The sequence below is a fragment of the Kutzneria sp. NPDC052558 genome (assembly GCF_044547355.1).
Classification (GTDB): Bacteria; Actinomycetota; Actinomycetes; order Mycobacteriales; family Pseudonocardiaceae; genus Kutzneria.
Map to the genome: position 1 here is coordinate 283,182 of NZ_JBIUAG010000004.1, position 57,003 is coordinate 340,184.

Below are 57,003 nucleotides of genomic sequence, written 5' to 3' on the forward strand. Positions count from 1 at the left end.
GCCAAGTCCATCCCGGGCTTCGTCGACCTGGACAAGCAGTGGACCGAGCGGGCCCCGCTGGGCTGGGACCCGACCGACGCCGAGCCGGTCGCCAAGTCGGTGTGCGCGCTGCTGTCGGACTGGCTGCCGGCCACCACCGGCTCGATGGTGTGGGTGGACGGCGGTCTGCACGCCGTCGGCATGTAAGGGGACTTCGGCCCCGCACACCCATGACTTTGGTCATGGGACGGCGGCATGCCGCCGGGGCGATGCTTCTCGGGCCCGCGCTGGCTACCGTTACCAGGCGTGGGCTCCGACAAGTCGACGCATCAGCCAGCGCAGGAGTCTCGACGGCCCGGTCGGGTAGGGTGGCCCCCCGACCGGGCCGCTGGCCGTCCGGCCCTGTACGGGGCCATGTTCTGGGCCACGATCGTGGTGGTCACGGCGGCCGAGGTGACCAACTTCGCCCGCCAGCCGCAGCCGTACGGGCTGTGGCCGCTGGTCTGCCTCGGCGTGCTGACGGTGGCGTGGCTGGCGATGCCGTGGGATCCGATCGCGCCGCTGCCCCGCAAGCTGGCGCTGCTCCCGTTCATCGTCGGCATGCTGGCGCTGAGCCTGCTGTCCTCGTACAACTCGACCGACATCTGGCTGCTGCTGGCCCTGGCCAACTGCACCTTCGTGTTCGGGGTGCGGGCCACCGTGGTCGTCGCCGCGTGCTTCGTGGCGTTCACCTTCGTGGACACGCTGACCTATCCCGGCTACACGGTGTTGGCGGCCAGCATCCAGAGCCTGGTCGTGCTGGTGCTGACCGTGTTCGTCACCGGCTTGGCCTCGGCCGTCACCGAGGCCCGGCGGCGGCGGACCGAGACCCAGCGGCTGCTGGGCGAGCTGGCCGAGGCGCACCAGGAGCTGCGCGCCTACGCCGACCAGGTGCGGGAGCTGTCGGTGGCCGAGGAGCGGGCCCGGATGGCCCGCGAGATGCACGACTCCGTGGGCCACTACCTGACCGTCATCCAGGTCGGGCTGACCAACGCGGAACGGTTCCGGGACAAGCGGCCCGAGCAGGCCTGGGTCGAGGTCGCGCAGGCCAAGGAGCTGACCAGGGAGGCGCTGGCCGACACCCGGCGCTGGGTGCGGGCGATGCGGCCGCTGGCGTTGGAGGGGCGGACCGGCAGCCAGGCGCTGGCCGAGCTGGCCCGGACCTTCGACGGCACCGGCATCGAGGTGGACTTCCGGGTCCACGGCCCGGAGCAGCCGCTGCTGGGCGACACTGAGGTGGTGTTGTACCGGGTGCTCCAGGAGGGGCTGACCAACGTGCTGCGACACGCCAACGCCCACCGGGCCGAGGCGGTGCTGCGCTTCGAGGGCGACCGGGTGTCGCTGCGTATCGGCGACGACGGCGACGGCGCGGCCGACCTGAACCGGGGTTTCGGGTTGTCCTCGCTGGGCCAGCGGGCCGAGGCCGCCGGCGGCGTGCTGGCCGCCGGCAACGCCCCCGCCGGCGGCTTCGAGCTGCGGGCCGACCTGCCGGTGCGGCGCAGATGACAGTGCGGGTGCTGCTGGTCGACGACCAGATCCTGATGCGCAGCGGGCTGCGCAAGCTGTTGGAGATCGAGGACGGCATCGAGATCGTGGCCGACGTGGGCAGCGGGCCGGACGCGCTGGCCGTGGTGCCGGCGTGCCGGCCCGATGTCGCCCTGGTCGACGCCCGGATGCCGGGTATGGACGGCATCGAGCTGATCACCCGGCTGACCGCGGACCACCCGGCGATCGCCAGCATCGTGCTCACGACGTTCGACGAGGACGAGTACCTGTTCGGGGCGTTGAAGGCGGGGGCGAGGGGCTTCCTGCTCAAGGACGCGTCCCCGGAGGACCTGGTGGCCGCCATTCACCGGGCGGCGGCCGGCGGGACCGTGCTCAGCGACCAGGTCGCCGGCCGGGTCGTCGCCCAGCTGCGCGGGGAGCTGCCGGCAGTGCCGGCGCTGTCCAGCCGTGAGGTCGAGGTCGCCCGCCTGGTCGGGGCCGGCGCGTCCAACCGGGAGATCGCCGCCGAGCTGTTCATCACCGAGGGCACCGTGAAGAACCACGTCTCCAGCACCCTGCGCAAGCTGGGCCTGCGCGACCGCACCCAACTCGCGCTGAGAATAGCCAACGGCGACCTCTGACTTTTCCTGCCGCATGTGGCCCACATTCGACTCCGGACGCGGACTGTGGGCCACATGTGGGGGAAAAGGGAGGGGGGAAGCCGGTTACCAGGTGACGGGGAGCGACACCAGGCCGCCGGCGACGGAGCCGGGGCGGACCTCCAACTCGGACGGGTCGACGGCCAGGCGCAGGCCGGGGATGCGGCGGAACAGGGTGGACAGGGCGACCCGCAGCTCGGTGCGGGCCAGGCTGGCGCCGATGCAGAAGTGAGCGCCGTGCCCGAAGGCCAGGTGGATGTTGGGGGAGCGGGTCGGGTCGAAGTCGTCGGGGTCGGTGAACACCGACGGGTCGCGGTTGGCGGCGTTGTTGGACAGCAGCACGCAGTCGCCGCGCTTGATCGTCACGCCGTCGATCTCGACGTCCTCGCGGGCGTAGCGCAGCAGGCCGATGTCGCCGGTCGCGGTGAACCGCAGCACCTCCTCGACGGTGGCCTGGGCCTGGCCGTCGGGGTCGGCGGCGAAGCGGTCGCGGCGGGCCAGGTCGGACAGCAGGAACACGGTGCCCATGTCGATGCGGGTCATGGTGGTCTCGTGCCCGGCGAACAGCAGGCTGGCGGCCATCCGGATCATCTCGGCCTCGCTGAACGAGGGGTCCTCGGCCTGGGCCTTGATCAGGTCGCTGACCACGTCCTCCTTGAGGTCGGTCCGCTTCTTGTCGGCCAGCCGCCGCATGTACTCGCGCAGTTCTTCGGCGGCGGCCTGGGCCTCGCCGCCGATGTCCATCCGGCCCTGCCGGTTGGACAGCGCGGCGAAGTAGTCGCGGTCCTCGAACGGCACGCCGAGCAGCTCGCAGATCACCAGCACCGGCAGCGGGAACGACAGCGTGGAGTGCAGGTCGATCGGCTTGCCGGGGTCGGCGTCGTGCGCGGCGATCATCTCGTCGACGCGGGCGTCCACCAGCTCCTGGACGTGTTCGGTGAGCTTGCGCATGCGGCTGGCCGAGAAGGCCGGCACCAGCAGCGACCGCATCCGCTTGTGCGAGGCCTCCTCGTCCTCGAAGGCGGTGACGCTGGGGCCGCCGAGGATGCCGGCGTCGGAGATCTTCGAGGCCTGCTCGGGAGCCGGGTGCGAGCGGCCGAAGCGCGGGTCGGCGAAGATCTGCCGGGCCTGCTCGAAGCGGGTGACCAGCCAGGCCGGGTCGCCGGCCGGGGTGAGCACCTCGATGGGCGCGGTCTCGCGGTTCAGCACGGTGTAGAGCGGCGCGATGTCGACCGCGGTGGCCCGGCGGAACGGCAGTTGCAGCCGGGGTTCGGTGGTGGTCATGTCAGTCCTCCAGTGGTGGTTCCGTGGCCCGGACGCGGAGGGTCTCGAGCCAGCGAAGCTCGGCGTGTGAGCGGCTGAGCACCTCGTCCAGCGCGATGCGGGTCCAGCTGTCCTGGTCCACGTCGGCGATATGCTCGTCGGTGCGCGCGGCGCGGGCGAGGACCGCTCGGGTCCGGGCCTCCAGCACGGCGAGCCGCTCGGCGATGGTCAGCCGGTCGAAGTAGGCCAGCCGGGCCATGAACTCGGCGTTGTCGCCGGCCAGGTCCTCGGGCAGTTCGGCCAGCATGTCGTGCAGCATCTCGACGCCGACCTCGGTGATCTCGTACACGTGCCGGGTCGGCCGGCCGCGCTGGGCCTGCGGCGTCCTGGTGACCGCTCCGGCCTCGGTGAACCGGCGCAGGGTCGGGTACAGGGAGTTGTTCGACAGCGTCGTCCCCAGGCCCTTTTCGACCCGCTGTCGCAGCTCGTAGCCATGTGCCGGCTCCTTGGCGAGGTTGGCCAGCATCACGATGTCCACCCACACATAGGTCACAGTAACCTAGGGAGGCACCCTATGTCACGGTGACCTATGAGACGCAGGGTGCCCAACGTCATGAAGGGGCCCTTCCTGACGTTCAACGTCAGGAAGGGCCCCTTCATCGCATGTCGGAACCGGGCGTCACATCTTGGCGGCGCCGGCGCGGATGGCGGTGCGGATGCGGGAGTAGGTGCCGCAGCGGCAGATGTTGCGGATGGAGTCCAGGTCGGCGTCGGTGATGGCCCGGCCCTCGGCCTTGACCTTGCGGACCAGGGCCACCGCGGTCATGATCTGGCCGGGCTGGCAGAAGCCGCACTGGGCGACGTCGGTGTCCAGCCAGGCCTCCTGCATGGGGTGCAGCTCCTGGCCGACGGTGGCCGGCAGGCCCTCGATGGTGGTGATCTCGTCGTCGGCCTTGATCGCCGACACCGGCACCGAGCAGGGGTTGAACGCCTTGCCGTTGATGTGCGAGGTGCAGGCCTTGCACACGTTCAGGCCGCAGCCGTACTTGGGCCCGGTGACGCCGAGCAGGTCGCGCAGCACCCACAGCAGCCGGACGTCGTCGGCGACCTCGACGGTGACCCGCTCGCCGTTGAGCACGAAGGTGTGACTGGACATGCGGGTTCTCCTCAGAAGGCGGAGTCGAGGCCGTCGGTGGGCGACTGCGGGGTGGACGGCTCGGCCGGGTAGGGCTCGAAGCTCAGCGTGCCGTGGTTGATCGGGAACGTGGTCGGCATCGTGCCGACGGCCCTGGCGTAGGCGCAGGCGACGGCGGCCATCGCCGGGGCGACGGCCAGTTCACCGGCGCCGCTGGGGGTGCCGCCGCTGGGCGCGATCACCACCTGCGTCTCCAGCGGCGTGTTCCACTGGCGCGTGTAGAAGTAGTTGTCCCAGCTGCCTTCCAGCGGCAGGCCGTCCTTCATGTGCAGGCTGGACGTGAGCGCCATGGCGATGGCGTCGTTGATGCCGCCGATCATCTGCGCCTCCAGCCCGCGCGGGTTGACGGCGAAGCCGGGGTCGACCACCAGCAGCGCCTTGGTCACCCGCGGCCCGGTGACGCCGTCGGTGATCGGCCGGTTCACGGTCTCCGGCCGGGCGTCGACCTCCATCAGGCAGCACACCGCGCCCTGGTACTCGGAGTGCACGGCGATGCCCTGCGCCACGCCGGCCGGCAGCGCGCGACCCCACTTTCCAACTTGGACGGCCTTCTCGAAGACGGCCTTGATCCGCTCGTCGCGCAGGAAGGCCCGGCGGAAGGTCACCGGGTCCTTGCCCATCTTCGCGGCCAGCTGGTCCACCACCAGCTCCTGCGCGGTGACCACGTTGGGGGAGTAGATGTTGCGCATGCTGCCGGTGTTGAACTTGTTGGGGATCTCGTTGAGCAGCTGCGTGGTGACGCCGAAGTTGTAGGGCGAGGACTGGGTCAGCAGGAAGATCGACTCGGCGAAGCTGAGATTGCCGGCGATGGGCAGCTTGGCCGCGAACGAGGTGAGCATCTCGCCCAGGCCGTGGCTGAACTCGGTCTGCACGCTGGTGTGCCGCTGCTCGTAGCTGACCACGTTGCCCAGCGCGTAGGTGACGCGGATGCGCGAGGTGCACATCGGGTGGGTGCGGCCCTGCCGGAAGTCGTCGGTGCGCGACCACATCAGCTTGACCGGCTTGCCCATCTTCTGCGAGATCTCCGCGGCCTCGGCGGCCACGTTGTGGAACAGGTGCCGGCCGAACGAGCCGCCGCCCTGCACCACGTGCACCTTGACCGCGCCGACCGGCAGCCCGAGCTGGGCGGCGATGTCCTCCTGGGCGACGATCGGCACCTTCAGACTGGACCAGATCTCGGCCGAGTCCTTGCGCACGTCGGCGATGGCGTTGTCGGTCTCCAGCGGGCTGTTGCTGGCGAAGGCGAAGGTGAACTCGGCGTCCAGCACCTCGGTCAGCAGGCCCGGCACCAGCATCGGCAGCTCGGCCTTCTTCAGCTGCGCCGACACCGACGCGTCGGACTGACCGTCCACAGTGCCCGGTCCCCAGGTGACGTCCAGCGCGCGCAGGCCGTCGATGCACTGGCCGAAGGTGTCGGCCCGCACCGCGACGCCGTTGGACACCGCGGCCACGTCGGTGACGCCGGGCATGGCCAGCACGGCCGCCTTGTTGTTGACCGAGCGCACGGTGCCGTTGATCGTCGGCGGCCGGCGGACCATGGTCGGCTTGGCCCCCGGCACCTGCATGTCCATGCCGAAGGTCTTGCGCCCCATGACGATGTCGCGGGCGTCGATCCGGTTCTGCGGCGTGCCCAGCACCTTGAAGTCCGAGGCGGCCTTGAGCTGCACGGTGGCCGCCTCGACCTTGGAACTGGCCGCGGCCACCACCAGCGAGGCGTAGGTGGCGGTCCGGCCGCTGGGGTGGCTGATCACGCCGTTGCGGGTGGTCAGCTCGGAATCCTTGACGCCCCACTGGTTCGCGGCCGTCGACACCAGCCGCGCCCGGGCGATCGCCGCCGCCGTGCGCACCGGCGTGTAGATGCTGCGGACCGAGTTGGAGCCGCCGGTCAGCTGGTTCATCAGCAGTTCCGGCCGGGCGTCGGCCAACGTGACGCTGACCTTGTCCAGCGGCAGGTCCAGCTCCTCGGCCACCATCATCGCGACGGCGGTGGTGATGCCCTGGCCGACCTCGGCCCTTGGCACCGCGAACGAGGCGCTGCCGTCGCGGTTCATCTGCACCGACACCAGGTTCGCGGTCGGCGCGGCGGCCAGGTTCTGGAGATCGCCGAGGTCGAAGATCTCGGCGGGCTGGGGCAGGGTGGGCACGGCGGCGTCGGCCTTGGGCGGATCGAACCACTGCACCGCGACGGCCAGCGTCGGGGCGGCGAGCAGATAACCCAGGAACCTACGGCGACGGAGGTCTTCGGCCATGGCGCGGAGTGTGTCACCGCTCACATCCGGTCGCCATGACGTGGATGCCTACTTCTGGCGTAGCCGGACTGTGCACGCTGCACAAGCAGTCGCACCTGCGGCCCGGCAGCCCCCACCGCCCCGCAGGTGCGGAACCAACGTCATGAAGGGCCCCTTACTGACGTTGAACGTCATGAAGGGGCCCTTCCTGACGTTCAACGAGAGGAACGGTCCCTTGATCTTGGGGAGTCAGGCCAGGGGGCCGGGCGGGAGGAGCCGGGATGCCTTGAGGGCCAGGGACAGCTCCAGGTGGGGGACGTCGCTCAGGTCGTTGCCGGTGACGGCCTCGATGCGGCTGAGCCGGTTGATCACCGTGTTGCGGTGGCAGTGCGCCAGTTCCGCGGTCCGGCTGACCGAGCCGGCGGTGGCGACCCAGGCCTCCAGGGTGTCCAGCAGGATGCGCCGCTCGCCCACCGGGATCTTGAGCAACGGCCCGAGTCGCAGCCGGATGAGGTGCTCGGCGAGTTCGGGGGAACTGAGCACCAGGGCCTCGGGCAGGCGGTCGGCCAGGGCGGCGATCTCGACCCGGCCGAGCTGGATGGAGCGGCGGGCCAGCATCGCCTGCCGGTAGGCGACGTCGACGTCGGCGAGGCCGGGCACGACCAGGGAGATGCCGGCGGGCACGGTGAGGGAATCCCGCAGCACCTTCAGCACAATGCCCAATTCGGGTGAATCCAAGGAGAGCAGTCCCACCAGCATGTGGGCCCGCAGCTGCCAGGCCGAGTCGATGCCGTGCTCGGCCAGCAGCTGCTGGAGGAATGTCGGCGCGTTGACGTTCTCGACGTCGGCGACGACCGCCGCGTACGGCCCGTCGACCGGCAGCCCGATGATGCGCGCGGCCTCGTGGGCGAAGGCCAAGTCCTTGGCCCGCCCGCGAAGCAGGCCCTCCCACAGCGTCGCCCGCCGCTGCTCGTCGATGCGCACCAGCTGCTGCTCGGCGACGTGGTACGAGGCCGCGACCTGCGCGGACGTGGAGTCGACGACCTCCCACAGCCAGGTGGCGATCTCCAGCAGCCCCTCGGCGTCCACGGTGCCGTCGGCCCGGGCCTGCTCCACCAACGCCTGCCACAGCAGCCGTCCGCCGAGCCGGAAGGAGCGCAGCACGTCGTCCAGCGGCATGCGCTGCTCGGCCCGCCGCCGGCCGGTGCAGCGGGCGGCGCTGTAGAGCTGCTCCTCGTCGGCGCCGTCGCGGCCGATCAGCCGCAACACGCTGATCATGTTGTCCCGGCAGGATGTGCGCAGATCGTCCTGGGTCACCACGTTGATCCGGCGGTAGCCGGGGTTCTGCTCGGCGATGACCCGCACCAGCTCGTCGGCCAGGTCCGGCACCCGGGCCAGCACGCCGTCGGCCAGCATCCGCGCCGCCTTCTGCTCCACCGGTCCCTCTCAATCCCTCAGGCGCAGGGCCAGCCACAGCTCGGCCCGCGTGTCCGCGGCGTCCAGGTCCCGGCCGAGCAGCTGCCCGACCTTGGCGATCCGGTGCCGCAGGGTGTGCCGGTGCACGCCCAGCGCCGCCGCGGCCGGATCCCACTGCCCGTTGTGGGCCAGCCACGCCCGCAGCGACGCGATGAGCTCGCCCCGTCCGGTCGCATCGTGTTCAACGAGCGGGGCGAGCAAGCGGTCCGCGAACACACCGGCGACTTCCGGATCGACCAGCCGCAGCACGCCGTCATCGGCCAACTCGGAGAACCTGGTGACCGGCAGATCGGCGCGGACGGCGGCGGCCAGCGCCCGCTGGGCCTGCTTCAACGCCCGGTCCAGCGAGCCGTATTCGGCCGGATCGGACACGCCGACCTGGAGCCCCGGCAGGGACAGCTCGGCATCGGCCTCGACGATCACCAGCACCGAATCCTGGTATGGGGCATGGAAAGCGTCCCCGGCCTGCTCAAGCACGGCCTGGAGCCGGCGGGGCGGGCCCGCGGCCAGCACGACCCGCACCGGGGCCGCCGGCAGCTCGCCCCACAGGTCGGCGGCGATCTCGGCCACCAGCGCGGTCTCCCCGGCCAGCAGCAGCCGCAGCAGCCCGCCGCGCAGCCGTCGCGTGGCCGTCTCCACGGCCTGCGACTGCTCGAAGCCGACCGTCAACAAGGACGCGGCGGTGGTGAGCACCTGCTGGTCGGCCCGGGTCAGCCGAGTGTCGCGGCCGACCGCGAGATAGCCGCGGACCCGAGCGCCAACGCCGAGGGTCTGCACGGCGATCTCCACGCCGGCCGACTCGAAGGTCAGGCTCGCCGGCCCGGGATCGAGCCGGGGGAGCTCGCGCAGCAGTTCACTCAGCACGGGACTGTCGCCGGCCCGGACCTGGCCGCGCGGATCGAGCACCACGGCCCAGGCCTTGAGCCGGCGAGCCAACTGGGCTGTGACACCTCTGACGCCATTGGGTCTCACCGCCGCCGAAGTCAATGCCCGCTGGGCCTGATACGCCCTGGTCACGGCGGCGTACTCCTCGGCCGCGACGGCCTTGGCCACGGCCTTGCTGATCGCGATGAACGGCACCTGGCGCGGCACCTCGATCACCGGCAGCCCGAGCGCGTCGGCCGCCTTGATCACCGTGGTCGGCACCGCCGCGTGCGTCAGCCCGGTGCCGAAGCCGAGGCCAGCGACCCCGGCGGCGTGCAGGCGTTGCACGTAGGCCGTCGCGCCCGAGCGCACCCACAGGCCGGTGGTCAGCAGCAGCTCGCCGCCCTCCAGGAAGGCCGTCGGGTCGGCCAGTTCGCTGGTGTGCACCCACTGCACCGGCCGGTCCAGGTGCTCCGCGCCGGCGAGGACCCGCAGAGCCAGGTCGGGGCGGTCCACGAGCGCGGCGAGAGTGGGGGTCACCGGGCGGTCCTCGACAGTTCGGCGAACAATTCGGGCTGACTTGTCCAAACAGGCTACTTGGCCGCGGCGGTCCCGCCGACCACCGTTGACCAGAGCCCTGACAGACCGGAGCCGCCCGTGAGCGCCGCACCACCGAAACTGGCGTCAACCCTGCAACGCCGCCACCTGAGCATGATCGCCATCGCCGGCGTGATCGGCGCCGGCCTGTTCGTCGGCAGCGGCGCTGCCATCAAACAGGCCGGTCCGGGCGCGCTGATCGCCTACGCGGTGTGCGGCCTGCTGGTGATCCTGGTGATGCGCATGCTGGGCGAGATGTCGGCCGCCAACCCGGAGACCGGCTCGTTCTCGGCCTACGCCGACCGCGCCATCGGCCCGTGGGCCGGCTTCACCATCGGCTGGCTGTACTGGTTCTTCTGGGTCGTCGTGCTCGGCGTCGAGGCCACCGCCGGCGCCAGCATCGTGCACCGCTGGGTGCCCGAGGTGCCGCAGTGGACGTGGGCGCTGATCCTGATGGCGCTGCTGACGGTCACCAACCTGTTCTCGGTCCGCTCCTACGGCGAGTTCGAGTTCTGGTTCGCCTCCATCAAGGTCGCCGCGATCGCGGTGTTCCTGCTCGTCGGCGTCGTCGCGATCCTCGGCCTGATCCCGGGTTTCGCCTCGCCCGGCCTGTCCAACCTGACCGGGCACGGCGGCTTCCTGCCCAACGGCGCGTCGCCGGTGTTCGCCGCGATGCTGGTGGTGGTGTTCTCCTTCTTCGGCGCGGAGATCGCCACCGTCGCCGCCGGCGAGTCGGCGGACCCCGGGCACGCCGTGCGGTCCGCGGTGCGCTCGGTGGTGTGGCGGATCATCGTGTTCTACCTGGGTTCCATCGCCATCGTGGTGACGCTGCTGCCGTGGGACGACGCCGGCGTGGCCAAGAGCCCGTACGTGGCGGTGCTGGAGCGGATCGGCCTGCCGGCGGCCGGCGCGGTGATGGACGTGATCGTGCTGACCTCGGTGCTGTCCTGCCTGAACTCCGGGCTCTACACCGCTTCCCGCATGATGTTCTCACTGGCGGGCCGGGCCGACGCGCCGGCCGTGCTGGGCCGCATCGGCCGCACCGGCGTGCCGACCGCGGCGGTGCTGGTGTCCACTGTGGTCGGTTTCGTCACGGTGGTCTTCAACTACGTCTCGCCGGACACCGTGTTCCTGTTCCTCACCAACTCCTCCGGCGCCATCGCGGTGTTCGTGTGGATGGTGATCGCCGTGTCCCAGCTGCGGATGCGCCGCCAGCTGGAGCGGGACGCGCCGGAGCGGCTGACCCTGCGCATGTGGGGGTACCCGTACCTGACCTGGGTGGCCATCGCGGCGATGGTCGTGCTGCTGGTCGGCATGGCCTTCGACGCCGACGCCCGGTCGCAACTGCTGCTCAGCCTGCTGGTCGGCGCGCTGGTGCTGGTGGTCGGCCTGGTCCGGCACCGCGGCCGCGTCCGCAGCACCGTTTAGCTTGACAGAGAAAGGAATGCCAGTGGCCACGCCCACTCTTGCCCGTCACCTCGTCACCGAGATCCCGGGGCCGCAGTCGCAGGCCGCCCAGCTGCGCCGGCAGCGGGCGGTGGCCGCCGGCGTCGGCAGCACGCTGCCGGTGTTCGTCGAGTCCGCGAGCGCCGGCCTGCTGCACGACATCGACGGCAACACGTTGGTGGACCTGGGTTCCGGCATCGCCGTCACCAGCGTCGGCGCGGCCGCGCCGGAAGTGGTCGCGGCGGTGCGGGACCAGGTCGCCAAGTTCACCCACACGTGTTTCATGGTCACGCCGTACGACGCCTACGTGGAGGTGTGCGAGCAGCTGGCCGAGCTGACCCCCGGCTCGCACGAGAAGCGCTCGGCCCTGTTCAACTCGGGCGCGGAGGCGGTGGAGAACGCCGTCAAGATCGCGCGGCACGCCACCGGGCGGCAGGCGGTGGCGGTGTTCGACCACGCCTACCACGGCCGCACCAACCTCACGATGGCGTTGACCGCCAAGAACATGCCGTACAAGCACCGGTTCGGGCCGTTCGCGCCCGAGGTCTACCGGCTGCCGATGTCCTACCCGTTCCGCGACCCGGCCGGCCTGACCGGCGAGCAGGCCGCGGCGCGGGCCCTGGACCAGCTGGACAAGCAGGTCGGCGCGGACAACCTGGCGTGCGTGCTGATCGAGCCGATCCAGGGCGAGGGCGGCTTCGTGGTGCCGGCGCCCGGCTTCCTCAAGGCCGTCTCCGACTGGTGCACGGCCAAGGGCGTGCTGTTCATCGCCGACGAGATCCAGAGCGGCTTCTGCCGCACCGGCGCGTGGTTCGCGTCCGAGCACGAGCAGGTGGTGCCCGATCTGGTGACCACGGCCAAGGGCATCGCCGGCGGGCTGCCGCTGGCCGGCGTGACCGGGCGGGCCGAGGTGATGGACGCCGTGCACGGAGGCGGCCTCGGCGGCACGTACGGCGGCAATCCCGTCGCCTGCGCCGCCGCGCTGGCCTCCATCGGCATCATGCGGGACCAGGACCTCAACGCCCGGGCCCGGGCCATCGAGGAGATCACCCTGCCGCGGCTGCGCGAGCTGGCGGCCGGCTCCCCGGCCATCGGCGACGTGCGGGGCCGGGGCGCGATGCTGGCCGTGGAACTGGTCCGGCCGGGCACGCTGGAGCCGGACGCCGAGCTGGCCGGGCGGATCGCGAAGGCTTGCCACGCAAGGGGAGTCGTCGTGCTCACCGCCGGCACCTATGGCAACGTGCTGCGGCTGCTGCCGCCGCTGGTGATCCCCACGGATGTCCTGAACGACGGCCTCGACGTGCTCGCTGAAGCGATTCAGATCACGATAAGGTAACGGCGACAGGTGTGAGTGATCGGGTCACCGGTCCACCTCGTAGTGCCGGATAGCAATGGTTATCCAGGAAAGGTGGTCGGACCGGTGATCTCTCGCACGGTGCGCAAGGCCGCCGTCCTCGTCGTGCTCGCGGCCGGCACGCTGCTGCCGGCCGCCGGCTGCTCGGTCGGCACGTCGCAGGCCGCCGCCGCGGCCGGGCAGGGCGGGACCGGACAGGGGCAGATCGACCCGAGCAACCCGCTGGACGTCGGCACCGAGGTCACGCAGAGCCAGTGGGGACCGGTGGGGCCGGCGGACCGGCTGATGCTGGTCAAGGTCGCGCTGGCCGGCTCGTGGGAGCTGCCCAGCGGCGAGATGGCGCAGACCAGGACCAGCACTCCGGCGGTGCGCACCGCCGGGCAACACCTGATCATGGGTCACACCATGCTCAACCAGAAGAACGAGGAGATCGCCAAGGAACTGCACGTCACGATCCCGACCAAGCCGCTGCCCGAGCAGCAGGGCTTCCTGACCGCCATGCAGAACGCGGCCCCGGGCATCGACTTCGACCGGGCCTTCGTCGGGCCGCTGCGCGACCAGCACGGCGCCGTCTACCAGCTGCTCTCGCAGGTCCGGACCGGCACCCGCAACACGCTGATCCGCGACTTCGCCAACGTCTGCATGAGCACCGTGCTCGACCACATCACCGTGCTCGAACAGACCGGTCTGGTCAACTACAACGCCCTGCCCTCGCCGACCGCGCCGCCGATCACCCCGGTGACCACCGCGGCCCAGATCACCTCGGACAACAACAGCAGCATCGGGGTGTTCGTGATCGCCGCCGTGATGGCCGGCATCGCGATCGTGGTCCCGGTGTTGCGGCGCAGCAGCCGGGGCGGCAAGCGGAGGGCCGGGTCCGCCATCCCCGAGTGACGGGGTTAGATGGGCGGCGTGAGTGTGGACGCGTTGCTGCTGCTGTCGTTCGGCGGACCGGAGGGTGAGGCCGACGTCCGGCCGTTCCTGGAGAACGTGACCAGGGGCCGGGGCGTGCCGCCCGAGCGGCTCGACGAGGTCGCCCAGCACTATCTGCACTTCGGCGGCGTGTCCCCGATCAACCAGCTCAACCGGGACCTGATCGAGGCCGTCCGCGCCGCCCTCGCGGCCGCCGGGATCGACCTGCCGGTCTACTTCGGCAACCGCAACTGGCATCCGATGATCGAGGACACCGTCGGCAAGATGCTTGCCGACGGTGTTCGCCGTGCGCTGGTCTTTCCCACCTCGGCCTACGGCGGCTACTCGGCCTGCCGGCAGTACGACGAGGACATCCTCCGGGCCCGCGCCGCCGTCGGCTCCGCCGCCCCCGAGTTGGTGAAGATCCGTCAGTTCTTCGACCACCCCGGCTTCGTCCTGCCCTTCGCCGACGCCGTCCGCGCCGCCGCCTCGGGCTTTTCCGACTACCGCCTGGTCTTCACCGCCCACTCCATCCCCAACTCCTTCGACGCCACCGCCGGACCCGCGGCCCTGGGTGGGCACCTCTACTCCCGCCAGATCGCCGAGGCCGCCCGCCTCGTCGCCGCCGAGGTCGGCGTGCCCGACTACGACGTCGTCTGGCAGTCCCGCTCCGGCCCGCCCCAGGTGCCGTGGCTGGAGCCGGACATCGTCGACCACGTGGATGCCATGCACGCCAAGGGAGTCGCCAACCTCGTGGTGTGTCCCGTCGGCTTCGTCAGCGACCACCTCGAGGTCGTCTGGGACCTCGACACCGAGGCCCGCGAGCGCGCCGAGTCCCACGGCATGGGCTTCGCCCGCGCCGCCACCCCCGGCCCCGACCCCCGCTTCGCCACCATGGTCGTCGACCTGATCCGCGAACACCTCGGAGGTCTCGAGCCGCAGAAGCTCTCCTCCTTCGACACCCTGGGCTGCACCGCCAACGGCGAGTTCTGCGCCGTCGCCTGCTGCGAACCCCCGGCCCGGCGCCCGAGCCGCTGACGGCCGGGCCGTGCCACGGATTCCGCCACAATTTCGTCCGGGTGCGTCACTTGTTTCGGAAACGCCGGTGACCCCGGGGTCGAAATGTCGGCCCCGGGGTCATTCAGGCATTGCTCAGTTGTGTTCGACGAACAGTTCGAGTGCGTTGTGCCCGTCGCAGAACGTGTAGGGATGCGTCGTGTCGTTGTACAGCTCGTGCCAGAAGTTGTTCGTGTCCAGACCCCAGATGCCGAAAGTGTTCACCTTGACGCACTTCTGGCGCCCGGCCGGGGTGTTCGGCGTGGTGACCGTCAGGGTCAGGCTGGAGATGCCGCTCCAGTAGAGGTGCTGGCCCGGCCTCGGCGCGGCGTGCAGGTTGACGGTGCTGAAGGTGTTCTGGAAGTCGCCCCAGGTCTGGAGGTGCTCCTGGTCGCCGTCGCAGCCGTTGGTGGTCGTCCGGACCAGGTGCGCGTCGTAGTCGAACGAGGCCCCCGGATCGCGGTAGCGAATCGTCGCCCAGCTGGGGATGCAGGAGTTGGTGTTGGAGAGGTCCCCGATGCCGAACACCATGTTGAATTCTTTGAAATCGTCGGTCGGCGCGGCCGACGCCGGCGCCGCCTGAAGCGCCATGGCGCTCAGCAGAACGCCCGTCACCACCATCGCCACCCGGCGGGCGGCGCGAAGAGTTTTGGTCCCCAGCAAAGTAGTCACCTTTGTTCGTTCGGTGTCCGACTTGGACGAATCCGAGCTTAAGGGCGAACTCTTCCGGGTGACATGATGATCTCTCGGGAAAACCCTGGGCGAAATTCCCGAAGATCGGGAGTGCGTGCCCCCTTGTCGTTGTCCGCGACGCCTGATACGCACGGTGACGAATCGGACACGAAAGGCGACGGAGTGGGGAAATCCGCCGCTCGTTGTCCAGTGTGTTTCCGCGATCGCGCCCGAACGCGCGGCCGGAAGGGCCTCAGCGGGCGCGCTGCCGCCGGATTCCCGTCACCAGCGACCACAATCCGACCAGCGCCACGATGGGGCCGATGGTGGCCCACAGCCGGGAACCGGTCATGAAACTGCCGGTCACGTAGCCCAGCCCCTGCGCGGTCCACAGCAGCCCGAGCAACACCAGCACCACGCCGAGCAGGACGAACACCCATGGCTTCACGGGCAGAGCCTACGCCCGCCGACGCCATCCCCACTCGACCGCGGGCGCGGGCGTCCGGTTAACTCGGGCAACCCTGCGCACAGGAGGAGTGACCACACGATGCAGAGGAAGCGGATCATGGCGGCTGTGGCCGTCGCCGCGACGCTGGCCACCGGCCTGACGGCCTGTGGCGGCTCCGGAGGGGGACAGGGCTCGGGGGCGGACAGCTTCAACGCCGCGGTGGGCAAGGTGCACAACGCCTCGGACGCCAAGGGCGGCACCGTGCGGCTGGCCAACTCGGGGGACTGGGACTCGCTGGACCCGGCCGACTCGTACTACAGCTACGAGTGGGACTTCGCCCGGCTCTTCGGCCGCAGCCTGCTCACCTTCGCCGCGGCCCCCGGCCAGGGCGGCACCAAGCTCGTGCCGGACCTGGCCACCGACCTGGGCAAGCCCAGCGACGACGACAAGACGTGGACCTATCACATCCGCACCGGCGTGAAGTTCGAGGACGGCGTCACCGTCACCTCGAAGGACGTCAAGTACGCGGTGGAGCGGTCGCTGGACAAGACCGTCTTCCCGGACGGCCCCACCTACTTCAACGACTACCTCGACCTCCAGGGCTACACCTCGCCGTACAAGGACAAGGGCGACCTGAAGGCCATCGAGACGCCGGACGACACGACGATCGTGTTCCACCTGAGCCGGCCGTTCGCCAGCTTCGACTACTTCGCCATGCTGCCCTCCACGATGCCGGTGGAGCAGGCCAAGGACACCGGCAGCGAGTACAAGAAGCACGTGCTGTCCACCGGGCCGTACAAGTTCGGCGAGAACACCCTGGGCAAGAGCTTCACGCTGGTCCGCAACGACCAGTGGGACCAGAAGACCGACCCGATCCGCAAGGCGCTGCCGGACAGCTTCCAGGTCTCGCTCAACGTCAACGCCGACGACATCGACCAGCGGCTGATGGCCGGGGACCTGGAGTTCGACGTCACCGGCGTGGGCGTGCAGGCGGCGGCCCAGGGCAAGATCCTGGCCGACCAGAAGCTCAAGGGCAGCGCCGACAACCCGACCGAGGCTCGGCTCTGGTACACCGCGATCAACGGCGACGTCGCCCCGCTGGACAACGTGCACTGCCGCAAGGCCGTCGAGTACGCCGCCGACCGCGCCTCCTACCAGGCCGCCTACGGCGGCTCGATCGGCGGCGACGTCGCCACCAACCTGCTGCCGCCGGTCATCCCGGGCGCGAAGGCCTTCGACCCGTACCCGTCGGCCGACCACGCCGGCGACGTGGACAAGGCCAAGCAGGAGCTGTCCGCCTGCAACCAGCCCGACGGCTTCAGCACCAACATCTCCTACCGGGCCGAGCGCCCCCGGGAGAAGGCCACCGCCGAGTCGCTCCAGCAGTCGCTGGCCAAGGTCGGCATCAAGCTGACGATCAAGCCGTACCCGCAGAACGACTACGGCAAGCTGTACGCCGGCAAGCCCGACTTCGCCAAGAACAACAGCCTGGGCCTGATGGTCTACGGCTGGCAGGCGGACTGGCCGGAGGGCTTCGGCTACTTCAGCCAGATCGTGGACAGCCGGGTCATCCGGTCCAGCGGCGGCAACAGCAACCTCGGCGTCAAGGACCCCGAGGTCGACCAGCTGATCGACAAGGCGTCGGTCACCGAGGACGCCACCGCCCGCGAGCAGCTGTGGGGCCAGGTCGACCAGCGGGTGATGGACGACGCCTACATCCTGCCGGGCCTGGTCGCGAAGTCCCTGCTGTACCGTTCCTCGAAGGTCACCAACGTCTTCGTCAGCGACGGCTACGGCATGTACGACTACGCCGCCATCGGCATCAAGCAGTAGCGCCTTTTTGATGTCATGAAGGGCCCCATACTGACGTTCAACGTCAGTATGGGGCCCTTCATGACGCTAACGGCGCTTGTCGGCGTGGGCGCTGAGGACGCGGACGGCTTCCTCGACGGCGGCGCAGCGGGCCCGGCGGACGGCGTTGGTGAGCGGGCGCAGCGCCTCTTCCCGACCGCGGGTGGCCGAGGCCGACATGGCCCCGCCGGGGGAGTCGCCGGCGGCGACCTCCAGGATCGCGGCGACCTCGTCGGCCCGCTGCAACACCCGCAGCGACCGCGGCGGCATGCCGTCCGGCCACACCGGCCGGGGCTGGTTGGCGATGACCGCCTCGATGTCCTTGCGCACGTTCGGGCGATGCCGGGCCACGTCCAGGTCCACCAGCGTGGCGGCGGCCTGCCGCATCGCGTCGGCCAGGCCGTGCTCGGCCTCGCCCAGCGGCACGTGCTCGGGCGGGATGATCTCCGGCAGGTCGAACACCGTCCAGCGGATCACCTGGTCGGCGACCAGCCGCGGCACGATGCCGAGCCCGGCCTCCGGCAGCACCATGGCCTGCCCGGCGCGCACCGCGGTGGCGTTGAGCGGCCCGTTGCCGCCGAGGCCCCGGGTGTCGCCGGGCACGGGCAGCACCAGCCGGCCGTCGCCGGCCTGGGTGCGCCGCAGCGCCGCGAGCAGCATCGCGGGGGCCGCCGGCATCTCGTCGGGGCCGGGGAGGTCGAGGGCCGTGGCGGTGCCGTCGTCGTCGGCGACGACTTCGTGCAGCTCGGCCCAGATCTGGAGGGCGTCGAGGACATCGTCGGCCGCGGCCGCGCCGTGCAGCCAGGCAGAGGTCCAGACGACCAGCGTCGCGCTCGGAGACACGCCTACCGACATTACAGACGCGGACCGGATCAACCGGTCGGACCCACCCGGCGGATCAGCAATTCGCGGAACATGTGCTCGTCGGACGGCAGCGCGAAAGCCCGGTGCGGCACGGCGTACACCGGGCCGTGGGCCCGCGCGCCGATCCGCAGCACGATGCCGTGCTCGGTCTCCTGCCAGCCCTGCAGTGACGACCAGGCCACCTCGTCGGGCAGGCCCGTGCCGTGCATGCGCAGCGCGAACTCGTCGGCGGTGGCCCGCACGCGCTGGTTGGCCGACATGGCGTCCCGGTAGAACAGGCGGGCCTGCCACGGCACGCCGACGGCGACCGCGCCGGCCGCGACCAGGCTCAACAGCGCCGCCTGGGTGTTGCCGGCGACCAGCAGCACGGCGGCCACGATCACCAGCGAAAGCGAGAAGGCGGGAGCGAAGCGGACCGCCGGCGCGACCGCGCGCAGCGCGTCCCGCCGATCGGCCGGTTCCGGCTCCCAGGAGAACTCGACGCGCACCGGGCGCCTCCGTAATCTACGTCACACTGCGGATGCGACAGTCTGCTCCGGAAGAGTGATCGATTGCCACTTCGGCGCGCCGGGCGGTTGTCCAGGTTCGCCGAGCGTCATCACCGGCGACAGTCCGCAGTGGATCTGACGACGGTTCGCATTGTCCGTGTCGCTGTATGCTCCCGGCGCGGCTCTGCTGGGGCAGGTGGTGGAAAGGTGCACGCGGCGAACGGGGTCCCGCTGCGGGTCGAGGTGCTGGGACCGGTGCGGGCGCTGCTCGGTGATCGTGAGATCGCGCTGGGTCCCCCGATGCAACGCGCCCTGCTCGCGCTGCTGGCGCTGCGCGCGAACCGCGCCGTCGGCCGCACGGAGCTGGTCGACGCCCTGTGGGGCGACGACCCGCCGACCACCGCCGGCGGCAGTGTCTCCACCTACTTGTCGGCGCTGCGCCGCGCACTCGAACCCGACCGGCCCAGCCGCGCGCCCAGCGCCCTGCTGGTCTCGGCCGGCGCGAACTCCGGCTACATGCTGCGGCTGGACAGCGGGGCGCTGGACTGCGACCGCGCCGAGCAACTGCGTGAACGGGCAAGGATCGCGCGAACTTCAGGCGATCTTCACGGCGCGGTGGTCCAGCTCCAGTCGGCGCTGCGGCTGTGGCGGGGCCTGCCGTTCGACGGCATCTCCTGCCCCTTCGTGGCCGGCGAGCGGGCTCGCGTGGACGAGCTGCGGCTGGCCACTGTGGAGTCGCTGGCCGACGCCCTGATCGCGCTGGGCCGCAACGACGACGCCGTCGCCGAGCTGTCGCCGGTGGTGCGCCAGCAGCCGCTGCGGGAACGGCCGCGGGCGCTGCTGATGACCGCCCTGTACGGCGCCGGCCGCAAGGCCGACGCGCTGGAGGTGTTCGAGGACGCGCGCCGCGTGCTCGTCGACGAGTTGGGCATCGAACCCGGCCCCGAGCTGCGGGACCTGCACCGCGACCTGATCGCCGACAAGCCCGCCGCCCCCGCGCCGGCCGCCGCCCCGGTCACCACCGGGGCTACCGCCGCCCCCAAGCCGGCCCAGCTGCCGCACGACGTGCCCGGCTTCACCGGCCGGGTCCGCGAGCTGGCCCAGCTGGAGGACGTCCTGGTTGGCGGCGACCGGACCGTAGCGGTGATCTCGGCGATCGACGGCAGCGGCGGCATCGGCAAGACCGCGCTGGCCGTGCACGTCGCGCACCGCGTCGCCGGCCAGTTCCCCGACGGCCAGCTCTACGTGAACCTGCGCGGCTTCGACCCGCAGCAGCCGCCGCTGCAACCGGCGGCGGCGCTGGGGCAGCTGCTGCGCGGCCTGGGCGTGGAGGCGGGAGCGATCCCGGCCGAGACCGACGAGCAGGCCGGCCTGTACCGGAGCCTCATCGCCGGCAAGCGCATGCTCGTGCTGTTGGACAACGCCGCCAGCACCGACCAGGTGCGGCCGCTGCTGCCCGGCAGCCCCAGCTGCTCGGTGCTGGTGACCAGCCGCAGCCGGCTGGGCGGCCTGGTCGCCCGGGACGGGGCGCATCGCGTGACGCTGGACGTGCTCGACGAGAGCGAGTCGGTGCAGATGCTGGCGGCCGGGGTGGGGCTGGCCCAGATCGAGGCGCAGCCGGAGGCCGCCGCCGAGCTGGCCCGGCTGTGCGGGCACCTGCCGTTGGCCCTGCGGATCGCCGCCGCCCAGCTCAACGACCGGCCGCACCTGGACCTGGACGACCTGTGCCAGGAGCTGGCCGACGAGCGGGCCCGGCTGGACGTGCTCGCCGTGGACGACGAGAGCACCGCCGTGCGGGCCGTGTTCTCGTGGTCGTACCACGCGTTGAAGCCGGAGCCGGCCCGCATGTTCCGGATGCTCGGGCTGCACGCCGGCACCGAGATCAGCGTGGCCGCCGCGGCCGCGCTGGCCAACGTGCCGGTGGTGCGGGCGCGGCGGCTGCTGGACGTCGTGGCCAGCGGCCACCTGCTGGAGGGCGTCGGCCGCGACCGGTACCGATTCCACGACCTGCTGCGCGTCTACTCGGCCGAATGCGCCGCCGAGCACGACAGCCGGGCCGAGCGGATCGCCGCCGTCAGCCGGCTGCTGGACTTCTACCTGCACACCGCCAACACCGTGGACGAGATGCTCGCGCCCTACCGGCGGCGCTCCGAGCTGCCGCCGCCGGTGCCGGGCGGGCAGCCGGCCGCCTTCACCGACAGCAGCGCGGCCCTGGCCTGGTGCGAGACGGAGCTGTCCAACCTCATCGCCGCCACCTCACAGGCCGCCGAGCTGGGCGACACCTACCACGCCACCGGCATTCCCGGCGCGATGTGGGCGTTCTTCGCGCTGCGCACGCCGTGGCCGGAGTGGATCTCCAGTCACCAGACGGGAATCGGCGCCGCGGTGGCCGCGGGCGACCGCTACGGCGAGGTGCGGCTGCTGATCGGGCTCGGCTACTGCTACAACGAGCTGCGCCGGCACATGCAGGTGCTGGAGTGCATGGAGCGGGCCCGCATCGTCTACGAGCCGCTGTCCGGCGGCCCGCTCGACCACGTCGTCGGCGGCGCGCTCGGATCGGCGTACTTCTGGGCCGGGCGCGTGGACGAGGCGTTCGAGCTGACCAACTCGGCCCTGGCGGCCAGCCGGCGGACCGGCGACCTGTGGAGCGAGGCCTGGGCCCTGAGCCACCTGGGCAGCTACTGCCGGGTGCTCGGGCGGTACACCGAGTCGGTGGCCAACTTCGACCGGGCGCTGCGGCTGTTCGTGGACATGGAGGACCGGGCCGGCGCGATCAAGGTCTACCGGGAGCTGGGGGAGGCGCACCGGCACTTCGGCAAGCTCGACCGCGCCGCCGACTGTTTCCGTGGCGCGGTGCGGCTTTTCCGGGAGTCCGGCGGCCGGCCGGGCGAGGCGTGGTCGCTGCACGAGCTGGCCAGCGTCCTGCACGAGGACGGCAAGCTGGCCGAGGCCAAGATCTCGTGGGAGCAGTCGCTGGCGATCCTGGAGGAAGTCGGCGACCACCGCGTCGAACAGGTCCGCCGCCGCCTCGCCGCCATCGACGCCGCCGCCGGCGTCCGCCGCTCCCGCTGAACCTTCGCGAGCCCCGCCTGGCGACATACTCGCCGGGGGTTCACGCCAGCGAGGACTCGGTGAGCAGGGCGCGGGCGGCGGCGACATCGGTCGTCGCCAGGATCCGGTCCACGCGGGCGGCGAAGTCGGCCGGGGCGCCGGGCAGCTTGGCCGCCGAGGCGACGGCGTTCTTCTCGGTGGCCAGCCACACTCCGGCCCGGGCGTGCAGCACGTGCACGAGACAACCGATGCCCCGGAACAGGAATCCCGTCGCCGAGAAGCGGTCGCCGCGCGCCGCCGGGACGGCCGCGTTGCCGACGCTGAACGCCGCCTCGAAGCCGTAGGTCCCCTCGATCGCCTCGGCCAGCTCGGCCGGATACGGATCCAGCCGGGCCCGGATCTCGGCCAGCGCGCCGTCGGGATCGGCCAGCACCACGGAGGTCGCCAGCTCGGCGAGATAGGCGTGCGAGAAGAAGCCCAGCGGATGGCCGACCTGCGCCTCGCAGCGGACCACGCCCCGCCGCACCTCGTCGAGGATGTCGGTGACCCGATCCAGATCCCGCCACAGCAGATCCGTTTTGGCGCCCGGAGTCTTGAGCCAGGCGCCGCCGTCGACCCACGGCCCCCACTCGCCCGGCTCGGTCACGGCCGACCCCGGCCACTCGGCGGCGATTTCGCGGAGAGCGGACAGATCCATCGCACCCCGGCGGTAAACGCCCAGATCGGTGTCGGAATGCTCGTCGGCGGCGCCCCGGGCCCGGGAGCCGCCGAGCACGACGCCGACCACCCCGCCCACGTCGGCGATGCGGCTGGCCAGGGAATTCAGGTCGGTCACGGGGCCACAGCCTGCCGTAGACCATCCCGACGTCCCACCACATTTTACCTCGCCCGGGCCCGTCCTGGCGCACAGCCGGCGCCAGCGCCGTCATAGTGGAGTTGCTCCACGTCGACCTGCTTGCCCAGGGCTATTAGCTTCATCAGGGTGACAGTTGTTCCGACCCCACCCCACTCGCTGCCGACGACCGTGGGCCAGTTGCGCGCCGCCGGGCACGAGCCCCGTTCCGTGAAGGCCGAACTACGGGACAACCTGCTCGACGCGCTGCGCGCCGGGCGCGACCCGTGGCCGGGCATCGTCGGCTTCGACCGCACGGTGCTGCCCCAGCTGGAGCGCGCGATCATCGCCGGCCACGACGTCGTGCTGCTCGGCGAGCGCGGCCAGGGCAAGACCCGCCTGCTGCGCACGCTCGCCGGCCTGCTCGACGAGTGGACGCCGGTGATCGAGGGCGCCGAGCTGGCCGAGCACCCGCTCGACCCGATCACCCCCGCCTCCCGTCGTCGCGCCGCCGAGCTGGGCGAGGACCTGCCGGTGTCCTGGCTGCACCGGTCCCAGCGCTACACCGAGAAGCTGGCCACCCCCGACACCTCGGTCGGCGACCTCATCGGCGACGTCGACCCGACCAAGGTGGCCGAGGGCCGCAGCCTCGGCGACCCGGAGACCATCCACTTCGGACTGGTGCCCCGCGCCCACCGCGGCATCGTGGCCGTCAACGAGCTGCCCGACCTGGCCGAGCGGATCCAGGTGGCGCTGCTCAACGTGATGGAGGAGCGCGACATCCAGATCCGCGGCTACACGCTGCGGCTGCCGCTGGACGTGCTGCTGGTGGCCACGGCCAACCCCGAGGACTACACCAACCGCGGCCGGATCATCACCCCGCTCAAGGACCGGTTCGGCGCCGAGGTCCGCACCCACTACCCGCTGGAGGTGTCCGGCGAGATCGACCTGATCAACCAGGAGGCCCAGCTGGTCGCCGAGGTGGGTGATCACCTGATCGAGGTGGTGGCCCGGTTCGTGCGGCACCTGCGCGAGTCCACCTCGGTGGACCAGCGCTCCGGCGTGTCCGCCCGGTTCGCCATCGCCGCCGCCGAGACCGTCGCCGCCGCCGCGCTGCGCCGGGCCGCGCTCACCGGCGAGGCCGAGGCCGTGGCCCGGCCGGTCGACCTGGAGGCCGTGCCGGCGGTGCTGCGCGGCAAGCTGGAGTTCGAGTCCGGCGAGGAGGGCCGCGAGCACGAGATCCTGGAGCACCTGCTGCGCCGCTCGGTGGCCGACACCGCCCGCGGCAAGCTGGCCGGGCTGAACCTGAAGTCGCTGGCCGAGGCCGTGACCGACGGGCACCCGGTGGCCACCGGCGAGCGGGTGCCGGCGACCGAGGTGCTGGCCGCGCTGCCGGAGCTGCCGGTGCTGCACGAGGTGGCCGCGCGGCTGGACATCAAGGCCGACCAGCCGGCCGGCTGGATCGCCTCGGCCGTCGAGTTCGCGCTGGAGTACCTCTACCTGAGCCGCCAGCTCGGCAAGGACGCCGACGACGAGATGACGGTCTACGGCTGATGGCCACCCCGGCACGGCGTTACCGCTACCACGAGTGGCTCGGTGGCGATGATCCGCTCGCCCCGCCGGCCGACCTGCGGGCGGCGCTGGACGAGCTGGGGCGCGAGGTCATGGAGGGCTCGTCGCCGCAGGCGGCGCTGCGTGAGCTGATGCGTCGGGGCGTGCAGGGCACCCGCGGCCTGGACGACCTGACCCGCCAGGTGTGGGAGCGGCGCGCGCAGATCCAGCGCCGCAACAACCTGGACGGCACCATGCGTGAGGTCCAGCGGCTGCTCCAGGAGGCCCTCACGGCCGAACGGCGCGAGCTGTTCCCGAATCCGTCCGACGACGCGCGGTTCCGGGAGGCGCAGCTGGACGCGCTGCCGCCCGGCACCGCCGCCGCCGTCACGGAGCTGTCCACCTACGACTGGCAGTCCTCGGACGCCCGCGAGTCGTACCAGAAGATCCAGGACCTGCTCGGCCGGGAGATGCTGGAACAGCGCTTCCAGGGCATGAAGCAGGCCATGCAGAACGCCACGCCGCAGGACGTGGAGCGGATCAAGGACATGCTGTCCGACCTGAACTCGCTGCTGTCCGCGCACTCGGCCGGCCAGGACACCTCGCAGCAGTTCCAGGAGTTCATGGCCAAGCACGGCGAGTTCTTCCCGGAGAACCCGCGCAACACCGACGAGCTGGTCGACGCGCTGGCCCAACGCTCGGCGGCGGCCCAGCGCATGCTGAACTCGATGACCGACGAGCAGCGGGCCGAGCTGGCCCAGCTCGGCCAGCAGGCCTTCGGCGACCCCAGCCTGGGGGCGCAGCTGGACCTGCTCGACGCGCACCTCCAGGGGCTGCGGCCGGGGGAGGACTGGACCGGCTCGGCCCGCTTCCGCGGCAAGAACCCGATGGGACTGGGTGAGGGCGCGCAGGCCATGCAGGACCTGGCCGAGCTGGACGCGCTGGCCGAGCAGCTGGCCCAGTCCTACCCGGGGGCCTCGCTGGAGGACATCGACGTCGAGGCGCTGGTCCGGCAGCTCGGTCAGGAGTCCGGAGTGGACGCCCGCCGACTGTCCGAACTGGAGCGTGAGCTGCGCCGGCAGGGCCTGCTGGAGCGGGCCGCCGACGGCGGGCTTCGGCTGACGCCCAAGGCTTTGCGACGGCTCGGCGAGACGGCGCTGCGTCAGGTCGTCGACCAGCTGCGGGGCCGGGGCGAACGGGACAGCGACCGGGCCGGCGCGGCCGGGGAGCCGACCGGGGCGACCCGGGAGTGGGAGTTCGGCGCCACCGAGCCGTGGGACGTGTCCCGGACCGTGCGCAACGCGGTGCTGCGCGCGGCTTCCTCGGGCGGCGGCCCGGTGCGGCTGGCCGTCGAGGATGTCGAGATCGTGGAGACCGAGCAGCGGGCCCGGGCCGCGGTCGCGCTGTGCGTGGACACCTCGTGGTCGATGGTGCAGGACGGCCGGTGGCTGCCGATGAAGCGCACCGCGCTGGCCCTGCACCAGCTGATCAGCACCCGGTTCCGCACGGATGCGTTGCAGCTCATCACCTTCGGGCGGCACGCGTCCACTGTGGACATCGGCGAGCTGACCGCGCTGGAGGGGGCGTGGGAGCAGGGCACCAACCTGCACCACGCGCTGCTGCTGGCCGGCCGGCACGTGCGGCGGCATCCCGACGCGCAGCCGGTGGTGCTGGTCGTCACCGACGGCGAGCCGACCGCGCACCTGGAGTCCGACGGCGAGGCCGTGTTCAACTACCCGCCGATGCAGCGGACCGTGGGCAAGACGCTGATCGAGGTCGACGCCCTGGCCAAGCTGGGCGCGTCGATCACCGTGTTCCGCCTCGGCGACGACCCGCGGCTGGCCCACTTCGTCGACACGGTGGCCCGCCGCAGCGGCGGCCGGGTGATCGCCCCCGACCTCGACGGCCTCGGGGCCGCCGTCGTCGGCGACTACCTCCGCAACCGCCGCGGCCGCTGACCCCCGCTCCCGGGCACGCCGAACGAGTCGGTGTGCCCGGGGGCGTCAGGCGTTGTCGGTCAGCACCTCGTCCACGAACTTGTTGAGGCTGGCCATGGTCCTGGCCACCTCTTCGTCCACAGTGGACGTCACCCGGGCGCTGGTCACTGCCGACGGCTTGCGCTTGCCGCGGATGTAGAGGCTGCACGCGAGGTCCGCGCAGATGTAGGTGCCGACGGTGTTGCCCTGCTTGCCCGCGTTGCCCACCCGGCGGGCCGCGAACAGCGACACGTCCGCCGCCGCGTGGGTCGTCTGGCACAGCGCGCACAGCGAGCTCTTCAACTGGCTCGCGTGCGGCGCCGCCGCCCTCAGCGCCAGGCCCACCAGCTTGCCTTCACGGGGCAGCACCAGATAGGCGTTGGCCGGCGCCTTCGGATCGCGCCAGCCCAGGAAGTCCAGGTCCTCCCAGCCGATGTCGGCCAGCTTGCCCGGCAGGTTGAGCCGCTTCGCCTCCCCCTTCGAGCAGTTCACGAAGGCGGCCCGGATCGTCGTCTCGTCGAGCGGTTCCACAGGTCCGAATCATGCCTCACCAGCGCAACCGGGTTTCGGCTCGCCCGCCGGCGGGTCAGCGCAGGTGGGCGTTGAGGAAGGCGGTGGCCAGCTGCCAGGCCGCGGCGGCGGCCTCGGGGTGGTGGAACATCGGCGCGGCGTGGTTGTGGAAGGCGTGGCCGGCCTGCTCCTGGACGTGGATCTCGACGTTCGGCCGGCCGGCGACGGCGGCCTCGACCTGGGCGACGGCGTCGCGGGGGAGGTAGGGATCCTGGCCGCCGAAGTGGAACTGGAGCGGGCAGGTGATCCGGTCCAGCAGGTCGAGCTGGCCGGGCACGGCGGAGCCGTAGAACGACACGACGGCGTCGGGGTCGGAGGCGGCGGCCAGGCCGTAGGCCAGGGAGCCGCCGAGGCAGAAGCCCAGCGCCCCGGCTTTGCCGGTGACCTCGGGCAGCGACCGCAGGTGGGCGAGGCTGGCCACCACGTCGGCTAGGCCCAGCTCGGCGTCGAACTCGCCGGCCACGGCCAGCGAGGCGTTGAGACCGGCCTCGTCGTGGGCGGAGGACCAGCCGGGGTCGGTGCGCCAGAACAGGTCGGGCACCCCGACCACGAAGCCGGCGGCGGCCAGCTCGCCGGCCACCGAGCGCAGGTAGTCGTCCAGGCCGAAGATCTCCTGGATCAGCACGAGGGCGGGGCCCTGCCCGCCGGCCGGCAGCCACACCGGCAGATCGAAGTCGCCGACGGTGTCCACACGAGTCGTCACGGTGTGCGTTGTACCAGCTGGTGCGGTCTCAGGTCGATAACGACCGCGGTCACGGGGCAACGGCCATTCTCGGAAATCGTCTCCTGAACGTACAACCTGTGAGATGATCCGTCGGCCGCCGTGGTCGGCGGTGAACAGCTTCAGGGGGGAAATAAAATGAGCGGGACGGCTCTTGCCGTCGCGATGACGGCCGTCGTCTATGTGATGGTCGCCATGGTGCCGGGATTGTTGATCGGTTACGCGTCGGGAATTCGTGGCTGGTTGTTGGCCGCGGCTTCGCCGGCGCTCACCTATGGCGTGATCGGAATCTTCGGTCCGCTGGCGCCGATCGTCGGCATTCGATGGAACGCGCTCACCCTGGTCGGCGGGAGCGTGCTGTGCGCGGCCGTCGCCTTCGGCCTGCGCCGGCTGTTCCGCTCACCGGACGCCCGGCAGCCCGGAGCCGGCCTCGGTTGGCCCAGGTCAGCGCACTGGATGCTGGCCGGCGCGGTGCTGATCGCCACCGTCGTGGGTCTGCTGGCGATGGGTCGGGCGAGCGGCTTCACGGCCATCCCGCAGTGGTGGGACGCCGAGTTCCACGCCAACGCCATCCGTTTCATCGCCGACTCGGACAACTCGTCCCCGGCGGCACTTGCCGCAATCGATGCGACCGGAAGCACCAGCTTCTTCTATCCCAATGCGTATCATGTGTTGGACGCCACGGTGACACAGATCGGCGGCTGGTCGATTCCTCAGGTCCTCGACGTGGGCAACGGATTCCAGATCGGCCTGTTCGCGTTGTCGATCTCCGTGCTCGTCGCCGAAGTCACGAAAATTCCCGCGTTGGCCGCCGCCACGGGCATTGTGGCCTGCGCGTTCACGCAATTCCCGTATGACACTCTCACCTGGGGCCCGCTGTTCCCCTTCACCGCCGGCGTCGCGCTCATCCCGGCGCTGCTGGCCCTGCTGGCCAGGGTGCTGGCCGCGCCCACCAGCGGCGCCGTCGTCGCCACCGCGCTGGCTGGGGTCGGCCTGACCGCCGTGCACCCCAGCGTCACCGTCGCCGCCGCCATCCCGGCCGTGTTCTTCCTGCTCCAGCGCTGGATCACCGTCCGCCGCGTGCCGCTGGCCGACCTGCGGACGCTGCTGCTGGTCGCCGTGGTCGGCGGGATCACCGGCGTCTTCCAGGTGCTGGGCATCCTCACCGCCGCCGGCGGGGCCACCTCGGCCTGGCCGCCGGGGCTGACCGCGCTGGAGGCCACCCAGCAGTTCGTCACCGGCAGCCGGTCCACCGGCCTGCCCGCGCTGTGGCTGATCGGCCTGTGCTCCGTCGGACTCATCGGCCTGTTCGTGCTGCGCGGCGCCTCGAAGCTGATCTGGTGGATGGTCGGCGGCGTCGCCTTCGCCGTGCTGTTCGTGCTCGACGCCTCGTCCGACGCGCACTGGGTGCGGGTCGTGACGCAGCCGTGGTGGAACGACTCGTGGCGGCTGTACGCGATCGGAGCGATGAGCGTGGTCGTGCTCGGCGCGATCGGCCTGGTCACTCTGGCCCGCCTGCTGTCCCGAACTGTGCCCCGGCTCAACTCGGCCGTCGCCGTGGCCGTGGTGGCGCTGCTGGTCGTCATCGCCACCAAGGGGCTGTACCTCAACCGCAACACCAACCGTCTGGCCTGGGCTTTCTCCGACGGTCCGGTGGTGACGCACACCGTCGAGGCGGGCATGCAGGCGCTGGGCAAGATGGTCCCGGCCGGGTCGATGGTGATGAACGACCCGTACGACGGCTCGCCGTGGATGTGGGCGCTGGCCGACGTGCACCCCGTGTTCGGGCACGCCCCGATCCTGCCGCAGGACGCCGACGCCGTCGGCAAGCAGCGCATGACGCTGTTCGAGCGGTTCAACAAGCTCGACACGGACGCCGCCGTCCAGACCGCTGTGCGGGAGCTGCACATCCGGTACGTGTTCCTGTCGCAGGGCTCGATCACCGGGGCCAAGCCGGGCCACCCCGACGGCCTCACCGGTCTCGACCAGGTGCGCGGCCTGAAGCTGGTGTTCCAGAATTCCCAGACGAAGATCTACCAGGTCACATCCCAGATCGTGGACAGCTGATTGCGCTGGTCGGACGGGGCGTGCTGACCCGGGCGGTGCTCGCGGTTAGGGTCGAAGCCATGCAGACCTGGTCATCAGTCCCGGTACCCCGGGTTCCCGGCACGCCTCGGCCCCTGCGGCTGTTCGACACCTCGACCGCGCAGGTCCGACCGACCGCACCCGGCGAGACGGCGACCATCTACGTCTGCGGGATCACCCCGTACGACGCGACCCACCTCGGCCACGCCGCCACGTACCTGGCCTTCGACCTGGTGCAGCGGCAGTGGCTGGACAACGGGCACCAGGTGCACTACGTGCAGAACGTGACCGACATCGACGATCCGCTGCTGGAACGGGCCGCGCGCGACCAGGACGACTGGGTCGTGCTCGGCATGCGGGAGACCGCGCTGTTCCGGGAGGACATGGTGGCGCTGCGGGTGCTGCCGCCGCGCGAGTTCGTCGGGGCGGTCGAGGCCATTCCCGAGATCGTCGAGTCCATCGGCAAGCTGTTGGCCAGCGGGGCGGCGTACCGGGCCGACGACGCCGAGTACCCCGACGTCTACTTCGACCGCAACGCCTCCGGGCACTTCGGCTACGAATCCAACTACGACGTCGCCACCATGACCGAGTTCTTCGCCGAGCGGGGCGGCGACCCCGACCGCGTCGGCAAGCGGGACCCGCTCGACGCCCTGCTGTGGCGGATGGCCCGTCCCGGCGAGCCGTCGTGGGAGTCCGAGCTCGGCGCCGGCCGTCCCGGCTGGCACATCGAGTGCAGCGCCATCGCGTTGAACCGTCTCGGCGACGGCTTCGACGTGCAGGGTGGTGGTTCGGACCTCGTGTTCCCCCACCACGAGTTCAGCGCCGCCCACGCCGAGGCCCTCACCGGCAAGCACCCCTTCGCGCGGCACTACACCCACGCCGGCATGATCGGCCTCGACGGCGCCAAGATGTCCAAGTCCCGAGGCAACCTCGTGTTCGTCTCCCGCCTGCGGGCCGACAACATCGACCCCGGTGCCATCCGCTTGGCCCTGTTCGCCGGTCACTACCGCTCCGACCGGCCGTGGAGCGAGCAGCTGCTCGCCACCGCCCAGGACCGCCTCGCCCGCTGGCGCTCGGCCGTCGCCCTGGACTCGGGCCCGTCCGGGGCCGACACCGTCGCCCGGCTGCGTGATCATCTGTCCGACGACCTCGACACCCCCAAGGCCCTGGCCGCCGTGGACGCCTGGGCCGAGCAGGCCTTGGCCGGTGCGGGATCGGATTCCGAGGCTCCGGGGCTGGTCCGCACGGCGGTGGACGCGTTGCTGGGGGTTGAGCTGTAGGGGATTGTGGTGGAGGCCCCCGTTCCGGGATGGGACGGGGGCTGTTTTTTGGGTTTTTGGGGTGGGGTTTTTGTGTGGTCGGGGGGTGGGGTTTGCTTTGTGGGGTTGGGGTTGTTGTGTGGTTGGGGGTGGGGTGGGGCGGTGGGTTGGTGGCTCCGATTGTCGAAGCGGAAAGCCTGTGTTGCCAGTCGCTTTCCCGGGTCGCCGGCTTTGTGTTGCTGGAGGGGTGTTTCGGTCCGCTGTGGAATTGTCAAAGAACAGGTGCGGTAGGCGGTATTCGGGGCGGGTCGTGGTCAGTACTGGTGGGGTTGGGTGGTGTAGTGGCGGCCCTGGGGAGTGACCCAATGCAAAGTGCCGTCGTCGTCGAGGGTGACGGTGTGGTCGCCGTGCTTGAGGTGGTGGTGGTGTTGGCAGTAGCCCTTGAGCTGGTCCGGGTTCGTCTTTCCCTGGGGCCACGGGATGGTGTGGTCGATTTCCTGGATGGGGTTGACACAGCCGGGGGCGCAGCAGGTGCCGCCGTCACGGAGTTTGGTGAACTCCCGACACCGGGCTGGGGGCTTGTAGAGGTGGGTGGCCATCGCGGCGGCCCGCTGATACTCATCGAGCAGGACACCCCGCCACGGGCCCAGCATCGCCAGCTCACGGGCGGAGTCGGCGCTGATCGGGCCATAGCCATCCAGCAGACCCGGGTCCTCGGTCAAGCCCATCAACGTCTCCATCGACAGGGTGACGTGGACCTGGACCTTGCGGTCGATGCCATACCCGAGGAACCGGTCCAGGAACGCGTCCACCCGCTTCTGGTCGGTGGTGCGGCAGTCCTTGCACAGCGCCCGGGCGTCAGCGGTGGCGATGTCGTAGCACTGGCGGGCGTCGATCGCCGACATGCGGATCCGCAGCTCGGCCATGCCGTTGGGCAGGGGGTAGAACTCGATCCGGCGTTCCTTGTCGCGGGCCTTCTGACGGCGCTGCTCGTAGCCCAGCGGATCAGCCTCCGCGACCAGCTTGGTGGTCCGACGGGCCAACTGGGTGCGGGTCAGCTCGGCGGCCACTCCGACCAGCTGGTCTTCGATCTCGGGGATCGTGGCGGGGTCGAGGTGGACCACCCGCTCGTCCACGGTCTCCAGCCGGCGTAGGTCGATCTCGCCGCGTCGCAGTTGCTCACACAGCCGAGGCAGCCGGTCCAGGACTTCGGCGCGCTCTTGCTGTCGGAACAGGGACTGTTCGGACTCGTGGGTGGCCATGGACATCTCGGCCAGGTCGTCGAAATTGCGGAGAATGCACAATCGAGCGTGGTCGGCAACCGCCGTGATCTTGCGGGCCATGACGAATGCGGTGACTTGTTGCTCGGGTGTGAAGGTGGAGAGATCCGCGCCGAGGAGCAGGTCCAGCATCGCTCCCGAAGGCTCAGCAGACTCCAGCTCTCGGGTGATTTCTGACATACCCCAACGATACCCCTATTGAAGATCCAAATCGAACCACTAACGAGTGAACCTGTGTTTCATGCATAATCGCGACGACGACCCCACCCAAATCACCACGGCGACAATCGTCTACACCTTCACGCTCCGGAGGGTGGATTTTGCGCGGAGGGGGGCGATGGCATAAGCTTGTTGCGTATCGAGGCAGGCGGAGCCTGCCCGATAGCGCCTTGATACGCCATCGCCCAGAGGCCTCCGCGCAAAATCCACCCGGAGTAGCTAACCAAAAAGGCCCATCCCCCAGTCAGACAGCGGCCCCCCACCCCTCACCGCAATCCCCATCCCCGGCAACCGCGCGGCGCGGGCACAAAAACCACAACCACACAAACCCAAAAGCCCAAAAACCACAAAAATCAGCGCAGACCGAAACGGGATTCTCGCCGACCTACCAGGACCGCAAAGTAGCGATGCGCTCTTCCAACTGCTCCACCGACGCCATCGCCGTAGGCGGCCCCCCACAATAAGCCCGAAGCTCACTGTGGATCTTGCCGTGGGGCTTCTTGGTCCGATGGTGGTGCATCGACACCAACGTGTTGAGCTCTCGCCGCAGCTCAGCCAGCCGCTCCTGGGTGGTGCGGACCCGAGCGGGCTTAGCCACGGGCTCAGGCTCGGCCGCCTTGCGAGCGGAGACCTCAGCCAGCTGCTTGGCCTGACGTTGCCGCAGCAGGTCCCGCACCTGATCAGGAGCGAGCAGGCCGGGCAGCCCCAGGTAGTCCTGCTCTTCCTCCGTGCCGACCATCGCGGCGGTGCCGAACGAATTGCCGTCGAAGATCAGCTGGTCGAGTTCGGCCGAGGCGCCGAGGGAGGTGTAGCCCTTCTCCTCCTCGCCCTCGTCCTTGGTGCGGTTGGCGTCGGCCAGCAGCTCGTCGTCCCAGCCGTCCTTCTCCCGGTGCGGCTTGCCCAGCACGTGATCACGCTCGGCCTCCAGCTCGCTGGCCAGCTGGAGCAGCACGGGCACGCTGGGCAGGAACACACTGGCGGTCTCGCCGGGCCGCCGGGACCGCACGAAGCGGCCGATGGCCTGGGCGAAGAACAGCGGCGTTGAGGAGCTGGTGGCGTACACGCCGACGGCCAGGCGCGGCACGTCGACGCCTTCACTCACCATGCGGACGGCGACCAGCCAGCGGGCGGTGGTTGCGGAGTATTCGGCGATCTTGCCGGTGGCCTTGGGGTCGTCGGAGAGCACGACCGTCGGCTCCTCGCCGGTGAGCTGCTTGATGATCGCCGCGTAGGCCTTGGCCGACTCCTGGTCGGAGGCCAGCACCATGGCGCCGGCGTCCGGGATGGACTGGCGCACCTGGTTGAGCCGCTGGTCGGCGGCGCTGATCACGGCGGGCATCCATTCGCCGGTCGGGTCGAGCGCGGTGCGCCAGGCCCGGGCGGTCTGCTCCTGGGTCAGCGGTTCACCCAGTCGGGCGGTGAACTCCTCGCCGGCCCCGGTCCGCCAGCTCGCCTCGCCGGAGTAGGCCAGGAACAGCACCGGCCGCACCACGCCGTCGCGCAGCGCGTCGGCGTACCCGTACGAGTGATCCGCGCGGCTGCGCATCGCGCCGGCCCCGTCGGGCTCGTAGTTGACGAACGGGATCGGGCTGTCGTCGCTGCGGAACGGGGTGCCAGTCAGCGCCAGCCGGCGCACCGCCGGGGTGAACGCCTCACGGATCGCGTCGCCCCAGGACTTGGCGTCGCCGCCGTGGTGCACCTCGTCCAGGATCACCAGTGTCTTGCGGTTCTCGGTGCGCACCCGGTGCAGCGTGGGGTGGGCGGCGACCTGGGCGTAGGTGACGGCCACGCCGTTGTAGTCGTTGGAGGTCTGCCCGGCCCCGTTGCGGAAGTTCGAGTCGATGGCGATGCCGGCCTCGGCGGCCGACTTGGCCCACTGGTGCTTGAGGTGCTCGGTCGGCGTGACGATGGTGACCCGCTCGACGGTGCGGTCGGCCAGCAGCTCGGCGGCCACGCGCAGACCGAAGGTGGTCTTGCCGGCGCCGGGGGTGGCCACGGCGAGGAAGTCCTGCGGCTTGGTGGTCAGGTACCGGGTCAGCGCCCGGCGCTGCCACGCGCGCAGCGGCCTCGCCGCGGTTGTCGTCGGGTTGAGGGTGTCCGTCAACGCCGTTCACCCTCCCTAGCTGCGACAACCTGCCGATGACGTGCGAATGCCCTCACGGTGGGGTTCCCTGAGGGCTGAGGGCAGCTTACCCAATCGGCCCGGCCGGCACCGCCCGACGCGATGTGCGCATGCCCACGGATTGGCGTTGTGGGGGTCAGTCCAGCCAAGATTCCGGTGATGCCGCATGCTTTGAGGTGCCATGGGTCAGCAGCCTGAGCAGGACACCGGCGCGGTCGCACCCGTCAAGCGGGGGCCGTGGCGGCTCACGGTGCGCACGGTCACCAAGGCGTGGTTCGGCGACATCTTCTCCGAGGCGGCCGAGGCGGCGTTCTGGCAGACGCTGTCGCTGCCGCCGCTGCTGCTGGGTCTGCTCGGCCTGCTCAGCTTCGTCGGCGACTGGTTCGGCCCGCAGCTGGTCACCACCGTCGAGACCAAGATCCTTTCGTTCTGCCACACCATATTCAGTCAGAACGTCGTTGATCAAATCCTCGCCCCGACGCTGGACAGCATCCTCACCGGCGCGCACACCGAGGTGGCCTCGATCGGCTTCCTGATCTCGCTGTGGGCCGGCTCCTCGGCGATGGCCTCGTTCGTGGACGCCATCACCGCCGCCTACGGCCAGCACGACGTGCGGCACCCGGTGTGGCAGCGGATCTTCGCGCTGTTCATGTACGTCGTCGGCCTGCTGCTGGCGGTGCTCGGCCTGCCCCTGCTGGCGCTGGGGCCGGACCTGCTGGCGGCGGTGGTGCCCGGCGAGTGGCGGCCGCTCGTGCAGCAGCTGCTGACCACGTTCTACTACCCGGTGATGGCCGTGCTGCTGGTGTTGGCCCTGACCACGCTGTACAAGGTGGCGCTGCCCCGCAAGCTGCCCTGGCACCGGGGGCTGCCCGGCGCGGCGCTGGCCATGGTGCTGTTCCTGTTGTCCAGCATCGGGCTGCGGCTCTACATCGCGTGGATCACGACCACCGGCTACACCTACGGCGCGCTGGCCACGCCGATCGCCTTCCTGCTGTTCACGTTCTTCCTCGGCATGGCGATCATCGTCGGCGCGCACTTCAACAGCGCCATCGAGGAGCTCTGGCCGGCCAAGATGACCCGGCGGCAGCGGCGGCGCTGGCGGCGGCTGGAGCTGGAGCGGGCGGCGGTGCAGATCCGGGCCGGTGAGCAGGCTCGGGAGTGGCTGGCCGCGCAGCCCGAGCAGGAGACCCAGGAGCTGCGCAACGGGTCGTCCGTGCTCAGGAACGTGACCGAGAAGTGGCAGGCCCCGTCGCCCGCCGACGTCAACGACACCGAGCAACTCAAGCGTCCGTCGGCGGAGCGTCAGAGCAAGTAGGGCCTCAGTCGTTCATGGCCTCGTAGATGCGCTTGCACTCGGGGCAGACCGGGGAACCGGGCTTCGGGGACTTGGTGACCGGGAACACCTCGCCGCACAGCGCCACCACGTGCGTGCCCATCACCGCGCTCTCGGCGATCTTGGCCTTGCGCACGTAGTGGAACATCTTCGGCGTGTCGTCGCCGGTGGTCTCGTCGGCGTCACGCCGAGTGTCGGTCTCGGGCAGCGTCTGGGTCATCGGGCTCACTCGTCCATGATGCCTGATACACGCTGGACGTCGGAACGGGAGACGATGAGTACACAACCGCAGGTCAGCCCGGAAGTGGCGGCCGCGATCGCCGAGGGCCGGGCCGTGGTGGCGCTGGAGAGCACGATCCTCGCGCACGGGCTGCCGCCGGGCCGCAACCGGGAGGTCGCGGCCCGGGTGGAGCGGGTCGTGCGGGACGCCGGGGCGGTGCCGGCGACGATCGCGGTGCTGGACGGCCGCCCGGTCGTGGGCCTGGACGACCAGCAGCTGGACCGGGTGTGCGATCCGGCGGCGGGGCTGGTGAAGCTGTCCCGACGGGACCTGGGGCCGGCGATCGGGCTGGGCCGGGACGGGGCGACGACGGTGGCCGGCACGGCGGCGATCGCCGCGGCGGCGGGCATCGGCGTGTTCGCGACCGGCGGCCTCGGTGGCGTGCACCGGGGCGCGGCCGAGAGTTGGGACGTGTCGGCCGACCTGGGGGTGCTGGCCGAGACGCCGGTGCTGGTGGTCTGCTCGGGCGTGAAGTCGGTGCTGGACATCGGGGCCACGCTGGAGCTGCTGGAGACGAACTCGGTGCCGGTGCTGGGCTACCGCACGGACCGTTTTCCCGCCTTCTACCTGCGCGAATCCGATTTCGACGTGCCGTGGCGGGTGGATGATCCCAAGCAGGCGGCGGCCGCGGTCCAGGCCCACCGGGCGTACGCGCCGGGGCAGGCCGGCGTGCTGCTGGCCAACCCGGTGCCGGTGGAGCACGAGATGCCCCGCGAGCTGCACGACCGGCTGCTGGCCGAGGGCCTGGAGTTGCTGGCCACGCGGAACGTGCGTGGCAAGGACGTGACGCCGGTGCTGCTGGAGCACTTCCACTCGGCCAGCGACGGCGTGAGCCTGGACACCAACGAGCAGCTGGTGCTGTCCAACGCTCGCGTGGCCGCCGAGGTAGCGGTGGAGCTGGCCCGATGACCGTGATCGTGGTCGGCGACTCGGCGCTGGACGTCGTGGCCCGGCACCACACGCCGATCGTCAGCGGCGGCGACTCGCGGGCCGACATCGCGCTGGCGGTCGGCGGGGCCGGGGCGAACACGGCGGCGTGGCTGGCCTCGCTGGGCGTGGACACCGTGCTGGTCGGCCGGGTCGGCGACGACATGGCCGGCCGGCAGGTGCGGGCCGAGCTGGAGGCCGTCGGGGTGCGGTGCGCGATGGCCATCGACCCGACCGCGCCGACCTGCTGCGTGGTCGTGCTCGTGGACGACGAGGGCCAGCGCAGCATGCTGGCCGACCGCGGGGCCAACGCCCGCTTGGCCGGCTCGGACCTGACTGTCAACCTGTTGGAGACGGCCAGTCATCTGCACCTGTCCGGCTATGTGCTGCTGGACCCGCGGTCACGGGAGGCCGGGCTGGAGATGCTGGCGGCGGCGCGCGGGGCGGGGCTCACCACATCGGTGGATCCCCAGGCGGCGCTGCACATCACCAAGCAGGGGCCGACGACGTTCCTCACCGCCGTCTCCGGCGTCGACCTGCTGCTGCCCAACACCGACGAGCTGGAGGCGCTGACCGGGTCGCGGGACCCCTCCTCGGCGGCGGAGCTGCTCGACCACGTGGGCGCGGTGGCCGTGACGACCGGGGCCGAGGGCGCGAGCTGGATCGACCGGGTCGGCCGCTGGGACGTGCCGGCGGTCGAGGCCACCTGCGTCGACTCCACCGGAGCCGGCGACGCCTTCGACGCCGGCCTGCTGTCGGCGTGGCTGAAGGGCCAGCCGCCGCTGGACGTGCTGCGAGCCGGGGTCGCCGCCGGCTCCGAAGCCGTTTCCCGGGTCGGAGGCCAGCCCCACGCCTGAGGTGACAACGGCCCGGTCCGGGCGGACCGGATCGGGCCTACCCCTCGATGGCGCGCGTCGCGGGCTTCGGCCCGTCGTGCTCGTCCGCCGAGACCTCGCGCTCCAGCGCCCGGCGGGCGGCCTTCTCGGCGTTGTAGCGGTTGATCTCCTCCTGCTTGCGCGGCGGCCGGTCGTTGGCGATCAGCACGGCCACCCACGGCAGCGGGATGGACAGCACCAGGAACAGCAGCGCCAGCCACCAGACGTGGATGAACACGCAGGCGAGGACCAGGCAGGGCACGCGCAGCCCCATCATGATCATGTACTTGCGCTTTCGGGCGCGGGACTGGTCCGCGTACGAGGGCGCCGCCCCGGTGATGAGAACCGGTGTGTCGTCTCGGTCAGAGCCCTTCACGACACCACCTCCTCCGGTAGATGCTAGCCGTCCCCAAGGCCGTGCAAACATTTCGGTCGTGTTTTCCGACAAGTTCACTGACCAGCTGCGGGACGCCTTCCACGAGGCCCGCTACGAGCCCGACGCGGTGGTCGACCTGCTGGGCGCGCCGGCCCACGCGGCGCTGGGCCGAGGCGAGCCGGAGCCGGCCCGGCGGGCCAGCGCCGACGGTGGTCCGCTCGGCACCCTCGTCCGGATCTTCCTGCTCGGCGACAGCGCGTCCCGGGCCGAGACGCAGGCGGCGCTCGGCGCGCTGTCGGTGGCCGACGCCGTGGCCGAGGGGCTGCTGCGCGAGGAGGACGGGAACCTTCGCGCGGATCTGGACGTTCGACCGTACGGAGACGATCAGGGTTCCTGGTGGGTGGTGTCGGACCAGGACTCCGATCTGCGGGGCGCACCCGTCCGCCCGGACCACGTGCTGGGCGTCGGTCACGCGTCTCTGAGCCTTGCTCGCGCCACGGCGCGACGGCCCGTGGAGACGGTGCTGGATCTGGGCACCGGCTGCGGCGTGCAGGCCCTGCACGCCGCGCGGCACGCCGGCCGGATCACCGCGACCGACCTGTCCGAACGGGCGATTTCCCTTGCCTCCGCGACATTCCGGCTCAACGAGCTGGACGTGGAGCTGGCCCGCGGCGAGTGGTTCCAGCCGGTCGCCGGCCGCCGCTTCGACCAGGTCGTGTGCAATCCCCCGTTTGTCGTCGGGCCGGCGCGGGTCGACTACACCTATCGCGACTCCGGTCTGGCCGGCGATGACGCGAGTGCCTTGGTGGTGCGGCAGCTGCCGGCGTTCCTCAACGAGGGCGGGGTCGGCCAGCTGCTGGCGTCCTGGGTGCACCGCAAGGGCGAGGACTGGACCGACCGGGTCGCCTCCTGGCTGCCGCGGGGCGGGGTCGACGCGTGGTTCGTGCAGCGTGACGTGGCGGAAACTTCGCTGTACGTGGGCACTTGGCTGCGCGACGCCGGCATCGACCCCCGGTCGGCCGAGGGCCGGGTGAAGGCCGCCGCGTGGCTGGACTGGTTCGAGGCCAACGATGTTCTCGGTGTCGGCTTCGGTTTCGTCACGCTGCGTCGAACCTCGGCGTCACACCCCGAGATCGTCTGCGAGGACCTGCGGCACGCCTTCGACGACCCGCTGGGGCCGGAGGCCGCGGCCTGGCTGGATCGAGTGAGTTGGTTGCGGCAGCACGGATCCCCGGAGGAACTGCTGGCGACGCGCTTCCTCGTGCCGCCGACCGTGATGCTGGAGGAGGTGTCGGAGCCGGGCGACGAGGGCTGGGCGGCGGTGGTGCGGCGACTGCACCGAACGGACGGACCCGGTTGGCAGCACGAGGTCGACGAGTTGGCGGCGGCGCTGTTGGCCGGCTGTCGCGGCGCGTTGCCGCTGGGTGACCTCCTGCACCTGTTGGCGTACGGGCACGGCCAGTCGGTCGACGACCTCGAACGCGCCGCGTTGCCGATCGTGCGCGACCTGGTGCGGCACGGAATGGTTGTGCCGGCGTGAAAGCAGTTGTCATGCGGGTGACAAGGGCGAGCGTCACCGTCGGCGACGAGGTCGTCGGCGAGATCAAGGAGCCCGGTCTGTTGGTGTTGTTGGGGATCACCCACACCGACGGCGCCGAGCAGGTCGGCGTCATGGCGCGGAAGCTGCACGAGCTGCGGATACTCGACGGCGAGCAATCCTGTGCCGGCACAGGGGCTCCGCTGCTCGTGGTGAGCCAGTTCACGTTGTACGGCGACACCAGGAAGGGCCGCCGTCCAACGTGGACGAAGGCCGCCCCCGGCTCGGTCGCCGAGCCGTTGGTGGACGCGGTCGTCGACGCGCTGCGTGCGCGGGGCGCCACCGTGGCCACCGGTCGGTTCGGCGCCGACATGGCGGTGGAAAGCGTGAACGACGGTCCGTTCACGGTGCTCGTCGAAGTGTGATGATTGCGGGCTTTCCTGGCATGGGAAACGTGTGGGCGGCCGTTTCGGTTCAGTCGTCCAACATGGACTTCACGTTTCACCGGGACGGTTGCCCGCTGAACGGGTGGAGGTGGCCCTCTCTCAGGGAAACCTCAGGTTCTGGGGGCAACCGCTCGGGCTCCGGACACGTCATGAGGGGTGTGGGAACGCGGGAACGATTTCGCGATCGCTCGCGTTTTCACCAGTGTCCAGCCAGCAGACGCAAGGCATTCCCGACCCGGGTGCCTCGCCCGAAAGGCTCGCCGCGCAACGCAGCGCCGGTGTGTGACGCGACAACACACCAGCCCGCGACCGGGGAGGGAGTCACCGTGACCATCCCGCAGACCATCGACCAGGAGATCGGCCCCGAGGCCGATCTCGACGCCCAGGGGCCCGCCGCCGACCTGGTGCGCGTCTACCTGAACGGCATCGGCAAGACCAAGCTGCTGACCGCCGAGCAGGAGGTGGGGCTGGCCAAGAGGATCGAGGCCGGCGTCTTCGCCCGGCACATGCTGGAGACCGCCCGGATTCTGGACGCCACCAGGAAGACCGAGCTGACCCAGCTGGTGCGGGACGGGGAGCGGGCCAAGAACCACCTGCTGGAGGCCAATCTCCGGCTCGTGGTGTCGCTGGCCAAGCGCTACACCGGGCGCGGCATGCCGCTGCTCGACCTGATCCAGGAGGGCAATCTCGGGCTGATCAGGGCCGTCGAGAAGTTCGACTACACCAAGGGCTTCAAGTTCTCCACGTACGCCACGTGGTGGATCCGCCAGGCCATCACCCGGGGCATGGCCGACCAGGGCCGCACCATCCGGCTGCCCGTCCACCTGGTGGAACAGGTGAACAAGCTGGCCCGGATCAAGCGGGACCTGCACCAGCAGCTGGGCCGCGAGGCCACGCACGAGGAGCTGGCCCGGGAGTCCGGCATCGCCGAGGCCAAGATCGCCGACCTGCTCGACCACTCGCGGGACCCGGTGAGCCTGGACATGCCGGTCGGCACCGACGAGGACGCCCCGCTGGGCGACTTCATCGAGGACTCCGAGGCGACCGACGCCGAGAGCGCCGTCATCTCGAGCCTGCTGTCCGACGACCTGCGCCGCGTGCTGGCCACGCTGGACGAGCGGGAGCAGTCGGTGATCCGGCTGCGCTACGGCCTGGAGGACGGCCAGCCCCGCACCCTCGACCAGATCGGCAAGCGTTTCGGGCTGTCCCGCGAGCGGGTCCGCCAGATCGAGCGCGAGGTCATGTCCAAGCTCCGGCAGGGTGACCGGGCCGAGCGCCTGCGCGCGTACGCCAGCTAACCCGAACGGCCGTCTTGACTTGTGATCTGTGTCACGGCACAGTTCTCCACGCACACCAGAAACTTCGCGGTGCGAACCATCACCAGAGGGTCGTGACCGCGCCCCACAGGAGGTCGGGGCGGCCGGGGGCCGCCCCGGCCTTCTGATTTTGTGTGATGTCCGCCGTCACACCGGGGACGGCGCTGGACCTGCGCATCGCGGCAGTACCGTAGGGCGGGTTACCCGAGTTGCGTGCAAGGGAGCCCGCGAACGTGACCACCACCTCGTTCCAGTACGTCGATCCGCTGCCCTTGGGCAAGGACACCGAAACCGAGTACCGACTGGTCACCCCGGACGGGGTCCGGGTGCACGAGGTGGCGGGGCGTCGCTTCCTCGAAGTGGAGCCGGCGGCACTGCGGCGGCTGGCCCGGGAAGCGATCAAGGACATCCAGCACCTGCTGCGGACCAGCCACCTGCGGCAGCTGCGGGCGATCATCGACGACCCGGAGGCCAGCGGCAACGACCGCTTCGTGGCCACCGACCTGCTGCGCAACGCCTGCGTGTCGGCCGGCGGCGTGCTGCCGATGTGCCAGGACACCGGCACGGCGATCGTGGTCGGCAAGCGCACCGAGACGGTGCTCACCGGCGGTGACGACGAGGCCGCGCTGTCGGAGGGCATCTTCGACGCCTACCAGCAGCTGAACCTGCGCTACTCGCAGATGTCGCCGACCACGTTCTGGGACGAGCGCAACACCGGCACCAACCTGCCGGCCCAGATCGAGCTCTACCACAAGGCCGGCCAGGAGCCGGTCTACGAGTTCCTGTTCATGGCCAAGGGCGGCGGCAGCGCCAACAAGACGTTCCTGTACCAGGAGACCAAGGCGCTGCTGAACCCGACGCGGCTGGCCCGGTTCCTGGACGAGAAGCTGCGCTCCCTGGGCACCGCCGCCTGCCCGCCGTACCACCTGGCCATCGTGGTCGGCGGCACCTCGGCCGAGTACAACCTGAAGGTCGCCAAGCTGGCCTCGGCCCGCTACCTGGACAACCTGCCGACCGAGGGCTCCCCCGACGGCCGCGCGTTCCGGGACACCGACCTGGAGCAGCAGGTGCTGGCCATGACCCGCGAGTTCGGCATCGGCGCGCAGTTCGGCGGCAAGTACTTCTGCCACGACGTGCGGGTCATCCGGCTGCCCCGGCACGGCGCGTCCTGCCCGGTCGGCATCGCCGTCTCCTGCTCGGCCGACCGCCAGGCCAAGGCCAAGATCACCGCGGACGGCGTGTTCCTGGAGCAGCTGGAGCACGACCCGGCCCAGTTCCTGCCCGAGGTGCACGACGAGCAGCTGTCCGACGACGTCGTGCGCATCGACCTGAACCGGCCGATGGACGAGATCCGCCGCACCCTGGCCGCGCTGCCGGTGAAGACCCGGCTGTCGCTGACCGGCCCGCTGGTGGTGGCCCGCGACATCGCCCACGCCAAGATCCAGGAGCGGCTGGCCGCCGGCGAGCCGATGCCGCAGTACCTGCGCGACCACCCCGTCTACTACGCCGGCCCGGCCAAGACGCCCGAGGGCTACGCCTCCGGCTCGTTCGGCCCGACCACCGCCGGCCGGATGGACTCCTACGTCGAGCAGTTCCAGGCGGCCGGCGGCTCGCTGGTGATGCTGGCCAAGGGCAACCGGTCCCAGCAGGTCACCGACGCCTGTCAGGCCCACGGCGGCTTCTACCTGGGCTCCATCGGCGGCCCGGCGGCCCGGCTGGCCAAGGACTGCATCCGCAAGGTCGAGGTCCTGGAATACCCGGAGCTGGGCATGGAAGCGGTGTGGAAGATCGAGGTCGATGACTTCCCGGCGTTCATCGTCGTCGACGACAAGGGCAACGACTTCTTCTCCGAGACGTCCGCGCCGACGCTGCAGATCTCCTTCCGCCGCTAGGGGAATCGTGGCTGACCAGGCCGAGCTGATCGCCCGTGTGCGGGAGAAGTGCGCGGGCGATCAGGGCCTGGACGCCGCCCTGATGTACGGCTCGTTCGCCGCCGGCGAGGCGGACGAGCACAGCGACATCGAGTTCTGGCTGTTCTTCACGCCGCGGCGGCGGTCCGAGGTCGAGCCGGCCGTGTGGTGCGCGGACATCGCGCCGATCAGCCACGGGCTGGTCAACGAGTTCGGCACGTACGTGGTGTTCTTCCCGGGCCTGGTGCGCGGCGAGTTCCACTTCGTGACGACCGAGGAAATCGCCACCGTCGCCGACTGGCCGGCCCGCGGGGCGGCGGTGGAGCGGATGGTCGTGGTGGACCGCCGCGGGGCGCTCACGCCCGTGCTGGCGGCCTTGCCGGGGCGGTTCCCGACGCCGGTCGGGACGGAGGTCTGCGACCGGTTCGTGAACTGGCTGGTGTTGGCCCATCACCTGACGGCGCGGGGCGAGTTCCTGCGGGCGTGGGACGCGCTGGGGCACGTCCAGCGGCACCTGGTGTGGATGGTCCGGCTGGCCGAGAACGCCACTCAGCACTGGCTCACGCCGTCACGGCGGGCCGAGGCGGAGCTGTCGGCCGAGGCCGTGCGGGAGCTGCGGGCGGCGACGGCCGAGGCCACGCCGGAAAGCCTGGCCCGGGCGCTGCGGGCGGCGTCAGGACTGGGCCGGCGCTGCTGGACGGCGCTCGCCGACCGCCACGGCGCCGCGCTGCCGGCGGCGCTGTTCGCGGAACTGGATGCCGCACTGGGCCAGGGCTAGCCCGGCGCCGACGAGCAGCAGCCACAGGTAGTGGTCGGGGGTCTCGATCCTGCTCTGCGCCACCGGGTTCACGCCGGCGATCAGGGGCACGAACCGGTCCGGGCCGTCAGTCAGCAGCAGCCAGGCGAAGGCGGTGACGCACAGCGCGGCGGTCGCGGCGGTCTGCACGGACAGGGCCACGCTGCGGGTGATCCACGCCGTGCCGAGGGCGCCGGCGGCGGCGAAAACCACGGCCAGTCCGATGGTCGACGGCACCGGCGGCACGATCACCACCAGGTCCAGCCACAGCAGCGCGGCGGCGAAACCCATCGCCACCGCGGAGATATGCGTTCGGGCGTAGAGGAAAGCGGCCGGATAGGCCACCAGGAGCACCAGTGCCCACCCGCTGGGGAGGGCGACCGCGGCCGTGCCGAGCACCAGCAGACATCCGAGCAAGCGCGCCATCGCTTCTGCCGTCCCTGTCGAGGAAAGGGCCTCGCGCGGCCCCGGCCCGACCCCTGCCGCCGGGTCGGGACCGCACGAGGATATTCGGCGGCGGTGTGCTCGGTGTTTCGGGTTGCTACCGCTGTGTTCCGGTTTCGGTGGTCAGCACGACCTTCCTGCTCCCCAGCGGCGCGTCCAGGTGGGCGGCGACGGGGATGTTCCTGACGTAGAGCGGACAAACCCGGTGCATCTGGGCGACGCTGAGCACGGTGATGTCGACCTCGTCGGCGGTCTGCTTGGTGACCTGTGCGTCCACCTTCATGCAGCCGCCCTCCTCGGCCATCACCACCAGCGTCTTGCCGCCGTCCTGCTGCCACACGGTCTGCGGCACGTTCTCCGGCGCGGCGCTGTAGTTCACCTGGTTCGGCGGCACGGTCGGCCCGGTGGCCTTCACCGACGACTCGTCGGTGGTGGTCGGCGGCGGACTGAGCGGCGGCGGGACTATGCCCGAGGTCGGCGTGGCAGACGTGGTGGCGGTCGGGGAGGAGGAGCCGGCCGGCGCGGAGGCTGCGGTGTTCGTGGCGGCGCCGGACCCGCACGCGGCGAACGCCACCAGCCCGGCGCCCGCGAGGCCGACGCCGAGAAGTCTTCTGAGGTAGGGGCGGCGCCCGGCCGGCTGGGGCGAGCCGGCCGGGCGCCCGAGGGTTGGCTCTGTCATGACCGCACCGTCCTCTGTTCCAGCACAACCTTGCGGTCGGCGAGTGGCTTGTCCAGCTGCACCGGCAGCTGCGTCAGGCGCAGCTCCTTGGTGCAGACCCGATTGGTGTCGGCGAGGTTGCGTGTGAGCAGCACGTGCACCGAGGTCGCGTCCTGGGCGGTCAGCTCGGCCGACGACCGCTCGCACCCGCCCTCCTCCCCCTGCACGGTCAGCACGGCGCCGTTGTCGTCCAGCTGGACGCGCGCGGGGTAGCCGGCGGGCAGGCGGGAGGCGTCGATCTGGGCGGCGGGCACGTCGCGCAGGCTGCCGCCCGAGCCCGCGGGGGCGATGCCGTTGGTCGGACTGTCGGGCTGGGTCGTCGTCTGGGTCTGGCCGCAGGCGCCGAGCGCCATCAGCAGCGCGCCCGCGCCGATCGCCTTCGTCAGTCCCTTCATGCTCGTGGGACGGAGCGACCACCGGGTCGGGTTGCATCACCCGCGTGGCCGGCGTCGGACCGAAGGTCCGGTCAGAGGTCCAGCAGCTGGATGGGGTCGAAGGAGACCGGGAACGGCTCGGTGATCTCGAAGGTGCCGCCGGTGTGGGCCACCGCGACCTCCCGGTACTCGCCGTCGGCCAGCCGGTAGAACCACAGGGTGGCCGTCTCGGTGCGCAGGTCGACCTCGCCCCGCAGGTAGTACGGGATGCCCTCGCGGGCGCACATGGCCGGCTTGTCCAGCCGGTCGCGCTGCCGGGACGAGGGCGACACGAACTCCCCCACCACGACCGCGTCGGCGGCCTGGGCCCAGGTGCCCAGCACCGGCGCGCGCATCACCGTGATGTCGGGCTGGATCCACCGCTGCGCCGTCATCTGGAGGTTGACGGTGGTGTAGACGCGCAGGCCGACGGTCCGGGCCGGCGCCTTGAACAGGCCGCGTAACTCGTCGGCGGCGTACACGTTCGGCCCAGCCTCGTACGGGCTCAAGATCAGGTTCCCGTCGACGCACTCGTACTTGCTCGGCAACAGACCAGGGTCGGGGAGGTAGCGCTCGGCCAACTCCGTGGTCCACATGCCGGCCAGCTCGACGAGCGGATCGAACGACACCGAAGCGGACATGTGGTCACCTCCCAGGCGACCATGATACCGCCGCACGCGAGGCATCGGCCCCATGAGAGGCCGAGCCCCGCGCGGGACGCGCGGCGAAAACACTGCCCGCCGAGCACTGTCGAACGGGCGCCGGGGAGCTCAGATGCGGGCGAGGGCGTCCTTGATGGCGTCCAGACGGCCCTGGGAGGCCAGGCCCGGGTGGTAGACGTGCAGTTCGGACGCGCCGGCGTCGAGGTACTGCCGCCATTCGGCGGCCAGGGCGGCCCCGTCGACCGGGCGCGGCGGCAGCGCCAGCACGTAGGCGGCCAGCGCCTTGTCGGTGATGCCCTGCAACGCCTTGAGCACCGGGAGGGCGACGTCGGGCCCGGGCCAGGCGGTGAAGGTCAGCGTGTCCACGTCGGCGTCGACCCCGCCGGCCACGGTGGCGAACGGGCCGGTGGCCCACTCGTCGGCGGCGGCGTGGGCGACGATCTTGGCGCCGGGGTCAAGGGCCTTGATCTTGCCGACCAGAAGCTGGCGCAGGCCACGGGAAAGCCCGGTGCGGACGCCGGAGACGGCGTCGGCCAGGTGCTCCCCCAGCGCCGCGCGGACGCTGTCGGCCTTGCCGTCGACACCGGCCTTGACCGCGTTGCGCAACGCCACCACGTCGATGCCGGCGTCGCCGTAGAGCCCGATGCAGGCCACGCAGAAGCACAGGGACAGCAGCTGTTGCTGCACCGGCGACCAGTCGGTGCCGTCGGTCTTCTCGTGGTGCCCGCCGTGCACGAAGCCCAGCGGCCCGCAGGCCTCCAGGATCACACCGTCCAACGGTCCACTTTGGACGATCTCCGAGACCAGGGTCTCGCAGTACTCCACGACATCCGCCTGCGCCGGGCACAGCGCGTACGGGTAGCGGTCGCCGAAGGCGTTCTGCACGACCAGGTCCGGGTTCGCGTCCCCGAGCCGGCTGGAGTGCGTGAGCACGGTCCAGGCGTGCACGGGAAGCCCGACCGCCCGCAGCCGATCGGCCGCCGCGGTGAACGAGCCACTGTCCACCCAGGACGGTTCGGCCGGCACGAGTCGCTTGCCCTGCCACGCTTCCGGCCGCACCGGCACGTAGGAGGCGGCGTGCCGGGCGTCGATCATCCGGTGCCGCGGATGCAGCGGGGTGGCGGCCCGGGTGGTGTGGTACGACGCCGCCAGGGCGACCGAGCCGACGCCGATGCCGGCGAACCGCTCCGCCGCGGCGTCGTCGCCGACCAGGTCCCACGGGTAGGCGTGGGCGAGCGTGGTCACCACCGGGGGTTCTTCCTCTCGTACGACGGATCGACCCGCTGCATGTAGCCCGTGTCGTCACGGGAGCGGATGTCGGTGTCCAGGAAACGTTGATGCGCCACGGCCAGCGCGTCCCGATCGAGCTCGACCCCCAGGCCGGGCCCGCTCGGCACGGGCACGGCGCCGTCCACGAAGGACAGTGCGCCCGGCTTCACGACGTCGTCGACGGCGTTCCACGGATAGTGCGTGTCACAGGCGTAGCGCAGATTCGGGGTGGCGGCCGCCAGATGCGTCATCGCGGCCAGGCTGATGCCCAGGTGCGAGTTGGAGTGCATGGACAGCCCGATGCCGAAGGTCTCGCACAGCAACGCGAGACCGCGCGACCGGGTCAGCCCGCCCCAGTAGTGGTGGTCGGACAGCAGCACCTGGATGGCGTTCTGCCGGATCGCCGGCTCCAGGTGGTCGAACGACACCACACACATGTTGGTGGCCAACGGCATCTCGATCCGGGACGCCACCTCGGCCATGCCATCGATGTTCGCCGTCGGGTCTTCCAGGTACTCCAGCACGCCGTCGACCTGCTCGGCCACCTTCACCGAGGTGTCCGGCGTCCACACCGCGTTCGGGTCCAGCCGCAGCGGGTGGTCGGGGAACGCCTCGCGCAGCGCGCGGATGGCCTCGATCTCCTCCTCGGGCGGGAAGACGCCGCCCTTGAGTTTGATCGAGCCGAAGCCGTACTCGTCGATCAGCTTGCGGGCCTGGGCCACGATGCCGGCCGGGTCGAGCGCCGCGCCCCACTCGTCATCCTCGTGACCCGGGTGACCGGCCCACTTGTAGAACAGGTAGGCGCTGTACGGCACGGCGTCGCGCACCTTGCCGCCCAACAGGTCCACCACCGGCCGGCCCTGGTGCTTGCCCTGGATGTCCAGGCAGGCCACCTCGAACGGGGAGAAGACCCGGTCCACGGTGCCGATGCCGGAGATCTGCCCGGTCAGGCCGTGCTTGTCGCTGCCGACCACGCCGCCCAGCGCCGAGGCCACGGCCGCGTGCAGGGCGTTGAGGTGGTAGACGTCCAGGCCGATCAGGGACGGCACGACCTTGCGGGTGCGCTCCAGGTGCCCGGCGTCGCCGTAGGTCTCGCCGAGACCGCTGACGCCCTCGTCGGTGTGGATCTCGACGATGGTGCGCAGGGCCAGCGGCTCGTGCACACCCACCGAGTTCATCAGCGGCGGATCGCGGAAGGCGATCGGGGTCAGGACGATCTCGGTGATCTTCATGAGGCGATCAGCTTCCGGCCGGCCTCGATGATCCGGTCCAGCTCGACCAGGTGCTCCTCGGTCGGGTCCAGCAGCGGGGCCCGCACGCCGCCCACGTCCAGGCCGCCGCGCACGACGGCCGCCTTGACCAGGGAGACCGCGTAGCCGGGGACCTTGTCGCGCAGCTCCACCAGCGGCTTGTAGAAGCCGTGCAGCAGGGCGTTGACCTGCTCGGTGTCGCCGGCCGTGACAGCGTTGTAAAACGCCAGCGAGATCTCCGGCGCGAAGCAGAACACCGCGGAGCTGTAGAGCTCGACGCCGATGCCACGGTAGGCCGGCTGGGTCATCTCGGCCGTGGGCAGGCCGTTGAAGAACTGGAACGGCTTGTCCACGCTCTCCCGGACCGACAGCACGATGCGCTGCATCAGGTCCATGTCGCCGAGGCCGTCCTTGAAGCCGATCACGTTGGGCAGCTTGGCCACCTCGACCGCGGCCTCGGGCGTGAACACGGCGTTGTTGCGCTGGTAGACGATCACCGGCAGGTCGGTGGAGTTGACCACCTCGGCGACGTAGCGGGCGACGCCGCCGGCCGGGCAGCCGACCAGGTACGGGGGCAGCAGCAGGAGGCCGTCGGCCCCGGCGCGCTTGGCGGCGGCGGCGAACTTGCGGGCCAGCGGGGCGGAGCCGCCGGCGCCGGCGAAGACCGGCACCCGACCGGCGGTGGCCTCGACGGCCACGCGGACCGCGCGCTCGAACTCCTCGGGCTCCAGGGCGTGGAACTCACCGGTGCCGCAGGCCACGAACACGCCGCCGGGACCGGCGGCGACGCCGTGCTTGACGTGCTCGGCCAGCACGTCCTCCGCGACCTCCCCGTCGGGGGTGAACGGGGTCACCGGGAAGAACAGCACTCCATCCAGTTGCATTCCAGACCTCTCTGCGCCCTGTGACGGCATCCGTGACGATCGTTGCTCGCGAAAACGTTTACACGCCAGGACGCGGACGGTCCTTGACCCCACGGGTGGGTACCCGCGAGGCGGTGCGTCGGGCACCGCCTCGCGGGTTGTGGGACTCAACGACACCGCCGCCGTTAGCCGTCGAGCCCACGCCTGTCGGGACCGCCATCAGGTGATCCATCGCGGGGATGGGGCCCTGGCCGCGGCCGCGATCCCGGGCGCGGCCACCGGGGCCGTCTGCCTGGAGATCGGGGCTGCCATTGACCCTCTCCTCGCGGTTCACGTATCTGAATGCCGGTCGTACTTGTGAACGTTGGCACGGACTGTAAGAATCAGAAGCACCGTGTGTCAAGGTCCTGGAGGCCGATCAGATGTCAGAGGCAGTCGACAACACGGCCCCCACCAGGCCGGCGGCGGTGAAATCCGCGGACCGAACCGTCGAGCTGCTGGAGGTCATGTCCCGCTCCGAGCGCCAGCTCACGCTCACCGAGCTGCACAAGGAGCTCAGCTACCCCAAGTCCAGCCTGTACATGCTGCTGCAGACGCTGGTCAGCCGGGGCTGGGTCGAGGTGGACCCGCAGCGCGGCAGCTACGGCATCGGCGTGCGGGCGCTGCTGGTCGGCACGTCGTACCTGGATCACGACCCCGTGGTGCGCACCGCCATCCGGGTGATGGAGCAGGTGCGCCAGCAGATCAACGAGACCGTGCACCTGGCCCGCCTGGACGGCGCCGACGTGGTCTACCTGGCCAGCCGCGAGTCGGAGCACCACCTGCGCGTGGTGTCCCGCGTCGGCCGCCGGCTGCCCGCGCACGCCACCTCGCTGGGCAAGGCGCTGCTGGCCGAGCGCAGCCGCTCAGAGGTGGACGCGGTGCTGCCGGAGCGGCTGGAGGCGCTGACCCCCAACACCGTGACCGACCGGGCCGAACTGCACGCCCAGCTGGCCCGGTTCCACGCCGAGGGGTACGCCCACGAGCGCGAGGAGAACACTCCCGGCCTCGGCTGCTTCGCCGTCGCGCTGCCCTACCGCAACCCGGTCATCGACGCGATGAGCTGCTCGGTGCCGCTGGGCCGGCTGGACGCCGACCACGAGCGGCAGGTCGTGTCCGCCCTGCTGGCCGCGGCCAGGACCATCACCGAGGTCTTGCGTCAGTTCGGTCGCTGAGTACCGTTCTGAAGCAATTGTAAACGTTTGCAACATGGAGGCCAGAACCCGTGACCGAACGCATCCTGATCACTGGCGCGGCCGGCGGCGTCGGCACCCTGATGCGGCCCAGACTCGCCGCACCCGACCGGGTCCTTCGACTGCTCGACATCGGCTCGCTGCCCGCCGCCGGCGAGGCCGAGAACGTCGAGCTGGTCACCGCGACGGTGACCGACCAGGCCGCGATGGACGCCGCCTGCGCGGACGCCGACGCCGTCATCCACCTCGGCGGCCACAGCCTCGAACAGCCGTGGAAGGACATCCTCACGGTCAACATCGACGGCACCCACACCGTGCTGGAGGCCGCGCGCCGCAACGGCGTCAAGCGGGTCGTCCTGGCCAGCTCCAACCACGCCGCCGGCTTCCACCGCCGCGGCGCCGAGGACACGCCCGACTACGCCTTCCCGCGCCCCGACACCTACTACGGCGTCAGCAAGGTCGCCGTGGAGGCGCTGGGCGCGCTGTACGCCGACCGCTACGGCCTGGACGTGATCGCCATCCGGATCGGGTCCTGCTTCGAGAAGCCGCGGGACGTGCGGATGCTGTCCACGTGGCTCTCGCCCGACGACTGCGCCCGCATGCTGGAGGCCTGCCTGGCCACGCCCGCGCCCGGCTACCGGGTGATCTGGGGCGTGTCCGACAACACCCGCCGGTGGGTGTCCCTGGATGAGGCGAAGGCGTTGGGATATCAGTCGGAAGACGACTCGGAGCGCTACGCCGACGAGGTCATCGCCGAGCACGGCATGCCCGACCCGGACGGCCCCGAGCTGAACTACGTTGGCGGCGTCTGGGTCACTTCCGCCTGGGACACCGCCGTCAAGGAGGCCGCACGATGACCGCTGTGCAGGGTTTCAACCCGCGCACGGGAGAAGCTTTCGGCGCGCCGGTTCCGTCCACTTCGGACGCCGAGCTGGACGCCATCCTGACCAAGGCCGCCGCTTCCGGTTGGGGGGCAACGACTTCCGAGTTCCGGGCCGAGGCCCTTGAGCGGGTCGCCGACGCCCTGGACGCCGAGTCCGAGCTGCTGGTGTCCACCGCGGACAGTGAGACCGCGCTGGGGGTGCCCCGGCTGACCGGCGAGCTCAAGCGCACCACCAACCAGTTGCGGCTGTTCGCCTCCGTGCTGCGCGAGGGCAGCTATCTCGAGGCCACCATCGACACCGCGGACGCCACCACCGTGCCGCCGCGCCCGGAACTGCGCCGGATCCTGCGGCCGATCGGGCCGGTCGCGGTGTTCGCCGCCAGCAACTTCCCGTTCGCCTTCTCGGTCGCCGGCGGGGACACCGCGTCCGCGCTGGCCGCCGGCTCGCCGGTGGTCGTCAAGTCGCACCCGTCCCACCCGACCACCTCGGTCGAGACCGCGCGCATCGTCGCCTCGGCGCTGCCCGAGGGCGTTTTCGGCATCGTGCACGGCATTCCGGTCGGCACCAAGCTGGTGCAGCACCCGGCGGTCAAGGCCGTCGGCTTCACCGGATCCACCGGCGGCGGGCGGGCCCTGTTCGACCTGGCCTCCGGCCGGCCCGACCCGATCCCGTTCTACGGCGAGCTGGGCAGCGTCAACCCCACGGTGATCCTGCCCGGTGCGGCCACCGAGGAGACCGCTGCCGGCTTCGCCGGCTCGCTCACCATGGGAGTCGGCCAGTTCTGCACCAACCCGGGCCTGGTCTTCGCGCCGGTGTCCATGGTCGAGGCGCTGAAGGCGGCCGTGGTCGCCACCCAGGGCGGGCCCATGCTCAACGAGCGGATGCAGCAGGGCTACCAGTCCGGTGTGGACAGTCTGGCCGCCAGCGACCTGGTCGAGCTGGCCGCCACCGGCGGCGACCCGGCCGAAGGCTTCTCGGTGGCCCCCAAGCTGTTCACCACCGAGCTGAAGACCTTCGCCGCCAACCAGGGCACCCTCACCGAGGAGCACTTCGGCCCGGCCGGCGTGGTCGTCACCTACACCGATCCCGAGGAGCTGCTGGACGTTCTCCCGCAGCTGCCGGGGTCGCTGACCGCCACCGTGCACGCCTCGTCCGAGGAGCACGCGCTCGCCGGCCGCATCGGCTCGGCGTTGCAGCCGGTGGCCGGGCGGCTGATCTTCAACGCCTGGCCGACCGGCGTGGCCGTGGCGTGGGGCATGCAGCACGGCGGCCCCTGGCCGGCCACCACCAACCCGCTGCACACCTCCGTCGGCTCCACCGCCATCCGCCGCTGGCTGGTGCCGGTCAGCTACCAGAGCTGGCCCGAGGAGCTCCTCCCGCCGGAGCTCCAGGCCGGCAACCCGCTGGGCATCCCCCGCCGCTTCGACGGCGTGCTGGGCACCAAGTAGCAGCCGTTTTTATGTCATGAAGGGCCCCATACTGACGTTGAACGTCAGTATGGGGCCCTTCATGACGTTCAACTCACGCGGGCTGGGGTTGCTCGGCGGGGACGCGTTGGGGGAGGGCGAGCAGGGCGAGCATCGCCACCACGGCGCAGCCGACGATGTACCAGCTGATCCAGGTGCTGGAGCCGGTGCTGGCCAGCACGGCGGTGGCGATCAGCGGGGCCGGGCCGCCGGCGATCACCGAGGCCAGCTGGTAGCCCAGCCCGGCGCCGGAGTAGCGGACGTTCGCGCCGAAGCTCTCGGCGATCAGTGCCGCCTGCGGGCCGTACTGCATGGCGTGCAGGACAAGGGAAATCACGATCCCCAGCAGCACGAGGCCGCCGACCTTGGTGTTGAGCAGCCCGAAGTAGGGGAACGCGTACAGGCCGACGCAGACGACCCCGATGCCGTACATGAGCTTGCGGCCGATCCGGTCGGACAACCACCCGAACAGCGGCACGCAGACCACCCCGGCCGCCGCGGCGATCATGGTGTAGCCCAACAGGTCGTCCTGCTTCAGGCTCAGTTGTTTGGTGCCGTACGTCAGCACGAACGTGATGAACAGGTAGAACGGCGCCTGCTCCGACATCCGCAGGAAGGCCGAGCTCAGGATCTCCCGCGGGTGCTCCACGATCGCCCGCCACACCGGTTGGCGCACCACGGCTGCCCGCTGCACCACGTGCTCGAACTGCGGCGACTCCAGCACCCGCAGCCGCACGTACAGGCCGATGCCGATCAGCACGATCGACAGCAGGAACGGGATCCGCCAGGCCCACACCAGGAAGCCGTCGCCGGACAGGCTCGACACCAGGCGCACCACGCCCGTCGACAGCAGCAGGCCGATCGGCACGCCCAGCTGCGGCAGGCTGGCCATCAGGCCGCGTTTGTTCTGGTCGCCCCACTCCATGGCCAGCAGGACCGAGCCGCCCCACTCGCCGCCGACCCCGATGCCCTGGGCGATGCGCAGGACCGTCAGCAGCACCGCCGCAGTCACGCCGATCGAGTCGGCCGTGGGCAGGCAGCCGATCAGCAGCGTGCCGATGCCCATGGTCAGCAGGGTGCCGATCAGCGTGCCCTTGCGGCCGATGCGGTCGCCGAAGTGGCCGAACAGCGCTGCCCCGATCGGCCGCGCCGCGAAGCCCACGAACTGCGTGCCGAACGCCGCCAGCACGCCGGCGAACGGGCTGCTGCCGGGGAAGAAGAGCTTGGGGAAGATCAGCGCCGCCGCGGTGCCGTAGAGGAAGAAGTCGTACCACTCGATGGAGGTGCCGACCGTGCTCGCGACCGCGGCGCGCAGCCGCTGGGTGCGGATGAGAGCCACGTCACTGTCACTCATGCGGTCACACTGGTCGCACGCCGTTGGCCTGTCAAGAACGTGTCAAACGGGCAAGGGCGGCATAGCCCGCGGGTTCCCAGGTCGGTTTGCCCCCGGGACGGCCCAGCCGGCCGTTGCGGCCGATGAAGATCAGGGTCAGGGCCCGGATGACGGCCCAGGCGCGGGCCCGGGCGACCGTGGGCTCGTCGGCGCGGGCGTAGGCCGCGAAGAACCGGTCGGCCGCGCCGTCGGGCAGCAGAAGCCAGGCGGCGGACAGGTCGGTGGCCGGATCGCCGGCGCACAGGTCGCCGAAGTCGATCACCCCGGTCAGCATGCCGTCCCGGCCGACCACGTTGGCCGGGTGCAGATCGGCGTGCAGCCAGAGCGGCGGGCCGGACCAGGCCGGCGCGGCCAGGCCCTTCTCCCACACCGCCCGGGCGTCGTCGGCGACCGGGTGGCCATCAATGAACTCGAACCAGTGGTCGCCGCCCGCCCGGCTCAACGGCAGGCCGCGGTGAGGGTTGACCGGGGCGTCGGCCGGGGCCGGATCATGCAGTGCCACAAGGAAATCCGCGAGAACCTCGGCCGCGTCGGGATTGGTGATCGGCTCGTGGTCGGCCGGCACGCCGGGCACCCAGCGCGTGATCGTCCACGTGTGCTGGAACAGAGGCGACGGTTCGCCGACCCGCATCGGGACCGGCGTCGGCAGCGGCAGGCGCTTTGCCAACTGCGGCAACCACTTCTGCTCGTTGCGCAGCTCGTGGTGCGCGCCTTCCTGGCGCGGCATGCGCACGCCGAGGTCCTCGCCCAGGCGCCACTGCTGGTTGCCCCAACCCCCGTCGACGTCACGGAGTTCGAGATCGGCCAGGTCGGGGTGCTGCTCCCGCAGCAGGGCCCGCACCAGGGCCTGGTCGTGCCGGAAGTCGCCCATGCGGCACGCTAGCAAACAACTCGATCGCGCCGGACCCCTTGTCCGCCTTAGCCTTGCCGGCATGGCGATGACGACCGTGCCCGGGAAGCACGTGGACATCAAGATGTGGACACGGGTCGACGAGGTCGAGCCCGCGGCCATGCAGCAGCTGCGCAACATCGCGTCGCTGCCGTGGGTGGTCAAGCACGTCGCCGTCATGCCCGACGTCCATCTGGGCAAGGGGGCGACGGTCGGCTCGGTGATCGCGATGAAGGACGCGGTCTCCCCGGCCGCGGTGGGCGTGGACATCGGCTGCGGCATGACCGCCGTGCGCACCTCGCTGACCGCCAACGACCTGCCCGGCGACCTGGCCGGCATCCGCTCGGAGATCGAGAAGGCGGTGCCGGTGGGCTTCGCCGCGCACCGCGACGCGGCCTTCGACGAGCGGGACGCCGGTGACTGGAAGCAGTTCTGGTCCCGGTTCGACGACCTGACCCCGGCGGTCAAGGCCCGTGCGGACCGGGCCGTCAACCAGCTCGGCACGCTCGGCGGCGGCAACCACTTCATCGAGGTCTGCCTGGACACGTCCAAGCGGGTCTGGGTGATGCTGCACTCCGGCTCCCGCAACATCGGCAACGAGCTGGCACAGCACCACATCGGGGTGGCGCGCGGCCTGGCCCACAACGAGGAGCTGCCCGACCGGGAGCTCGCCGTGTTCCTGGCCGGCACGCCCGAGATGGCGTCCTACCGGCACGACCTGTACTGGGCCCAGGAGTACGCGCGCCGCAACCGCTCGGTGATGCTGCGCCTGATCAGCGACGTGCTTCGCAAGCGGTACAAGCACATCCGCTTCGACGAGCCCATCTCCTGCCACCACAACTACGTCGCCGAGGAGAAGCACTTCGGCGAGGACGTCCTGGTCACCCGCAAGGGCGCGATCCGGGCCGGCAACGGGGACCTGGGCATCATTCCCGGCTCCATGGGCACCGGCTCGTACATCGTTCGCGGCCTCGGCAACCCGGACTCCTTCGAGTCGGCCTCTCACGGCGCCGGCCGCCGCATGTCCCGCACCAAGGCCCGCAAGATGTTCAAGCGCACGGATCTCATCGAACAGACCAAGGGCGTCGAGTGCCGCAAGGACACCGGCGTCATCGACGAGATTCCGATGGCCTATAAGGACATCAACGAAGTGATCGCGAACCAGACCGACCTGGTCGAGAT

51 protein-coding genes (2 of these 51 running past the window's edge) are annotated in these 57,003 nt (G+C 70.9%); 25 read left to right on the plus strand and 26 right to left on the minus strand.

Annotated elements, in window-relative coordinates; genetic code table 11:
* The 3 genes from fabI to ACIG5F_RS10160 form a co-directional block, all read left to right on the plus strand.
* A protein-coding gene (gene fabI / locus ACIG5F_RS10150; RefSeq protein ID WP_396517142.1) for an enoyl-ACP reductase FabI crosses the window boundary here: on the plus strand, window positions 1–186 show its 3' portion. Its footprint begins 582 nt before the window's first position; only the last 186 of its 768 coding nucleotides appear in the window; the start codon falls outside the window, past its left edge; the stop codon is at window positions 184–186.
* A 207-nt stretch (window positions 187–393) separates the two neighbouring features.
* Window positions 394–1,524, plus strand: coding sequence for a sensor histidine kinase (locus ACIG5F_RS10155; protein ID WP_396517143.1), 1,131 nt, complete (start codon window positions 394–396; stop codon window positions 1,522–1,524).
* Window positions 1,521–2,144, plus strand: coding sequence for a response regulator (locus ACIG5F_RS10160; RefSeq protein WP_396517144.1), 624 nt, complete (start codon window positions 1,521–1,523; stop codon window positions 2,142–2,144). Before ACIG5F_RS10155 ends, ACIG5F_RS10160 begins: the two co-directional genes overlap by 4 nt.
* 84 nt (window positions 2,145–2,228) lie before the next feature.
* Here ACIG5F_RS10160 and ACIG5F_RS10165 read toward each other — a convergent pair whose 3' ends face one another.
* From ACIG5F_RS10165 to ACIG5F_RS10190, 6 genes are all read right to left on the minus strand, one after another.
* Complete coding sequence (locus ACIG5F_RS10165) at window positions 2,229–3,446, minus strand: cytochrome P450 (protein WP_396517145.1); 1,218 nt, start codon at window positions 3,444–3,446, stop codon at window positions 2,229–2,231.
* 1 nt (window position 3,447) lies between these two features.
* Window positions 3,448–3,969 (minus strand): PadR family transcriptional regulator, encoded by a 522-nt coding sequence (locus ACIG5F_RS10170; protein WP_396517146.1) that lies wholly within the window; start codon window positions 3,967–3,969, stop codon window positions 3,448–3,450.
* Window positions 3,970–4,104: 135 nt separating this feature from the next.
* Window positions 4,105–4,581, minus strand: a complete 477-nt coding sequence (locus ACIG5F_RS10175) for a (2Fe-2S)-binding protein (protein WP_396517147.1) — start codon at window positions 4,579–4,581, stop codon at window positions 4,105–4,107.
* 11 nt (window positions 4,582–4,592) lie between these two features.
* Window positions 4,593–6,869 (minus strand): molybdopterin cofactor-binding domain-containing protein, encoded by a 2,277-nt coding sequence (locus ACIG5F_RS10180; RefSeq protein WP_396517148.1) that lies wholly within the window; start codon window positions 6,867–6,869, stop codon window positions 4,593–4,595.
* 228 nt (window positions 6,870–7,097) lie between these two features.
* On the minus strand, window positions 7,098–8,285 hold the full coding sequence (locus tag ACIG5F_RS10185) for a PucR family transcriptional regulator (protein WP_396517149.1): 1,188 nt from the start codon (window positions 8,283–8,285) through the stop codon (window positions 7,098–7,100).
* Window positions 8,286–8,294: 9 nt separating this feature from the next.
* Window positions 8,295–9,728 (minus strand): PucR family transcriptional regulator, encoded by a 1,434-nt coding sequence (locus ACIG5F_RS10190; protein WP_396517150.1) that lies wholly within the window; start codon window positions 9,726–9,728, stop codon window positions 8,295–8,297.
* 171 nt (window positions 9,729–9,899) lie between these two features.
* Here ACIG5F_RS10190 and ACIG5F_RS10195 point away from each other — a divergent pair, with 171 nt between their 5' ends.
* The 4 genes from ACIG5F_RS10195 (at window position 9,900) to ACIG5F_RS10210 (ending at window position 14,535) form a co-directional block, all read left to right on the plus strand.
* The gene (locus ACIG5F_RS10195; RefSeq protein ID WP_396517360.1) at window positions 9,900–11,213 is read left to right on the plus strand and encodes an amino acid permease; all 1,314 of its coding nucleotides are present in this window, start codon (window positions 9,900–9,902) and stop codon (window positions 11,211–11,213) included.
* A 16-nt stretch (window positions 11,214–11,229) separates the two neighbouring features.
* Entirely contained in the window at window positions 11,230–12,567 is a 1,338-nt protein-coding gene (gene gabT, locus ACIG5F_RS10200) for a 4-aminobutyrate--2-oxoglutarate transaminase (protein WP_396517151.1), read from the plus strand.
* Window positions 12,568–12,651: 84 nt separating this feature from the next.
* Window positions 12,652–13,479: a DUF4142 domain-containing protein gene (locus ACIG5F_RS10205; RefSeq protein WP_396517152.1), complete on the plus strand. Its 828-nt coding sequence runs from the start codon at window positions 12,652–12,654 to the stop codon at window positions 13,477–13,479.
* Between the two features lie 18 nt (window positions 13,480–13,497).
* Window positions 13,498–14,535, plus strand: coding sequence for a ferrochelatase (locus ACIG5F_RS10210; RefSeq protein ID WP_396517153.1), 1,038 nt, complete (start codon window positions 13,498–13,500; stop codon window positions 14,533–14,535).
* Between the two features lie 114 nt (window positions 14,536–14,649).
* Here the strand turns inward: ACIG5F_RS10210 and ACIG5F_RS10215 are convergent, their stop codons facing one another.
* Together ACIG5F_RS10215 and ACIG5F_RS10220 are read right to left on the minus strand one after the other, a co-directional pair.
* Entirely contained in the window at window positions 14,650–15,216 is a 567-nt protein-coding gene (locus ACIG5F_RS10215) for a hypothetical protein (protein ID WP_396517154.1), read from the minus strand.
* A 262-nt stretch (window positions 15,217–15,478) separates the two neighbouring features.
* Window positions 15,479–15,673, minus strand: coding sequence for a hypothetical protein (locus ACIG5F_RS10220; protein WP_396517155.1), 195 nt, complete (start codon window positions 15,671–15,673; stop codon window positions 15,479–15,481).
* 117 nt (window positions 15,674–15,790) lie between these two features.
* On the opposite strand from ACIG5F_RS10220, the gene ACIG5F_RS10225 reads away from it, so the two are divergent.
* A complete protein-coding gene (locus ACIG5F_RS10225) occupies window positions 15,791–17,506 on the plus strand; it encodes an ABC transporter substrate-binding protein (protein WP_396517156.1) in 1,716 nt (571 codons plus the stop codon).
* A 66-nt stretch (window positions 17,507–17,572) separates the two neighbouring features.
* On the opposite strand, the gene ACIG5F_RS10230 is transcribed toward ACIG5F_RS10225, so the two are convergent.
* Together ACIG5F_RS10230 and ACIG5F_RS10235 are read right to left on the minus strand one after the other, a co-directional pair.
* Window positions 17,573–18,367 carry a hypothetical protein gene (locus ACIG5F_RS10230; RefSeq protein WP_396517157.1) on the minus strand — a complete coding sequence of 265 codons (795 nt, stop codon included), beginning with the start codon at window positions 18,365–18,367 and terminating at the stop codon, window positions 17,573–17,575.
* A 29-nt stretch (window positions 18,368–18,396) separates the two neighbouring features.
* Entirely contained in the window at window positions 18,397–18,876 is a 480-nt protein-coding gene (locus ACIG5F_RS10235) for a YcxB family protein (RefSeq protein ID WP_396517159.1), read from the minus strand.
* A gap of 207 nt (window positions 18,877–19,083) precedes the next feature.
* Here ACIG5F_RS10235 and ACIG5F_RS10240 point away from each other — a divergent pair, with 207 nt between their 5' ends.
* On the plus strand, window positions 19,084–21,948 hold the full coding sequence (locus ACIG5F_RS10240) for an AfsR/SARP family transcriptional regulator (RefSeq protein WP_396517160.1): 2,865 nt from the start codon (window positions 19,084–19,086) through the stop codon (window positions 21,946–21,948).
* A gap of 40 nt (window positions 21,949–21,988) precedes the next feature.
* Here ACIG5F_RS10240 and ACIG5F_RS10245 read toward each other — a convergent pair whose 3' ends face one another.
* Window positions 21,989–22,762 (minus strand): nucleotidyltransferase domain-containing protein, encoded by a 774-nt coding sequence (locus tag ACIG5F_RS10245; RefSeq protein WP_396517161.1) that lies wholly within the window; start codon window positions 22,760–22,762, stop codon window positions 21,989–21,991.
* Window positions 22,763–22,909: 147 nt separating this feature from the next.
* Between ACIG5F_RS10245 and ACIG5F_RS10250 the strand changes: the two genes are divergently transcribed.
* Complete coding sequence (locus tag ACIG5F_RS10250) at window positions 22,910–24,313, plus strand: ATP-binding protein (RefSeq protein ID WP_396517163.1); 1,404 nt, start codon at window positions 22,910–22,912, stop codon at window positions 24,311–24,313.
* The gene (locus tag ACIG5F_RS10255; RefSeq protein ID WP_396517164.1) at window positions 24,313–26,268 is read left to right on the plus strand and encodes a hypothetical protein; all 1,956 of its coding nucleotides are present in this window, start codon (window positions 24,313–24,315) and stop codon (window positions 26,266–26,268) included. Before ACIG5F_RS10250 ends, ACIG5F_RS10255 begins: the two co-directional genes overlap by 1 nt.
* Before the next feature lie 45 nt (window positions 26,269–26,313).
* Here ACIG5F_RS10255 and ACIG5F_RS10260 read toward each other — a convergent pair whose 3' ends face one another.
* Both ACIG5F_RS10260 and ACIG5F_RS10265 read right to left on the minus strand, forming a co-directional pair.
* Window positions 26,314–26,817, minus strand: a complete 504-nt coding sequence (locus tag ACIG5F_RS10260; protein WP_396517165.1) for an FBP domain-containing protein — start codon at window positions 26,815–26,817, stop codon at window positions 26,314–26,316.
* Between the two features lie 55 nt (window positions 26,818–26,872).
* Window positions 26,873–27,559 (minus strand): dienelactone hydrolase family protein, encoded by a 687-nt coding sequence (locus ACIG5F_RS10265; protein ID WP_396517166.1) that lies wholly within the window; start codon window positions 27,557–27,559, stop codon window positions 26,873–26,875.
* A gap of 156 nt (window positions 27,560–27,715) precedes the next feature.
* Here ACIG5F_RS10265 and ACIG5F_RS10270 point away from each other — a divergent pair, with 156 nt between their 5' ends.
* On the plus strand, window positions 27,716–29,644 hold the full coding sequence (locus tag ACIG5F_RS10270; RefSeq protein ID WP_396517167.1) for a DUF6541 family protein: 1,929 nt from the start codon (window positions 27,716–27,718) through the stop codon (window positions 29,642–29,644).
* Window positions 29,645–29,703: 59 nt separating this feature from the next.
* Window positions 29,704–30,942 carry a cysteine--1-D-myo-inosityl 2-amino-2-deoxy-alpha-D-glucopyranoside ligase gene (gene mshC / locus ACIG5F_RS10275; protein WP_396517168.1) on the plus strand — a complete coding sequence of 413 codons (1,239 nt, stop codon included), beginning with the start codon at window positions 29,704–29,706 and terminating at the stop codon, window positions 30,940–30,942.
* Window positions 30,943–31,235: 293 nt separating this feature from the next.
* Here mshC and ACIG5F_RS10280 read toward each other — a convergent pair whose 3' ends face one another.
* Both ACIG5F_RS10280 and ACIG5F_RS10285 read right to left on the minus strand, forming a co-directional pair.
* Entirely contained in the window at window positions 31,236–32,381 is a 1,146-nt protein-coding gene (locus ACIG5F_RS10280) for a DUF222 domain-containing protein (RefSeq protein ID WP_396517169.1), read from the minus strand.
* Window positions 32,382–32,805: 424 nt separating this feature from the next.
* Window positions 32,806–34,524, minus strand: a complete 1,719-nt coding sequence (locus tag ACIG5F_RS10285; protein ID WP_396517170.1) for a DEAD/DEAH box helicase — start codon at window positions 34,522–34,524, stop codon at window positions 32,806–32,808.
* 199 nt (window positions 34,525–34,723) lie between these two features.
* Between ACIG5F_RS10285 and ACIG5F_RS10290 the strand changes: the two genes are divergently transcribed.
* A complete protein-coding gene (locus ACIG5F_RS10290) occupies window positions 34,724–35,857 on the plus strand; it encodes a YihY/virulence factor BrkB family protein (protein WP_396517171.1) in 1,134 nt (377 codons plus the stop codon).
* 4 nt (window positions 35,858–35,861) lie between these two features.
* On the opposite strand, the gene ACIG5F_RS10295 is transcribed toward ACIG5F_RS10290, so the two are convergent.
* The gene (locus tag ACIG5F_RS10295; RefSeq protein WP_396517362.1) at window positions 35,862–36,095 is read right to left on the minus strand and encodes a DUF3039 domain-containing protein; all 234 of its coding nucleotides are present in this window, start codon (window positions 36,093–36,095) and stop codon (window positions 35,862–35,864) included.
* A gap of 54 nt (window positions 36,096–36,149) precedes the next feature.
* Between ACIG5F_RS10295 and ACIG5F_RS10300 the strand changes: the two genes are divergently transcribed.
* Together ACIG5F_RS10300 and ACIG5F_RS10305 are read left to right on the plus strand one after the other, a co-directional pair.
* A complete protein-coding gene (locus tag ACIG5F_RS10300; RefSeq protein WP_396517172.1) occupies window positions 36,150–37,064 on the plus strand; it encodes a pseudouridine-5'-phosphate glycosidase in 915 nt (304 codons plus the stop codon).
* On the plus strand, window positions 37,061–37,939 hold the full coding sequence (locus ACIG5F_RS10305; protein WP_396517173.1) for a carbohydrate kinase family protein: 879 nt from the start codon (window positions 37,061–37,063) through the stop codon (window positions 37,937–37,939). The genes ACIG5F_RS10300 and ACIG5F_RS10305 overlap by 4 nt, the downstream gene beginning before the upstream one ends.
* Before the next feature lie 37 nt (window positions 37,940–37,976).
* Here the strand turns inward: ACIG5F_RS10305 and ACIG5F_RS10310 are convergent, their stop codons facing one another.
* Window positions 37,977–38,333 carry a DUF3099 domain-containing protein gene (locus ACIG5F_RS10310; RefSeq protein ID WP_396517174.1) on the minus strand — a complete coding sequence of 119 codons (357 nt, stop codon included), beginning with the start codon at window positions 38,331–38,333 and terminating at the stop codon, window positions 37,977–37,979.
* A 58-nt stretch (window positions 38,334–38,391) separates the two neighbouring features.
* On the opposite strand from ACIG5F_RS10310, the gene ACIG5F_RS10315 reads away from it, so the two are divergent.
* The 5 genes from ACIG5F_RS10315 to ACIG5F_RS10335 all read left to right on the plus strand — a co-directional run bounded on the left by ACIG5F_RS10315 (window position 38,392) and on the right by ACIG5F_RS10335 (window position 44,320).
* Window positions 38,392–39,873 (plus strand): methyltransferase, encoded by a 1,482-nt coding sequence (locus ACIG5F_RS10315; RefSeq protein ID WP_396517176.1) that lies wholly within the window; start codon window positions 38,392–38,394, stop codon window positions 39,871–39,873.
* Window positions 39,870–40,295 (plus strand): D-aminoacyl-tRNA deacylase, encoded by a 426-nt coding sequence (gene dtd / locus ACIG5F_RS10320; RefSeq protein WP_396517177.1) that lies wholly within the window; start codon window positions 39,870–39,872, stop codon window positions 40,293–40,295. Before ACIG5F_RS10315 ends, dtd begins: the two co-directional genes overlap by 4 nt.
* A 347-nt stretch (window positions 40,296–40,642) precedes the next feature.
* A complete protein-coding gene (locus ACIG5F_RS10325) occupies window positions 40,643–41,614 on the plus strand; it encodes a sigma-70 family RNA polymerase sigma factor (RefSeq protein WP_396517178.1) in 972 nt (323 codons plus the stop codon).
* Between the two features lie 251 nt (window positions 41,615–41,865).
* The gene (locus tag ACIG5F_RS10330; protein WP_396517179.1) at window positions 41,866–43,524 is read left to right on the plus strand and encodes a fumarate hydratase; all 1,659 of its coding nucleotides are present in this window, start codon (window positions 41,866–41,868) and stop codon (window positions 43,522–43,524) included.
* Between the two features lie 7 nt (window positions 43,525–43,531).
* A complete protein-coding gene (locus ACIG5F_RS10335; protein WP_396517180.1) occupies window positions 43,532–44,320 on the plus strand; it encodes a hypothetical protein in 789 nt (262 codons plus the stop codon).
* Here ACIG5F_RS10335 and ACIG5F_RS10340 read toward each other — a convergent pair.
* From ACIG5F_RS10340 to ACIG5F_RS10370, 7 genes are all read right to left on the minus strand, one after another.
* The gene (locus ACIG5F_RS10340; RefSeq protein ID WP_396517181.1) at window positions 44,216–44,764 is read right to left on the minus strand and encodes a hypothetical protein; all 549 of its coding nucleotides are present in this window, start codon (window positions 44,762–44,764) and stop codon (window positions 44,216–44,218) included. The two genes, ACIG5F_RS10335 and ACIG5F_RS10340, sit on opposite strands and share 105 nt — an antisense overlap.
* 115 nt (window positions 44,765–44,879) lie before the next feature.
* Complete coding sequence (locus ACIG5F_RS10345) at window positions 44,880–45,461, minus strand: hypothetical protein (RefSeq protein ID WP_396517182.1); 582 nt, start codon at window positions 45,459–45,461, stop codon at window positions 44,880–44,882.
* Complete coding sequence (locus ACIG5F_RS10350; RefSeq protein ID WP_396517183.1) at window positions 45,458–45,895, minus strand: hypothetical protein; 438 nt, start codon at window positions 45,893–45,895, stop codon at window positions 45,458–45,460. The genes ACIG5F_RS10345 and ACIG5F_RS10350 overlap by 4 nt, the downstream gene beginning before the upstream one ends.
* 71 nt (window positions 45,896–45,966) lie before the next feature.
* Window positions 45,967–46,554, minus strand: coding sequence for a Uma2 family endonuclease (locus ACIG5F_RS10355; RefSeq protein ID WP_396517184.1), 588 nt, complete (start codon window positions 46,552–46,554; stop codon window positions 45,967–45,969).
* A gap of 129 nt (window positions 46,555–46,683) precedes the next feature.
* The gene (locus tag ACIG5F_RS10360; protein ID WP_396517185.1) at window positions 46,684–47,820 is read right to left on the minus strand and encodes a hypothetical protein; all 1,137 of its coding nucleotides are present in this window, start codon (window positions 47,818–47,820) and stop codon (window positions 46,684–46,686) included.
* Window positions 47,817–49,076, minus strand: a complete 1,260-nt coding sequence (locus ACIG5F_RS10365) for a glucarate dehydratase family protein (RefSeq protein ID WP_396517186.1) — start codon at window positions 49,074–49,076, stop codon at window positions 47,817–47,819. Before ACIG5F_RS10365 ends, ACIG5F_RS10360 begins: the two co-directional genes overlap by 4 nt.
* Window positions 49,073–49,978: a 5-dehydro-4-deoxyglucarate dehydratase gene (locus tag ACIG5F_RS10370; protein ID WP_396517187.1), complete on the minus strand. Its 906-nt coding sequence runs from the start codon at window positions 49,976–49,978 to the stop codon at window positions 49,073–49,075. Before ACIG5F_RS10370 ends, ACIG5F_RS10365 begins: the two co-directional genes overlap by 4 nt.
* 401 nt (window positions 49,979–50,379) lie before the next feature.
* Between ACIG5F_RS10370 and ACIG5F_RS10375 the strand changes: the two genes are divergently transcribed.
* From ACIG5F_RS10375 to ACIG5F_RS10385, 3 genes are read left to right on the plus strand one after another with little or no spacing between them, the layout of a single operon-like run.
* Window positions 50,380–51,171: an IclR family transcriptional regulator gene (locus ACIG5F_RS10375; RefSeq protein ID WP_396517188.1), complete on the plus strand. Its 792-nt coding sequence runs from the start codon at window positions 50,380–50,382 to the stop codon at window positions 51,169–51,171.
* 50 nt (window positions 51,172–51,221) lie between these two features.
* Window positions 51,222–52,046 carry an NAD-dependent epimerase/dehydratase family protein gene (locus ACIG5F_RS10380; protein ID WP_396517189.1) on the plus strand — a complete coding sequence of 275 codons (825 nt, stop codon included), beginning with the start codon at window positions 51,222–51,224 and terminating at the stop codon, window positions 52,044–52,046.
* The gene (locus ACIG5F_RS10385) at window positions 52,043–53,521 is read left to right on the plus strand and encodes an aldehyde dehydrogenase (NADP(+)) (RefSeq protein WP_396517190.1); all 1,479 of its coding nucleotides are present in this window, start codon (window positions 52,043–52,045) and stop codon (window positions 53,519–53,521) included. The genes ACIG5F_RS10380 and ACIG5F_RS10385 overlap by 4 nt, the downstream gene beginning before the upstream one ends.
* 73 nt (window positions 53,522–53,594) lie before the next feature.
* Here ACIG5F_RS10385 and ACIG5F_RS10390 read toward each other — a convergent pair whose 3' ends face one another.
* The gene (locus tag ACIG5F_RS10390) at window positions 53,595–54,893 is read right to left on the minus strand and encodes an MFS transporter (RefSeq protein WP_396517191.1); all 1,299 of its coding nucleotides are present in this window, start codon (window positions 54,891–54,893) and stop codon (window positions 53,595–53,597) included.
* Between the two features lie 31 nt (window positions 54,894–54,924).
* A complete protein-coding gene (locus tag ACIG5F_RS10395) occupies window positions 54,925–55,803 on the minus strand; it encodes an aminoglycoside phosphotransferase family protein (RefSeq protein WP_396517192.1) in 879 nt (292 codons plus the stop codon).
* A 61-nt stretch (window positions 55,804–55,864) separates the two neighbouring features.
* On the opposite strand from ACIG5F_RS10395, the gene ACIG5F_RS10400 reads away from it, so the two are divergent.
* A protein-coding gene (locus tag ACIG5F_RS10400; RefSeq protein WP_396517193.1) for an RtcB family protein crosses the window boundary here: on the plus strand, window positions 55,865–57,003 show its 5' portion. 40 nt of this gene lie beyond the right edge of the window; the window shows 1,139 of its 1,179 coding nt (coding positions 1–1,139); the start codon lies at window positions 55,865–55,867; the stop codon falls past the right edge of the window.

What these genes read in the sequence shown, in the direction of transcription:
- ACIG5F_RS10345 (WP_396517182.1), bottom strand. Translation starts at nt 45,461, where the DNA reads ATGACAGAGCCAACCCTCGGGCGCCCGGCCGGCTCGCCCCAGCCGGCC.
- ACIG5F_RS10340 (WP_396517181.1), bottom strand. Translation starts at nt 44,764, where the DNA reads ATGGCGCGCTTGCTCGGATGTCTGCTGGTGCTCGGCACGGCCGCGGTC.
- ACIG5F_RS10180 (WP_396517148.1), bottom strand. Translation starts at nt 6,869, where the DNA reads ATGGCCGAAGACCTCCGTCGCCGTAGGTTCCTGGGTTATCTGCTCGCC.
- mshC (WP_396517168.1), top strand. Translation starts at nt 29,704, where the DNA reads ATGCAGACCTGGTCATCAGTCCCGGTACCCCGGGTTCCCGGCACGCCT.
- ACIG5F_RS10305 (WP_396517173.1), top strand. Translation starts at nt 37,061, where the DNA reads ATGACCGTGATCGTGGTCGGCGACTCGGCGCTGGACGTCGTGGCCCGG.
- ACIG5F_RS10165 (WP_396517145.1), bottom strand. Translation starts at nt 3,446, where the DNA reads ATGACCACCACCGAACCCCGGCTGCAACTGCCGTTCCGCCGGGCCACC.
- ACIG5F_RS10395 (WP_396517192.1), bottom strand. Translation starts at nt 55,803, where the DNA reads ATGGGCGACTTCCGGCACGACCAGGCCCTGGTGCGGGCCCTGCTGCGG.
- ACIG5F_RS10280 (WP_396517169.1), bottom strand. Translation starts at nt 32,381, where the DNA reads ATGTCAGAAATCACCCGAGAGCTGGAGTCTGCTGAGCCTTCGGGAGCG.
- ACIG5F_RS10295 (WP_396517362.1), bottom strand. Translation starts at nt 36,095, where the DNA reads ATGACCCAGACGCTGCCCGAGACCGACACTCGGCGTGACGCCGACGAG.
- ACIG5F_RS10290 (WP_396517171.1), top strand. Translation starts at nt 34,724, where the DNA reads ATGGGTCAGCAGCCTGAGCAGGACACCGGCGCGGTCGCACCCGTCAAG.
- ACIG5F_RS10385 (WP_396517190.1), top strand. Translation starts at nt 52,043, where the DNA reads ATGACCGCTGTGCAGGGTTTCAACCCGCGCACGGGAGAAGCTTTCGGC.
- ACIG5F_RS10300 (WP_396517172.1), top strand. Translation starts at nt 36,150, where the DNA reads ATGAGTACACAACCGCAGGTCAGCCCGGAAGTGGCGGCCGCGATCGCC.
- ACIG5F_RS10175 (WP_396517147.1), bottom strand. Translation starts at nt 4,581, where the DNA reads ATGTCCAGTCACACCTTCGTGCTCAACGGCGAGCGGGTCACCGTCGAG.
- gabT (WP_396517151.1), top strand. Translation starts at nt 11,230, where the DNA reads ATGCCAGTGGCCACGCCCACTCTTGCCCGTCACCTCGTCACCGAGATC.
- ACIG5F_RS10390 (WP_396517191.1), bottom strand. Translation starts at nt 54,893, where the DNA reads ATGAGTGACAGTGACGTGGCTCTCATCCGCACCCAGCGGCTGCGCGCC.
- ACIG5F_RS10355 (WP_396517184.1), bottom strand. Translation starts at nt 46,554, where the DNA reads ATGTCCGCTTCGGTGTCGTTCGATCCGCTCGTCGAGCTGGCCGGCATG.
- ACIG5F_RS10375 (WP_396517188.1), top strand. Translation starts at nt 50,380, where the DNA reads ATGTCAGAGGCAGTCGACAACACGGCCCCCACCAGGCCGGCGGCGGTG.
- ACIG5F_RS10270 (WP_396517167.1), top strand. Translation starts at nt 27,716, where the DNA reads ATGAGCGGGACGGCTCTTGCCGTCGCGATGACGGCCGTCGTCTATGTG.
- ACIG5F_RS10370 (WP_396517187.1), bottom strand. Translation starts at nt 49,978, where the DNA reads ATGCAACTGGATGGAGTGCTGTTCTTCCCGGTGACCCCGTTCACCCCC.
- ACIG5F_RS10160 (WP_396517144.1), top strand. Translation starts at nt 1,521, where the DNA reads ATGACAGTGCGGGTGCTGCTGGTCGACGACCAGATCCTGATGCGCAGC.
- ACIG5F_RS10155 (WP_396517143.1), top strand. Translation starts at nt 394, where the DNA reads ATGTTCTGGGCCACGATCGTGGTGGTCACGGCGGCCGAGGTGACCAAC.
- ACIG5F_RS10365 (WP_396517186.1), bottom strand. Translation starts at nt 49,076, where the DNA reads ATGAAGATCACCGAGATCGTCCTGACCCCGATCGCCTTCCGCGATCCG.
- ACIG5F_RS10225 (WP_396517156.1), top strand. Translation starts at nt 15,791, where the DNA reads ATGGCGGCTGTGGCCGTCGCCGCGACGCTGGCCACCGGCCTGACGGCC.
- ACIG5F_RS10255 (WP_396517164.1), top strand. Translation starts at nt 24,313, where the DNA reads ATGGCCACCCCGGCACGGCGTTACCGCTACCACGAGTGGCTCGGTGGC.
- ACIG5F_RS10350 (WP_396517183.1), bottom strand. Translation starts at nt 45,895, where the DNA reads ATGAAGGGACTGACGAAGGCGATCGGCGCGGGCGCGCTGCTGATGGCG.
- ACIG5F_RS10195 (WP_396517360.1), top strand. Translation starts at nt 9,900, where the DNA reads ATGATCGCCATCGCCGGCGTGATCGGCGCCGGCCTGTTCGTCGGCAGC.